General features: G+C 64.3%; 56 protein-coding genes and 1 tRNA gene. 25 read left to right on the plus strand and 32 right to left on the minus strand.

Annotated features, from left to right (window positions below; genetic code table 11):
• Positions 1-237: 237 nt before the first annotated feature.
• From ACVIGA_RS12980 to ACVIGA_RS12990, 3 genes are all read right to left on the minus strand, one after another.
• Positions 238-849 (minus strand): LysE family translocator, encoded by a 612-nt coding sequence (locus tag ACVIGA_RS12980; protein ID WP_097671519.1) that lies wholly within the window; start codon positions 847-849, stop codon positions 238-240.
• Positions 850-886: 37 nt separating this feature from the next.
• Positions 887-1,780 carry a dienelactone hydrolase family protein gene (locus ACVIGA_RS12985; RefSeq protein WP_456666693.1) on the minus strand — a complete coding sequence of 298 codons (894 nt, stop codon included), beginning with the start codon at positions 1,778-1,780 and terminating at the stop codon, positions 887-889.
• A gap of 99 nt (positions 1,781-1,879) precedes the next feature.
• Positions 1,880-2,281, minus strand: a complete 402-nt coding sequence (locus ACVIGA_RS12990; RefSeq protein WP_223977186.1) for a response regulator — start codon at positions 2,279-2,281, stop codon at positions 1,880-1,882.
• Between the two features lie 157 nt (positions 2,282-2,438).
• Here ACVIGA_RS12990 and ACVIGA_RS12995 point away from each other — a divergent pair, with 157 nt between their 5' ends.
• Complete coding sequence (locus ACVIGA_RS12995) at positions 2,439-3,305, plus strand: SDR family NAD(P)-dependent oxidoreductase (protein ID WP_456666694.1); 867 nt, start codon at positions 2,439-2,441, stop codon at positions 3,303-3,305.
• Positions 3,306-3,585: 280 nt separating this feature from the next.
• Here the strand turns inward: ACVIGA_RS12995 and ACVIGA_RS13000 are convergent, their stop codons facing one another.
• From ACVIGA_RS13000 to ACVIGA_RS13015, 4 genes are all read right to left on the minus strand, one after another.
• Positions 3,586-4,431, minus strand: a complete 846-nt coding sequence (locus tag ACVIGA_RS13000; RefSeq protein ID WP_456666695.1) for an FRG domain-containing protein — start codon at positions 4,429-4,431, stop codon at positions 3,586-3,588.
• Positions 4,432-4,627: 196 nt separating this feature from the next.
• On the minus strand, positions 4,628-5,434 hold the full coding sequence (locus ACVIGA_RS13005) for a lytic murein transglycosylase (protein ID WP_456666696.1): 807 nt from the start codon (positions 5,432-5,434) through the stop codon (positions 4,628-4,630).
• A gap of 89 nt (positions 5,435-5,523) precedes the next feature.
• Positions 5,524-6,150 carry a hypothetical protein gene (locus ACVIGA_RS13010; RefSeq protein WP_456666697.1) on the minus strand — a complete coding sequence of 209 codons (627 nt, stop codon included), beginning with the start codon at positions 6,148-6,150 and terminating at the stop codon, positions 5,524-5,526.
• 154 nt (positions 6,151-6,304) lie between these two features.
• Positions 6,305-6,715 (minus strand): ester cyclase, encoded by a 411-nt coding sequence (locus ACVIGA_RS13015; protein ID WP_456666698.1) that lies wholly within the window; start codon positions 6,713-6,715, stop codon positions 6,305-6,307.
• A 510-nt stretch (positions 6,716-7,225) separates the two neighbouring features.
• Between ACVIGA_RS13015 and ACVIGA_RS13020 the strand changes: the two genes are divergently transcribed.
• A complete protein-coding gene (locus tag ACVIGA_RS13020; RefSeq protein ID WP_456666699.1) occupies positions 7,226-10,090 on the plus strand; it encodes a CHAT domain-containing protein in 2,865 nt (954 codons plus the stop codon).
• Positions 10,091-10,210: 120 nt separating this feature from the next.
• Entirely contained in the window at positions 10,211-10,447 is a 237-nt protein-coding gene (locus ACVIGA_RS13025; RefSeq protein ID WP_223977171.1) for a hypothetical protein, read from the plus strand.
• A gap of 255 nt (positions 10,448-10,702) precedes the next feature.
• Here ACVIGA_RS13025 and rpoD read toward each other — a convergent pair whose 3' ends face one another.
• A complete protein-coding gene (gene rpoD, locus ACVIGA_RS13030) occupies positions 10,703-12,835 on the minus strand; it encodes an RNA polymerase sigma factor RpoD (protein ID WP_223977169.1) in 2,133 nt (710 codons plus the stop codon).
• 253 nt (positions 12,836-13,088) lie between these two features.
• Positions 13,089-15,101, minus strand: coding sequence for a DNA primase (dnaG, locus tag ACVIGA_RS13035; protein ID WP_456666700.1), 2,013 nt, complete (start codon positions 15,099-15,101; stop codon positions 13,089-13,091).
• Positions 15,102-15,309: 208 nt separating this feature from the next.
• Here dnaG and ACVIGA_RS13040 point away from each other — a divergent pair, with 208 nt between their 5' ends.
• Positions 15,310-15,864: a chlorite dismutase family protein gene (locus ACVIGA_RS13040; RefSeq protein ID WP_456666701.1), complete on the plus strand. Its 555-nt coding sequence runs from the start codon at positions 15,310-15,312 to the stop codon at positions 15,862-15,864.
• Positions 15,865-15,916: 52 nt separating this feature from the next.
• Here the strand turns inward: ACVIGA_RS13040 and ACVIGA_RS13045 are convergent, their stop codons facing one another.
• The 3 genes from ACVIGA_RS13045 to ACVIGA_RS13055 form a co-directional block, all read right to left on the minus strand.
• Entirely contained in the window at positions 15,917-16,315 is a 399-nt protein-coding gene (locus tag ACVIGA_RS13045) for a gamma-glutamylcyclotransferase family protein (RefSeq protein WP_456666702.1), read from the minus strand.
• A 111-nt stretch (positions 16,316-16,426) separates the two neighbouring features.
• A complete protein-coding gene (locus ACVIGA_RS13050; protein ID WP_456666703.1) occupies positions 16,427-17,236 on the minus strand; it encodes a transglutaminase-like domain-containing protein in 810 nt (269 codons plus the stop codon).
• 2 nt (positions 17,237-17,238) lie between these two features.
• A complete protein-coding gene (locus ACVIGA_RS13055) occupies positions 17,239-18,141 on the minus strand; it encodes a transglutaminase family protein (protein WP_456666704.1) in 903 nt (300 codons plus the stop codon).
• 103 nt (positions 18,142-18,244) lie between these two features.
• On the opposite strand from ACVIGA_RS13055, the gene ACVIGA_RS13060 reads away from it, so the two are divergent.
• Entirely contained in the window at positions 18,245-19,042 is a 798-nt protein-coding gene (locus ACVIGA_RS13060) for an N-formylglutamate amidohydrolase (protein ID WP_456666705.1), read from the plus strand.
• A 357-nt stretch (positions 19,043-19,399) separates the two neighbouring features.
• Entirely contained in the window at positions 19,400-20,836 is a 1,437-nt protein-coding gene (locus tag ACVIGA_RS13065) for a DUF1254 domain-containing protein (protein ID WP_456666706.1), read from the plus strand.
• A gap of 167 nt (positions 20,837-21,003) precedes the next feature.
• Here ACVIGA_RS13065 and ACVIGA_RS13070 read toward each other — a convergent pair whose 3' ends face one another.
• On the minus strand, positions 21,004-22,347 hold the full coding sequence (locus ACVIGA_RS13070; protein WP_456666119.1) for an IS1380 family transposase: 1,344 nt from the start codon (positions 22,345-22,347) through the stop codon (positions 21,004-21,006).
• 150 nt (positions 22,348-22,497) lie between these two features.
• Between ACVIGA_RS13070 and ACVIGA_RS13075 the strand changes: the two genes are divergently transcribed.
• Positions 22,498-23,922: a DUF1254 domain-containing protein gene (locus ACVIGA_RS13075; protein WP_456666707.1), complete on the plus strand. Its 1,425-nt coding sequence runs from the start codon at positions 22,498-22,500 to the stop codon at positions 23,920-23,922.
• 489 nt (positions 23,923-24,411) lie between these two features.
• Here ACVIGA_RS13075 and ACVIGA_RS13080 read toward each other — a convergent pair whose 3' ends face one another.
• From ACVIGA_RS13080 to ACVIGA_RS13100, 5 genes are all read right to left on the minus strand, one after another.
• The gene (locus tag ACVIGA_RS13080; protein WP_456666708.1) at positions 24,412-24,666 is read right to left on the minus strand and encodes a hypothetical protein; all 255 of its coding nucleotides are present in this window, start codon (positions 24,664-24,666) and stop codon (positions 24,412-24,414) included.
• A gap of 39 nt (positions 24,667-24,705) precedes the next feature.
• Positions 24,706-24,888, minus strand: a complete 183-nt coding sequence (locus ACVIGA_RS13085) for a hypothetical protein (protein ID WP_456666709.1) — start codon at positions 24,886-24,888, stop codon at positions 24,706-24,708.
• 7 nt (positions 24,889-24,895) lie between these two features.
• Positions 24,896-26,059: a PepSY-associated TM helix domain-containing protein gene (locus tag ACVIGA_RS13090; RefSeq protein ID WP_456666710.1), complete on the minus strand. Its 1,164-nt coding sequence runs from the start codon at positions 26,057-26,059 to the stop codon at positions 24,896-24,898.
• Between the two features lie 209 nt (positions 26,060-26,268).
• The gene (locus tag ACVIGA_RS13095) at positions 26,269-26,445 is read right to left on the minus strand and encodes a hypothetical protein (protein ID WP_456666711.1); all 177 of its coding nucleotides are present in this window, start codon (positions 26,443-26,445) and stop codon (positions 26,269-26,271) included.
• Between the two features lie 9 nt (positions 26,446-26,454).
• Positions 26,455-26,688 (minus strand): DUF6894 family protein, encoded by a 234-nt coding sequence (locus tag ACVIGA_RS13100; RefSeq protein ID WP_456666712.1) that lies wholly within the window; start codon positions 26,686-26,688, stop codon positions 26,455-26,457.
• A 200-nt stretch (positions 26,689-26,888) separates the two neighbouring features.
• On the opposite strand from ACVIGA_RS13100, the gene ACVIGA_RS13105 reads away from it, so the two are divergent.
• Genes ACVIGA_RS13105 through ACVIGA_RS13115 form a run of 3 tightly spaced genes read left to right on the plus strand, consistent with a single transcriptional unit; the run spans position 26,889 to position 31,161 of the window.
• Positions 26,889-27,563, plus strand: coding sequence for a TetR/AcrR family transcriptional regulator (locus ACVIGA_RS13105; protein WP_456666713.1), 675 nt, complete (start codon positions 26,889-26,891; stop codon positions 27,561-27,563).
• Positions 27,560-30,241 carry a molybdopterin-dependent oxidoreductase gene (locus tag ACVIGA_RS13110; protein ID WP_456666714.1) on the plus strand — a complete coding sequence of 894 codons (2,682 nt, stop codon included), beginning with the start codon at positions 27,560-27,562 and terminating at the stop codon, positions 30,239-30,241. The genes ACVIGA_RS13105 and ACVIGA_RS13110 overlap by 4 nt, the downstream gene beginning before the upstream one ends.
• The gene (locus tag ACVIGA_RS13115; protein WP_456666715.1) at positions 30,238-31,161 is read left to right on the plus strand and encodes an FAD binding domain-containing protein; all 924 of its coding nucleotides are present in this window, start codon (positions 30,238-30,240) and stop codon (positions 31,159-31,161) included. The genes ACVIGA_RS13110 and ACVIGA_RS13115 overlap by 4 nt, the downstream gene beginning before the upstream one ends.
• A gap of 28 nt (positions 31,162-31,189) precedes the next feature.
• Here ACVIGA_RS13115 and ACVIGA_RS13120 read toward each other — a convergent pair whose 3' ends face one another.
• The 3 genes from ACVIGA_RS13120 to ACVIGA_RS13130 all read right to left on the minus strand — a co-directional run bounded on the left by ACVIGA_RS13120 (position 31,190) and on the right by ACVIGA_RS13130 (position 34,021).
• Positions 31,190-31,807, minus strand: coding sequence for a LysE family translocator (locus tag ACVIGA_RS13120; RefSeq protein WP_456666716.1), 618 nt, complete (start codon positions 31,805-31,807; stop codon positions 31,190-31,192).
• Positions 31,808-32,031: 224 nt separating this feature from the next.
• Positions 32,032-32,574, minus strand: coding sequence for a hypothetical protein (locus ACVIGA_RS13125; protein ID WP_456666717.1), 543 nt, complete (start codon positions 32,572-32,574; stop codon positions 32,032-32,034).
• Positions 32,575-32,581: 7 nt separating this feature from the next.
• Positions 32,582-34,021, minus strand: coding sequence for an LVIVD repeat-containing protein (locus ACVIGA_RS13130; RefSeq protein ID WP_456666718.1), 1,440 nt, complete (start codon positions 34,019-34,021; stop codon positions 32,582-32,584).
• Between the two features lie 121 nt (positions 34,022-34,142).
• On the opposite strand from ACVIGA_RS13130, the gene ACVIGA_RS13135 reads away from it, so the two are divergent.
• Genes ACVIGA_RS13135 through ACVIGA_RS13150 form a run of 4 tightly spaced genes read left to right on the plus strand, consistent with a single transcriptional unit; the run spans position 34,143 to position 35,922 of the window.
• Entirely contained in the window at positions 34,143-34,457 is a 315-nt protein-coding gene (locus ACVIGA_RS13135; RefSeq protein WP_223977133.1) for an ArsR/SmtB family transcription factor, read from the plus strand.
• Entirely contained in the window at positions 34,450-34,914 is a 465-nt protein-coding gene (locus ACVIGA_RS13140) for an SRPBCC family protein (protein ID WP_456666719.1), read from the plus strand. The genes ACVIGA_RS13135 and ACVIGA_RS13140 overlap by 8 nt, the downstream gene beginning before the upstream one ends.
• Positions 34,907-35,374, plus strand: coding sequence for an SRPBCC family protein (locus tag ACVIGA_RS13145; protein ID WP_456666720.1), 468 nt, complete (start codon positions 34,907-34,909; stop codon positions 35,372-35,374). The genes ACVIGA_RS13140 and ACVIGA_RS13145 overlap by 8 nt, the downstream gene beginning before the upstream one ends.
• A gap of 32 nt (positions 35,375-35,406) precedes the next feature.
• On the plus strand, positions 35,407-35,922 hold the full coding sequence (locus ACVIGA_RS13150; protein WP_456666721.1) for an SRPBCC family protein: 516 nt from the start codon (positions 35,407-35,409) through the stop codon (positions 35,920-35,922).
• A 159-nt stretch (positions 35,923-36,081) separates the two neighbouring features.
• Here the strand turns inward: ACVIGA_RS13150 and ACVIGA_RS13155 are convergent, their stop codons facing one another.
• The 5 genes from ACVIGA_RS13155 to ACVIGA_RS13175 are packed head-to-tail and all read right to left on the minus strand — an operon-like array spanning position 36,082 to position 41,019.
• A complete protein-coding gene (locus ACVIGA_RS13155) occupies positions 36,082-37,692 on the minus strand; it encodes an acyl-CoA synthetase (RefSeq protein ID WP_456666722.1) in 1,611 nt (536 codons plus the stop codon).
• Positions 37,693-37,748: 56 nt separating this feature from the next.
• Complete coding sequence (locus tag ACVIGA_RS13160) at positions 37,749-39,269, minus strand: FAD-dependent oxidoreductase (protein ID WP_456666723.1); 1,521 nt, start codon at positions 39,267-39,269, stop codon at positions 37,749-37,751.
• Positions 39,270-39,320: 51 nt separating this feature from the next.
• Complete coding sequence (locus ACVIGA_RS13165; protein WP_456666724.1) at positions 39,321-39,788, minus strand: hypothetical protein; 468 nt, start codon at positions 39,786-39,788, stop codon at positions 39,321-39,323.
• A gap of 15 nt (positions 39,789-39,803) precedes the next feature.
• Positions 39,804-40,259, minus strand: a complete 456-nt coding sequence (locus tag ACVIGA_RS13170; protein ID WP_092124143.1) for a GatB/YqeY domain-containing protein — start codon at positions 40,257-40,259, stop codon at positions 39,804-39,806.
• 58 nt (positions 40,260-40,317) lie between these two features.
• A complete protein-coding gene (locus ACVIGA_RS13175) occupies positions 40,318-41,019 on the minus strand; it encodes an alpha/beta fold hydrolase (RefSeq protein WP_456666725.1) in 702 nt (233 codons plus the stop codon).
• A 161-nt stretch (positions 41,020-41,180) separates the two neighbouring features.
• Between ACVIGA_RS13175 and carA the strand changes: the two genes are divergently transcribed.
• The 4 genes from carA to ACVIGA_RS13195 all read left to right on the plus strand — a co-directional run bounded on the left by carA (position 41,181) and on the right by ACVIGA_RS13195 (position 44,844).
• The gene (gene carA / locus ACVIGA_RS13180) at positions 41,181-42,374 is read left to right on the plus strand and encodes a glutamine-hydrolyzing carbamoyl-phosphate synthase small subunit (protein WP_456666726.1); all 1,194 of its coding nucleotides are present in this window, start codon (positions 41,181-41,183) and stop codon (positions 42,372-42,374) included.
• A gap of 151 nt (positions 42,375-42,525) precedes the next feature.
• Positions 42,526-43,023, plus strand: a complete 498-nt coding sequence (locus tag ACVIGA_RS13185; protein ID WP_456666727.1) for a PaaI family thioesterase — start codon at positions 42,526-42,528, stop codon at positions 43,021-43,023.
• 127 nt (positions 43,024-43,150) lie between these two features.
• The gene (locus tag ACVIGA_RS13190) at positions 43,151-44,251 is read left to right on the plus strand and encodes a mandelate racemase/muconate lactonizing enzyme family protein (protein WP_456666728.1); all 1,101 of its coding nucleotides are present in this window, start codon (positions 43,151-43,153) and stop codon (positions 44,249-44,251) included.
• A 41-nt stretch (positions 44,252-44,292) separates the two neighbouring features.
• On the plus strand, positions 44,293-44,844 hold the full coding sequence (locus ACVIGA_RS13195) for a hypothetical protein (protein ID WP_456666729.1): 552 nt from the start codon (positions 44,293-44,295) through the stop codon (positions 44,842-44,844).
• Between the two features lie 120 nt (positions 44,845-44,964).
• Here ACVIGA_RS13195 and ACVIGA_RS13200 read toward each other — a convergent pair whose 3' ends face one another.
• Positions 44,965-45,504 (minus strand): Dps family protein, encoded by a 540-nt coding sequence (locus ACVIGA_RS13200; RefSeq protein WP_456666730.1) that lies wholly within the window; start codon positions 45,502-45,504, stop codon positions 44,965-44,967.
• A gap of 126 nt (positions 45,505-45,630) precedes the next feature.
• Between ACVIGA_RS13200 and ACVIGA_RS13205 the strand changes: the two genes are divergently transcribed.
• The 7 genes from ACVIGA_RS13205 (at position 45,631) to ACVIGA_RS13235 (ending at position 51,726) form a co-directional block, all read left to right on the plus strand.
• Positions 45,631-46,320 (plus strand): class I SAM-dependent methyltransferase, encoded by a 690-nt coding sequence (locus tag ACVIGA_RS13205; protein ID WP_375776890.1) that lies wholly within the window; start codon positions 45,631-45,633, stop codon positions 46,318-46,320.
• A 77-nt stretch (positions 46,321-46,397) separates the two neighbouring features.
• Positions 46,398-46,473, plus strand: a tRNA-OTHER gene (locus ACVIGA_RS13210).
• A 371-nt stretch (positions 46,474-46,844) separates the two neighbouring features.
• Positions 46,845-48,641 carry a carbamoyl-phosphate synthase large subunit gene (carB, locus tag ACVIGA_RS13215; protein ID WP_456666731.1) on the plus strand — a complete coding sequence of 599 codons (1,797 nt, stop codon included), beginning with the start codon at positions 46,845-46,847 and terminating at the stop codon, positions 48,639-48,641.
• Positions 48,571-48,942, plus strand: coding sequence for a carbamoyl phosphate synthase preATP-grasp domain-containing protein (locus tag ACVIGA_RS13220; protein ID WP_456666732.1), 372 nt, complete (start codon positions 48,571-48,573; stop codon positions 48,940-48,942). The genes carB and ACVIGA_RS13220 overlap by 71 nt, the downstream gene beginning before the upstream one ends.
• On the plus strand, positions 48,939-50,312 hold the full coding sequence (locus ACVIGA_RS13225; protein WP_456666733.1) for an ATP-binding protein: 1,374 nt from the start codon (positions 48,939-48,941) through the stop codon (positions 50,310-50,312). The genes ACVIGA_RS13220 and ACVIGA_RS13225 overlap by 4 nt, the downstream gene beginning before the upstream one ends.
• A 198-nt stretch (positions 50,313-50,510) precedes the next feature.
• Positions 50,511-50,984 carry a transcription elongation factor GreA gene (gene greA, locus ACVIGA_RS13230; RefSeq protein WP_097671816.1) on the plus strand — a complete coding sequence of 158 codons (474 nt, stop codon included), beginning with the start codon at positions 50,511-50,513 and terminating at the stop codon, positions 50,982-50,984.
• A 349-nt stretch (positions 50,985-51,333) separates the two neighbouring features.
• Positions 51,334-51,726: a DoxX family protein gene (locus ACVIGA_RS13235; protein WP_420969026.1), complete on the plus strand. Its 393-nt coding sequence runs from the start codon at positions 51,334-51,336 to the stop codon at positions 51,724-51,726.
• 420 nt (positions 51,727-52,146) lie between these two features.
• Here ACVIGA_RS13235 and ACVIGA_RS13240 read toward each other — a convergent pair whose 3' ends face one another.
• The 5 genes from ACVIGA_RS13240 to ACVIGA_RS13260 all read right to left on the minus strand — a co-directional run bounded on the left by ACVIGA_RS13240 (position 52,147) and on the right by ACVIGA_RS13260 (position 55,452).
• The gene (locus tag ACVIGA_RS13240) at positions 52,147-52,677 is read right to left on the minus strand and encodes a hypothetical protein (RefSeq protein WP_456670797.1); all 531 of its coding nucleotides are present in this window, start codon (positions 52,675-52,677) and stop codon (positions 52,147-52,149) included.
• Positions 52,678-52,938: 261 nt separating this feature from the next.
• Entirely contained in the window at positions 52,939-53,133 is a 195-nt protein-coding gene (locus tag ACVIGA_RS13245; protein WP_456666734.1) for a hypothetical protein, read from the minus strand.
• Positions 53,134-53,318: 185 nt separating this feature from the next.
• Positions 53,319-53,903 (minus strand): protein-S-isoprenylcysteine O-methyltransferase, encoded by a 585-nt coding sequence (locus ACVIGA_RS13250; RefSeq protein WP_456666735.1) that lies wholly within the window; start codon positions 53,901-53,903, stop codon positions 53,319-53,321.
• 171 nt (positions 53,904-54,074) lie between these two features.
• The gene (locus tag ACVIGA_RS13255; protein WP_456666736.1) at positions 54,075-54,620 is read right to left on the minus strand and encodes an SGNH/GDSL hydrolase family protein; all 546 of its coding nucleotides are present in this window, start codon (positions 54,618-54,620) and stop codon (positions 54,075-54,077) included.
• A gap of 118 nt (positions 54,621-54,738) precedes the next feature.
• Complete coding sequence (locus ACVIGA_RS13260) at positions 54,739-55,452, minus strand: thioesterase domain-containing protein (protein WP_456666737.1); 714 nt, start codon at positions 55,450-55,452, stop codon at positions 54,739-54,741.
• Between the last annotated feature and the right edge of the window lie 28 nt (positions 55,453-55,480).

Below are 55,480 nucleotides of genomic sequence, written 5' to 3' on the forward strand. Positions count from 1 at the left end.
TCCATGAAACCCTGAGAGGATACTATGGCTAAGAAAGCGAAGAAGGCGAAGAAGGCGAAGGCGAAAAAGGCCACCAAGAAGAAGGCCGCCAAGAAGTAACCAATTTTCTCGCCCGGGTAGCGGCTCCTGCCCTGCCCGGGCACCCGATCCGGACCACCACCCCAGGCAGGGACGCAAGGCAGCAGGCGCAAGGCCTGCTTTTTTATTGCCTGCCGCAAGCCGCGAGCGAATACGAGCTCAGCGCTCCGCGAAGGCGAGCTTGGCGCCGAGCAAGGCAAAGCCCGCGGCAAAGCTGCGCCGCAGCCAGGCCATCACCTTCGGCCGGGTGATGACGCGGTCACGCACTGAGGCCGCGAACAGTCCGTAGACCGCAAACACCGCAAAGGTCATCGCCATGAACACACAGCTGAGCTCGACCATCCGCGCCAGCGGATGGGGTTCGTCGACGGCGATGAACTGCGGCAGGAACGCCAGGAAGAAGATCGACAGCTTCGGATTGAGGATGTTGATCAGGATCGCGGTCACGATCACCCGCCCGCTCGAGCGCGGCTTGATCTCGGTGTCGACGGCGAGCGCGCCGCGCTCGCGCAGCGCCTGCCAGGCCATATAGAGCAGATAGACCACGCCGCCCCATTTCAGCGCCGCGAACGCCATGGCGCTGGTGTGCAGGATGGCGGCAAGGCCGAGCATCGCCGCGATCATCTGCGGCACGATCCCGAGCGTGCAGCCGAACGCCGCCGCCACGCTCGCGCGCGAGCCGCGGGTCAGCGCCACCGCCAGGGTGTAGAGCACGCCGGTGCCGGGCGAGGCGACCACGATCAGGGTGGTCAGCAGGAAGGACCAGGTCATTTGAAATCCTTAAAGGGGAGCACGTCATGGGGGCACATCATTCCAGATGCTGCTTCAGAAAGTCCAGCACGCGCGGAAATGCATCCTTGCGCGCGTCGGGATCAGTCCCGATCACGGGAATGACGCCGTCCGGCATCGTATAGGCCGGCAGTTCGGTACGCGGCAGGTTGGGCGCGTCGAAGGCATGCACCGCGCCGGGATAGCTCTTCAGCTCGACCGGATTGCCGCGCGCCTTGGCCGCCGCGATGAAGGCGTCGCACGGCTTGAATGGCGTCCAGACGTCGGCCTCGCCGATCAGCACCAGCAGCGGCACCCTGGTGGTCCAGCTGTTCGGCTCCACATTGGTGAACGGCCTCGACTGGTAGGTTTCGGCGCAGGCGCCGGGATAGAGCGATACCGCGACGGCGAAATCCTGCGCCAATGCCGCCGGCCGCCCGATGCTCTTGTCATTGATGGACAGCAGCGCCACTCCGCCGCCCTGCGACCAGCCCATCAGCGCAATCCGATCGGGCTTCACGAATGGCTGCGCCTGCAGATACTGCAGCGCGCCGTAAGCATCCTTCGGCCGCTGGCGCCACATCCGGGGGCGGTCGGGACCGCTCGAGCAGGTCTGGCCGAGGCCGCGCGGCGTCGCGCTGTCGACGATCAAGGTGACATAGCCCTGCACCGCCAGCGCCCGCGCCCAGGCGCGATACATCCCGAACACGCGGCCCTTCTTATCGTTGAGACCGGAGCAGCCGTGCATCAGCACCACCGCCGGCCGCGGCGCGGCGCCCTCGCGACGGTCGAGATGACCGATCAGGTCAGTCGTCCCGTCGAGCGAGGGGAAATTGACCAAGGTCTCCGCCGCGGCAGGCGCCGCGGCCGCAGCAGCCATTGCGGTCGCGAGCGTGAACCAGACCAGTCCGATGGCCGACCACGGGCGGGGCATAAGCCGCCAATATCACGTCCCTCCCCCAGGGCGGAAGCAGCCACCGGCCGCCCACCCTTCGGCCGCGCTGACAACTCCGTTACGAGGACCCTTGTTCTGTCAGGATCTGCGCGACCCGCCGCCCGATAGCTCCGACGCCTTCATCTCGGCGACCCGGATGACGTCCAGCGGCGCCCAGGGCTTGGACCAGAACAGGGCGCCGTCGGGCAGGCGCTGGCGCAGCGGCTTGCCCGAGGTCACGATCACATCGAGATCGGGGTTGTATTTCTTGGCGGCAAAGGCGAGCTCGATCCCGGTCATGCTCCCGGCCAACTCGACATCGGTCAGCATAAGCACGACAGTGTCGCCATTGCTCCGCAGCACCAGTTCTGCGGCCTCCGCGCTCTCGCAGGAGATGACCTCGAAGTCGCTCTCCTCCAGCAGCAATTCGATCATCTGGCGCTGCATGGGGTCGTCCTCGACAACCAGGGCCTTCGCACGACAGGGTCTCGATTGTCCCATGGCTGACCTCCCTTGGATTGAATGCCTCGGTTTCAGAGTGTGACGAGGGTCAAACACCTGGGCGCTGGATAGTTCGGTTCCAATCTGAGAAAAGTGGGGAAGCCCGCCGTGTTCCTCACGGCCCCCGCCACCCTTCGTTGAGATGGAGCTGACCCGTATGACCGCGATCTCTGGATCTGCCGCCGCCGTGACCGGAGCCGCCAGCGGCATCGGCCGCGCGCTCGCGCATGAACTGGCGCTGCGCGGCTGCGATCTCGCAATCGCCGACCGCGACGAGGCCGGCCTGCAGGCCACCGCCGCCGAGATCGCCAAGGTCAGCCCGCGCAAGGTCACGCTGCATCGCCTCGATGTCAGCGAGCCTGGCCAGATCGCGGCATTTGCCGAGGCCGCCGGCGCCGCCCATCCCGGGCTCAACATCGTCGTCAACAATGCCGGCGTGGCGCTGCTCGGCGAGTTCGGCGAGATCGAGCAGGCCCAGATGGAGTGGCTGTTCAACATCAATTTCTGGGGCGTGGTGCACGGCACCCGCGCCTTCCTGCCGCTGCTGTCGCGGCAGCGCGAGGCGCATATCGTCAACATCTCCTCGATCTTCGGCATCCTCGCCCCGCCCGGCCAGAGCGCCTATTGCGCAGCCAAGTTCGCGGTGCGCGGCTTCTCGGAAAGCCTGCGTCACGAGCTTGCGGTGGCGAACAGCCCGGTCAGGCTCTCCGTCGTGCATCCCGGCGGCGTCGCCACCAACATCGCGCGCAACTCGCGCTCTGGCACCGGCATCACCGACAATGCCCGCCGCGCCGAATCGATCGAGCGTTTCGACGCGCTGGCCAGGACCACGCCGACCGCAGTCGCACAGCGCATCATCGCCGGCATCGAGAAGAACCAGCCGCGCATCCTGATCGGCAAGGACGCCCGCTTCATGGACCTGCTGCAACGCTTCCGCCCGGGGACGTATTGGAAAGTGATGCAACGGATGATGGAGAAGACCGCAGCGCGGCGGCTGGCGCGCGAGGCGGCGAGGGCCGGTTGAATGGGTGACGTTGCCAGGTGAGGCGCCGTCCCTGCGAACGTCGTCAGACCCGTCATCCTGAGGTGCGAGCGGAGCGAGCCTCGAAGGATGCACGGCCCGACCGGTGGCCCGTCGACCCTTCGAGACGGCCGCTGCGCGGCCTCCTCAGGGTGACGGGTGAAACGATTACACGGCCATTACAACTTCGTCATTGCGAGCGAAGCGAAGCAATCCATGCTTCAGCACGGGGCGCGATTGCGACTGCAGCTAATCCGCCCCACGAAGCGCGCTGCGAAGCAGATCACCCCAGCTGCTTCTTCACCCCGAGCGCCAGCCGAAACAGTGGATCGCTTCGCTCGGACGGATAAAGCGCGCTCTTCGTCACCTGCGGAAAATTGTCGTTCTTCCAGAACGCCGCCGGCGCGAACGAGAATTTTGCGACCAGCCGCCTGCCGAAATCCATCTCGTACGGGAAATAGTTTTCCTTCTGCTCGGTGCCGGACATTTCAGGGTATTCGCCGAGTAGATAGCCCTCCTGGATGTGCGGCCGCACCGCCGCCGGCGGGCAGACGCTGGAGAGCCGCACGATCTGCAGGCCGGCCTCGGCGCTCGCGGTGATCGCGCCGCTGAGGTTCGGCACGCCGAGCACATAGAGAAAGGCGGTGCCGGTCTCTGCCAGCGATGCGAACGAGGCGGCGATCCGGATCGAATGGGTGACGTCGAGCAGCGGCGTGGTGCAGACCTCGTAATGCTGCAGGATCGACCAGCGCAGGATGCGATGCCGCTTCAGCCGCTCCAGCCCGAGCAGCTTGGCTTTCGCGTAGTCCGCAATCAGGATCTGCTCGGCGCGCGCCAGCGCCGCGAACCGCGACGCCAGCGTCTCGCGGTCCGGATTGCCGCGGCCGGCGCGGAACAGCGTCGGCTTCAGCGACGAGTTGCGCTTGACGTTCCTGAAGTCGGCGCCCTGGCCGCGAAACAGCAGCACATGGTCGCGGTTGAGGAATTGCAGTTCGGCGATCTTGGTCGCGAGCTCCAGATACGACCCGACGCGATGGCCAGGCCCCTCCCGCACCGCCGAGTTCTTCGCGACCTGGCATCCGCGGCGGTCGAAGAACGACCAGATTTTTTGGCTGCCGATGGTTTCCATTCCACACCCGTCATTCCGGGGCTCGCGAAGCGAGAGCCCGGAATCCATTTTTCAACACGTGATGCGGCCCGATGGATTCCGGGCTCGCGCTACGCGCGCCCCGGAATGACGGGGGATATGCGGCTCGAGATCCCGGGTTCGCGCCGAGGCGCGCCCCACGATGCGCAATTGCGCATCGGGGATGACCACAGAGCGGTCACCGCCCCACGAGCTGATCGGCAAAGTACCCGATGGTCTTGCGATAGATCACCGCCCTGTTCCACTCGCGCATCGCCTCGAAATTCGCGCTGCCTTCGCCGTAGGGCGCGCCCATCTTGAAGCCGTTCGAGTGCAACAGGTTCGCGGTCGAGGCCAGCACGTCGGGCACCGAGTGGCGCAGATCGACATGGCCGTCGCCATCGAAATCGATGCCATACTTGATGTAGGAGGACGGCAGGAACTGGGTCTGCCCGATCTCGCCGGCATAGGCGCCGATCATGTCGTTGAGACGGAGATCGCCGCGTTGCAGGATCTTGAGCGCGGCGAGCAATTCGCCCTGGAACAGGTCGGTGCGGCGGCAATCATGCGCCAGCGTCGCGAGCACACGGAACACCGGCAGCTTGCCCATGTCGCCCTTGCCGAAATCGGTCTCCAGCCCCCAGATCGCGACCAGGATCTGGCGCGGCACTCCGTATTGCTGCTCGATCTTCGACAGCAGCGCGGCGTGCCGCTGCAACATCGCGCGGCCGCCATTGATGCGGCCGGGGCCGACGCGGGTCGCGACATACTGCTCGAAGGTCTTGTTGAAGGTGTAGCGCTGCCGCCGATCGAAGGCGAGTACCCCGCCATCCTGCTGCACCCCGCCGAGCGCCTGCGAGATCACGTCCTGCTGGATGCCGGCCGCCGCCGCCTCCTGCGAGAACGACTGGACGAAGGCCGGAAAACTGCCGCCGCAGCGCGCGGCATAGGAGGGGGTGGCAAGCAGCAAGGCGCCGAACACAACCGCCAAACGACACCTGAGCATGCAACAATCCCTCCTGCTTCGAATGGCCGATCATGCCCGCTAAAATCATGCCCGTCAAAACGACCTGCGCGACGCGACAGTCGGATCTCTCACCAGCCCTCAGTCACCAGATAGAAATGGCCGTCGAGTTGTTTGACCGCGACCGAGAACCCCGCGGGAGGGTTCAACAGCGAGCAGAGCGGCGTGCCGGGACACAGCCGGTTCACCCGGTCGCGCCACGCAAGCGAGCGTTGCGCAGGCGTGCGAGCAATTTCGTCGGACTCGTCAAAGACCAGCGTATGGACGAAATTGGCAACGCCGGCCCCGCCGGTCTGTCCCCAGTCGAAGGTCGCCAGTCGAGGTTCGCCAGTCTCCGGGAGCTTTTCGATCTGCGCGATATAGTCGCGCTTTCCGATCTCGAAGCGTATCAGCTCGCGGCTGACGCCGACCGCTCGGACGCCCGCGAAGAAGAGATAGGCGGCAACCGGCGCCACAAGGATCGAGGCCACGCGCCGCCATCGCCTCAGCCAGAGATTTCGGATCAGGGCGGCCGTGCAATAGAGCGTGACGGCAACGGCCGGCAGGAACAACGCCGGCACCGGCATCAGCCAAAGATTGAAGATGCGGTCCAGATCGCTACCGAACGCAAACAAAAGCCCGACCAGCATCACCCATACGAAATAGGTGAAGCTGAACCGATCGGCCGCGGCCTGTTTCTCATGGGAGGCGGCGCTCATCATTCATCCCGCGCAGTCTGCCGGGCTCCAGTCTCGCGCTCTCGCTTCTCTCAGCACCTTCGAGGCGCTATGCGCCCGTTACCGGCGATGAGGCGGAGCCCGCAGGCTGGCGGCGGATCACGGTCGCAGCGCGGCGAAGCTGTGCAGATTTCCCTCAATCCTTGAGCTGCCGCTCCAGATCGACAAAGTCGATCTCGGCCCAGCGCTCGGAGATCTTGCCGTCGTGAATCCGCCAGAACGTCATGCCGCGGAATTCGACGTGGCGGCCGGTCGGGGCAACGCCGCGCCACGGGCTGCGGTGCCGGCCGCGCCAGACGAAGCGGCCGGCGACGATGTCGCGCTCGGCCACCAGGCACTCCGCCACCGCCGACAGATCGGCGAAGGTCCCGTGCATGGCCGTTGCATGCGCGATCACCTCCTCGGCGCTCATCCGCTTGCCGGCGGCATGATCGAAGAAGTCGGACGCCAGCTGCGCGCGGATCGCATCGGGATCGAGCCGATTGGTCACGGCGTCGTAATGCGCGAGCACCAGCGCCTTGTTGGCGTCGAGGGTGGCGTTGGACATCGGCGGGGCGCCTTCGAAGGAAAAGTTGCAGAAAAGGAAGGATGCGCCTCATACGCGAATCGGGCGGGACGGTGCAAGTGACGATGGTCAGAAAAAACCTCCGCTTTCGACCCGCGCGCGTTTCCGTCCCAAAGCGAAAGGCGGTCGCCGGGAAAATGCAACGACGTGCGCGCGAGGCGTCGCTCCTCAAGCCCGCCCGATGCGGGCGGCACAACCAGCGGGCAGGCCGGTGGTAACATCATCCGATGGCTCGACGATGCCGGTGGCCTGCGAGCGGCGGCCCGCGGCACATGGCACGGCAGCAATTCGCGGTGCGACGCATGAACGCCACAGGCATCGGCGGCGACCAAGAAGCACGAATTCGGCTGACCGGCTCCGCGCCACGCGCGACCGGCCGCCGTGTCTTGTTCATGCAAAGGCGCGCCGCTAAAGCGTCGTGAGGCTGCTGCGACGAAGCCGTCATTTGCGGGGAACGCGATCGATGACGGACACGATGAGGATGCGCCATCGATGACGATCACCGGGGGTCTCGCACGCGCGCGCAGGATAGCCGCATCATTCAGTATCATCCTCGCGTTCGGCGCTGTTCAGATCGGACCGATCGATACCGCCGCGGCGCAGAACGCCCCGGCCAAGCGCACGCCGGCGCAAGGCGCCGGCGGCACACAGGCGATCACCGCGCAGATGAAGAACGCCATCGCGCTGACGCGCGGCGGCAAGATCGACGCGGGCTATGCACAGCTGCTTGCAGCACTGGATGCGGCCGACAAACTCGACGACGCGCAATTCGTCATGGAGCAGTATTTCGACGCCACCGCCGCGCTGCGCGCGGTCAAGCGCGACGATCTGGCCGAAAAACTGTTCGTCCGCGCGTTCAAGGGCAAAGCGGCGGCGCAATCGCCGCCCGGCAATGCCGACGTGCTCCTGATGTACGCGATCCTCATATCCGACCACGCCAGGATCGCGGAAGCAGTCCCGCTCTACATGAAGGCGATCGCGGCCTTCAACGCCTATTGGGGCGAGGGCTCCGAGGAATCGCTGATCGCCAACGACAAGCTCGCGGTCGCGCTGTCGGCCAACGGCTCGGCGGCGTCGGCGACGAATTTGGGCCGTCGCAATTTCGAGCTGTCGGAGAAAGCGCTGGGGCCCGACCATCGCACCACCTGGAAGCTCGCCAACAACTATGCCGACATGCTGCGCGAAATCGGCGCGCCGGCGAAGGCGCTCGAGCTCGATCTGTTCGCGATCGAGAAGCGCGCCAGGCATTATGGCGAGAACCATCTCAACACGCTGGTGACGGTCAACAACGCCGGACAGGATTTTCTCAATCTCGGCCGCTTCGACGATGCCCGCCGCTATTTCCGCCGGCATCGCGCGATCGCGACCGTGCTCGCGCCGAAGGATCCGAGCTTTGCGGGACAAGCCGATGCCTGGCTGTTCTACACCGACATGCTCGCCACCGGCGATGCCGCGATGCCGCAAGCCGACCTGGAGCGGCTGGAGGCGATCGTCGCCAATGAGGCGAATTTCGCGGACTTCCTGCGTATCAAGGCAGCTGGGCTCGCGGCCGGCAAGCGCGAGCAGCGCGGCGAGCGAGATGCGGGCATGCGGCTGCGCGAGACGGCGCTTGCGATTTCGACCCGCGCCTTCACCGCGCAGCATCCGCTCAGCTTCGAGATCAAGCTCGGCATCGCGACAGCCTTGATCGCAACCGATCCGAACCGCGCCGCGCGCGCGTTCACCGCGCTCGACCGCGAGATGTTCGACTGGATGAAGCGCGAGGTCGGCACATCAGGCGATCGCGCCGTCGCCGAGGCGATCCGCGCCCATGCCGACCATCTGCTGTTCGCGTTCGGCCGCTTCGCCACCGGCGCCGGATCGTCGGTGGCACAGCCGGCCTTTGCCGCCGCGGTGCTGCGCTGGAAGACGCTCGGCGGCGGCGATGCCACCGCGCTGCGCCGGCTCGAGACGCAGATGGCGGGCAAGGACGAGGAGACCGCGGCGCTGCTGCGCGCGGCGCTGCGGCTCAACGGCGAGAAGCAGGAGCTGTTCTCGTCGGGCAATATCGACGACTGGGCCCGATCCGTGTGGCAGCGGCAGGACGCGGCTGAGAAGGCGCTGAACAAGCGGCTCGATGCGATCGGCGCGAAGCTGCCGCAGGATCCGATCCGTCCGTCGCAGCTGCTCGCGCCTGACGAGGCTGTCATCAACTACTTCATCACGCGGCAATGGAAGGCGGATCGGCAGTCCAAGGAGCCGCTGTCCGCGACCGTGCTCTACGCCATCGTCGAGACCGCAACGAGCGAACCCCGCGTGGTCGATCTCGGCGATCCCGGCCGCATGGTCGACACCGGCGTGCGGACCGAGATCGCGCGGCTGCGCACGATGCAGGCCGCCGCGCCGGATCCCGACGCCAAGACAGTGGACAACAAGGCAGCCGACGCCAAGACAGCAGACAACAGGGCGGCCGACGACAGGGCGCTCGACAGCAAAGGCCGCTTCCAGAACCTCCGCGCCCGGCTGTTCGCGCCGCTGGAGCCTTTGCTGAAGGACAAGGCCACGCTCTATGTGGTGCCGGACGGCTTCCTGTTTGCCGTTCCGTTCGCGCTGCTGCCCGGCGCCGATGGCGGGCTGCTGGAGGACAAGTTCACGATCCGGATGCTGACCAACCCCGACGGGCTGATCGCGATCCATGCGCGCGAAAAGCTCGACCGGACGGGCGCGATGCTGCTCGCCGGCGGCATCGAATACGGCCAGCCGGGGCCGATGCCCCTGCCCGGCACGAAGACCGAGATCGAGGCGATCGCAAGACTCGCCCGCGCGCGCGGCGCGCCGGTCGAGGTGCTGACCGGACACGGCGTCAGCGAAAGCGCGCTGCGCGAGGCGATCGGCAAGGCCCGTATCGCGCATCTGGCGACCCACGGCTTCTATCACGACAGCACGGCGTCCGGCCTCGATACGCTCTGGCAGAGCGGCATCGTGCTGTCGGGCGCCGGCGACAGCCGATGGCCGCTGCGTGACGAGAAGGACGGCTATCTCTATGCCTTCGAGGTGATGGACTGGGACCTGTCCGGCCTTGATTTGCTGGTGCTCTCGGCCTGCGAGACCGGCCGCGGCGACGAGAGTTTCGTCAGCGGCCTGCGCGGCCTGCCGACCGCGCTCGGCATCGCCGGCGCGCGGCGCGCGCTGCTGACGCTGTGGCCGGTCGCCGACGAAGGCACCGCCAATTTCACCGTGCGCTTCTACGAGCACCTGGCGGAGGGCCTGACCTATTCGGATGCGCTGCGCCAGACCCGGCGCGATGCGCGCGACGGCAAGGTCGCGGGCGCCAAAGACGCGAGCGTGTGGGCGGCGTTCGTGCTGTTCGAGGGCTAAGGCACAGGCCTCATATGAACGGCGCAAGGGCCCTATGCCGCCGAATCGTGCAGGGCAGATCGGCACGAGCGGCAGGTAATTTGCTTTGACAGCGGCGGCCTGATCGGAGACAAGCCGCCCATGCCGAAAAAACCCGGGACCAATCCCAAAGGCGAATTCGCCTTCTTCAACGTCTTCTATGAAGACGGCTCGCAGCGCTCCAACCGCCGCGTGCCCTCGGAGCTGCTGGGCGGGCTGGACGGCGACGAGCCGGTGCGCGCCTTCCTGCGCGAGCAGGACCGCGAGATCGCCGAAAAGGGCGGCCGCCCGCCGCTCGAGATCAAGACCATCGAGCGGGTTGGGACGAAGAAGAAGTAGCGGCGCGGGTCTCCGTCAGGCCGACCAACTCTGCAGTGCTGAGTTCCTCTTTCGTCATTCCGGGGCGCGCGAAGCGCGAGCCCCGAATCCATTTCACCACGAAATCTGCGGCCCGATGGATTCCGGGCTCGGCGCTGCGCGCCGCCCCGGAATGACGAGGGTGTTGATGACCGGGCAAACAATAAACGGCGGGCCTTTGCCCGCCGTTTTTGTCTCGATGGATGCCCGGGTCAAGCCCGGGCATGACGACCCGAATTAGTTGTCCAGGAAGCTCCGCAGCTTGCGGCTCCTTGACGGGTGCTTCAGCTTGCGCAGCGCCTTGGCTTCGATCTGGCGGATGCGCTCTCTCGTCACCGAGAACTGCTGGCCGACTTCTTCCAGCGTGTGGTCGGTGTTCATGCCGATGCCGAAGCGCATGCGCAGCACGCGCTCCTCGCGCGGGGTGAGCGAGGCCAGCACGCGCGTGGTGGTTTCGCGCAGGTTGGACTGGATCGCGGCGTCGATCGGCAGGATCGCGTTCTTGTCCTCGATGAAATCGCCGAGATGCGAATCCTCCTCGTCACCGACCGGGGTTTCGAGCGACAGCGGCTCCTTGGCGATCTTGAGGACCTTGCGGACCTTCTCCAAGGGCATGCCGAGCTTCTCGGCGAGCTCTTCCGGGGTCGGCTCGCGGCCGATCTCGTTCAGCATCTGGCGCGAGGTGCGGACGATCTTGTTGATCGTCTCGATCATGTGCACGGGGATGCGGATGGTGCGGGCCTGGTCGGCGATCGAGCGGGTGATCGCCTGCCGGATCCACCAGGTGGCGTAGGTCGAGAACTTGTAGCCGCGGCGATATTCGAACTTATCGACCGCCTTCATCAGGCCGATATTGCCTTCCTGGATCAGGTCGAGGAATTGCAGGCCGCGGTTGGTGTACTTCTTGGCGATCGAGATCACGAGACGGAGGTTGGCTTCCACCATCTCCTTCTTGGCCTGACGGGCCTCGCGCTCGCCCTTCTGCACGCCGTGCACGATCTTGCGGAATTCGCCGATCTCGAGCCCGGTGAGCGCCGCCAGCGACTGGATCTCGTGGCGCAGGTCCTTGATGCGGTCCTTCTCGTGATGGACGAAGTTCTTCCACCCCTTGGCCGACAGCTTGGAGACGCGGTTGAGCCAGCGCGGATCAAGCTCGGAGCCCTGGTAGTTGCGCAGGAAGTCCTCGCGCGCGACGCCGTGGCTGTCGCCGAGGCGCAGCAGGCGGCCCTCGAACGAGACCAGCTTCTTGTTGATGTCGTAGAGCTGCTCGACCAGCGAATCGATGCGGGCCTGGTTGAGGCGCAGCGACTTCACCTCGACGATGATCTCGTCCTTCAGCTTCTTGTACTTGCGCTCCTGCGAGGGCGACAGCGACTCGCTCTGCAGTTGGTTGGCGATGTCCTGCTCCTGCAGGCGGCGCAGCTTCTTGTACTCGGATGCGATCTTGTCGAAGGTCTCGACCACCTTCGGCTTCAGCTCGGCCTCGATGGCGGCGAGCGACATCTGGTTCTCGAACTCGTCGTCGTCCATATCGGACTCGGCGGCGGCTTCGGCCGGATCCTTCTCCTCAACGCCGGCTTCGCCACCGGCGGGCGCGGCGCGGAACGGGGTCGGCGACGGCGGCGCTGCGGGCGGCGCGACATGGGCCGGCGCGCCGGCCTGCACATCGCCGCCATTGCCTTCAGCGGCGGCGCCCTCGGCGCCGTTGTTGCCGATCAGGTTCGGATTGATGCCGCCCTTCGACTCGGGGCCCGCATAGGTGGCTTCGAGATCGATGATGTCGCGAAGGAAGATCTTTCCTTCGTTGAGCTCGTCGCGCCAGATGATGATGGCCTGGAAGGTCAGCGGGCTTTCGCAGAGGCCCGCGATCATCGCCTCGCGGCCGGCCTCAATGCGCTTGGCGATTGCGATTTCGCCTTCGCGGGAGAGCAACTCAACTGTGCCCATTTCGCGCAGATACATGCGCACGGGATCGTCGGTGCGCTCGCCGGGCTCCGACTTCTTGACCTCGGTGACGGCCTTCTGCGTGACCTCGACGAGCTCGTTGTCGGTCTCGTCGTCGCCGTCGTCCTTCTCGTCCTCGCCTTCGCTATCGTCGGCCTCGGTGACGTTGATGCCCATGTCCGAGAGCATCGACATGATGTCTTCGATCTGTTCGGGCGAGGTCGTGTCGGAAGGCAGCACTTCGTTGAGCTGATCGAAGGTCACGAAGCCGCGCTTCTTGGCCTGCTTGATCATCTTCTTCACCGCGGCATCCGACAGGTCGAGCAACGGCGACGGCGCGTCAGCGGCATCCTTCTCAGGAGCATCCGCTGCCTTGTCGTCTTTTTCCTTGTCCTTAACCTGCAGCGTCTTTGCCTTGGTGGCCATTCACTAAGCTCCCGAAACGCGGTCATGCAGAATGGCGCCACGCACGCGCATTCGCACGAAATCTAGATTTACTCTCTCGACGCACAAAGGGCGGCGCAATATCTCGCCACCCCTCTGATCCGTCTCGACGGTTTCCATCTTGAAATAGCCGCGAGGCTATTAAGTTTCGCTTAACCCTGTTTTTGCAGCCAAACCATGGATTTGGCGAGTCTTTTTGCGGGTTCGGCCAGCGCCGTCCGCAGCATTTTTATTATCAGACGTTACGCTGGAACCGGCCCGATAATTCGCCGAACCCTTCAATCAGGGCTTCGGTCCCATCGGCTTCTGCCATCCGGGCCTGGATATCCTGCAACCATGCCAGATTGGCCTCGCTGGAGTCTTCAGCCAAGGCGGCTTCCGCATCTTTTCTTTCCCTAAGTAAGGCGTGGGTTTTCTGATGCAAGGCAACGAGTTGACGCCAGGTCGATAAAACATCCTCGCGTGCCGCGCCGATCTGCGCCCCCCACACCGCCTGGGTCGTGATCACTCGCTCAACCCTTTGAAGTATTTGCGATAATCCGCCCGCTTCGAGGTCGGCGCGCATCTTCTCGGCCTGCTCCTCGACATCAGGAGAATGGTGATGGTCGTGGGCAAAGGCGGCGATAATCGCGGCCCGCAGCTTGTGGGCCTCGGGGTGGGCGAGCTCCAGCGCCGCCACCTCCTCGAGATGGTCGTGCAGCAGCCAGGGGTGATTGATCAGGGATTGCAGGATCAGCGCCTCCCGGCTCGAGATCGCGCTGCGCTGGCCGCGCATGATCGGGCTGTTTGCCAGTTGCTGGCTCGCGGCCTGATAGGGGCCCCGTGAAAACCCGGGGGTGGCGCCGCCCTTGGCGCCGAACCGGCCGCCCTGACCCGGGCCGCGAGGGGCAAACTGGCGGGGTGATTCGCCGCCGCGTCCGCCACCGAAATTGCCCCGGTTGCCGTAGCCGCCGCGGCCGTAACCGCCGCGTCCCCCCTCCGGGGCAAAATTGCGTTGCAGCCGCTCCTGCAAATCCTGCCGGTAATAGCGCCGCACCACCTCGTCGCGGATGCCATTGGTGAGCTCGCCGATCCGCGCCTCCAGTGCTGCGCGGCGCTCGGGGGTGTCGAAATTGCCGCCCTCGATCTCGCGCGACCAGACCATTTCGGCGAGCGGCCTCGCGGCGCCGATCACATCCTCGATCGCGCCGCGCCCGCCGGAGCGCGCGAGGTCGTCGGGGTCCTGCCCTTCCGGCAGCAGCGCGATACGCAAGCTCTTGCCGGGCTTGAGCTGCGGCAAGGCAAGGTCGGCGGCGCGATAGGCGGCCTTCTGGCCGGCGCGGTCGCCGTCGAAACAGAGGATCGGCTCGTCCACCATCTTCCAGAGCATCGCCAGCTGATTCTCGGTCAGCGCGGTGCCGAGCGGCGCGACGGCGCCGGGAAAGCCCGAGGTGACCATGGCGATGACGTCGACATAGCCCTCGACGACGATCAGCTGCGCGCCGTCATGCGCGGCCTGGCGCGCGGTGAACAGATTGTAGAGATTGTCGCCCTTGTGAAACAGCGGGGTTTCCGGCGAGTTCAGATACTTGGCCGGAACGTCCTTCTCCAGCGCCCGGCCGCCGAACGCGATGACGCGGCCGCGGCCATCCGTGATCGGGAACATGACGCGGTCGCGGAAGCGATCGAACGGCACCGGCTTGTCCTCGCCGGACACCAGAAGCCCGGCCTCCACCATGTCCTCGGTGGAGATGCCCTGCGCGCCCAGATGCTCCTTCAGCGCAAAACGGTCCGGCGGCGCATAGCCCATCCGGAACTGGAGCTGGGTCGCCGGCGAGATGCTGCGGTCGGCAAGATAGCCGCGCGCCTTGGCGCCGCCCCGCGAGGCCAGCGTGTCGGCGAAGAACTTTGTCGCCAGTTCCATCACGTCGTGCAGGGTGCGGCGATGCTGCTCGTGGCGCGCCGCATCGGGCGTCACGGCCGGCAGCGCGACACCCGCCATCGCGGCGAGACGTTCCACCGCCTCAGGGAACGTCACGCCCTCGGTCTTCATCAGGAAGTCGAAGATGTTGCCATTCAGCCCGGACGAGAAGTCGAACCAGGCCTGCTTCTGGTCGTTGACGAAGAATGACGGGGTCTTCTCCTGCTGGAACGGCGACAGCCCCTTCCACTCCCGCCCGGCCTTCTTGAGCTTGACGCGCCGGCCCACGACTTCCGAGACCGGAAGCCGGGCGCGCAGCTCATCGAGGAATTCGGGCGTGAAACGCATCAGGGTGATTCTGGCCTCGGGCGACGAATCGCGGACAACCGGTTAGCCATATAGCGGCAGGCTAAGACATGCCGAACAATGTGGGGCTTTTCCGGGCTATTCACAGGCCAGCCCGTGCGGCTCCGTCGAGCGGGCTACCCCCGAATCCGCGGTGGAGAGCCCGCACGGCAAGCTTGCCCCCTCCCCGCTTCCGGGATTGGATAGCACCATGTTCACGACATTCAGAGGCGGACAGAGCGGCGGCTGGCAGGTCACGTCCATCACGCGGGTGAAGGGCGAGACGCTGCCGAAGGTCCCGGCGCTGTCGATCGTTGCGAGCGACTCGATCGCGCTGCCGCTGTTGCCGGCGCAGACCTCCTGGCGGCTCGCCGGCGTCGCCAGCTATTTGCGCTACACCGAGAAGGAAGAGCGCGAGAAGCTCGCCGCCGTGCAGACCGGGCTCGGCCGCATCGAGGCGACGCACGCGGCGCTGATCCCGATCAGGAAATCCGCGGCGTGGTGGGAGCTGACGCAGCCGGAGCGCCGCGAGATTTTCGAGGACAAGTCGCACCACATCGCCGGCACCTTGAAATTCCTGCCCGCCATCGCCCGCCAGCTGTTTCACGCCCGCGACCTCGGCATGCCCTTCGACTTCCTGACCTGGTTCGAATTCGCCCCCGAGCACGATGGCCTGTTCGACGAACTGGTCGGCATGCTGCGCGCGACCGAGGAATGGAGCTATGTCGAGCGCGAGGTCGACATTCGCGTCGAGCGGGAAATCTGAGATCTTGTGCCCCGGACGCTGCGCAGCACGCAGTGCACGCGGGACACGAGCGCTAGTGCTCCAGAAACTTCCCTGACGCGATCCGCGGCAGCTCGGTGACAGGCCAGTTGTAGAGATAGGTCCACGCCTCGTTCACGCTGCCATCGGCGCGCGTGACCTTGAGCATCTCACGGACATATTCGGTCGGCGGCGGAAAGCCCTCGCCGCAGGCCTCATACATGTCGAATTCGCGCAGCATGGCCTCGCGCTCGCGCAGGCGGAACAATTCGCCGTGCACGATGTCGGCGGGATCGTCCGATACGACCAGGCCCGGATAATGCTTCACCAGATAGAGCCGGCCGCGGCACAGCGCCGGCCCGAGGAATTCGGCATTGCCGGTGAGCAGCTTCGCCATCGGATGGTCGAAGCCGCGCATCAGCGTGCCGTAGACGAAGAGAAGGTCGGAGGTCATGTGTTTAACGAGTCATTCCGAGGCGATACGAAGTATCGAACCCGGAATCTCGAGATTCCGGGTCTGGTGCTGACGCACCATCCCGGAATGACAGAAAAACCCCGGGGGACGCTAGGCCACCACCTCATCGGTCACCACGACGAACTTCGTCAGCGTCATGCGGCCGAAGCTCGTGGTAAGCGCGACGTCGGCGGCGTCGCGGCCGGTCGCCATCAGGATGCGGCCGATCCGCGGCGTGTTGTGGCGGGCATCGAACGTGTACCACTGGCCTGACAGATAGACCTCGAACCAGCCGGAGAAATCCATCGGCGCGGGATCCGGCGGCACGCCGATGTCGCCGAGATAGCCGGTGCAGTAGCGCGCCGGAATGCCCATGCAGCGGCAGAAGGTGAGCGCCAGATGCGCGAAGTCGCGGCAGACGCCGGCGCGGCCTTCATAGACATCGTGCGCCGACTTCATGTGATGGGCGTGCTCGTAGCCGAACGTCACATGGTGGTGCACGAAATCGGTGATCGCCTGCACCCGCGCCCAGCCCTGCGGCGTGTTGCCGAACAGCGACCAGGCGATGTCGGTCAGCTTGTCGGTCTCGCAATAGCGGCTCGGCATCAGATAGAGCAGCATGTCATCGGGCAATTGCTCGATCGGAACCTGCTGCGCCGCCGGATTGACGATGTCAGCCAGCCCGGAATCCCGCACCAGCGCGCTGCCGCGGAAGGTGACGCCGCCGCCAGGGGCGACCAGGCGGCCGCAGACATTGCCGAAGCCGTCGCGATAGAGGCCGATCGGAACATCCGGCTCGGCCGCAATGCTCTCGGTTCCGACAATGTCGGCGTAGCGCGATGGATGGATCGACAGCATGATCACCATCGGGGTCGGCTGCGGAGCCGTGTACGTGATCTCGAAGCCGACCTTGATCTGCATCGTCAGGCCGTCTCCCGCTCCGCCGCATTCTCACCGACCGAGACGACCTTGATGTCGACGTCCAGGCCGAGGAAGGCATCCGCGGCGCCGAGATAGACGCCATGCAGCGGCACCGCCTGGCGCGGATCGCGCGCCACCGCGACGCGGATCAGATCGCGCGTGCCGACGATGCCGTTGGTCGGATCGAACTCGATCCAGCCGGCGCTCGGCAGATAGACCTGCACCCAAGCGTGGGTCGAACCGCCGCCGACATAGCCGTGCGCGCTGCCCGGGGGCATCGCGAGATAGCCGGAGACGAACCGCGCGGCGATGCCGAGCCGGCGCAGCGCCTCGATCATAAACAGCGCATAGTCGCGGCAGGTGCCGGATTTCGTCCGCAGCGTATCGAGCGGATGCTGGGTGCCCTGCTCGTAGCGCTTGCGATAGCTGAACGCCTCGCGAATGCCATGCGTCATGTCGCTCAAAATCTTGAACGTCAGCGTCGGCGCCTCGACATCGAGGAAACGCCGCGCCCAGGCCGACACTTCGCCGTTGGGGTCGCCATATTGCGGCGTGATGAACTGCTGCAGATCGGGGAATTCCTCGTCATCGTAAAGGAAAGGATAGAAGTAGGCGGCGTCATCCGGCGTCAGCGCGAACGTATCGGCCGGATTGTGCTCCACCGTCGCGGTCGAGACAAAGCACAGCGTGTCGGCGCGCTCGTCGAAGGTGGCGATCGCGACGCTGTTGCCGAACACGTCGTGGATCCAGCGCAGCGACATCGGTTGCGGGTCGATCACAAGTGCGCTGTCGAGCACGCGCAGATCGTGGCCGTCGCGGGGGCGCAGCATGATGCGGTGTTCGCCGAACGCCACCGGGCGCGCATAGCGATAAACGGTCTTGTGATGGATAGTCAGGAGCGGCATCTTCAAACAATCATCGTGATTTCGGACCGCTTAATCTATAGAGAAAGCTGCTCGATTCCAGACCAGCATGCCCCTTGAATAGGCAAAGTTGAGGAAAAGGCCCTTGAATTACGGCGGTGGCCCATCGTTCCTGCTCGCAAGCACCGACGTTTCACCGGTTCTTGAACATAATTCCGATGGCCGCTCGCCGTTCCTGTTCACCTGCGATCATTACGGCAGGCTGATTCCCTCCCCGCTCGGCGATCTCGGCCTGCCCGAAAGCGAGCTCGTCCGGCACATCGCCTGGGACATCGGCATCGCCGGCGTCGCAACTCAGCTCTCCGACCTGCTCGGCGCGCACCTGATCGCGCAGCGCTACTCGCGGCTCGTGATCGACTGCAATCGTCCGCCACATGTCGCAAGCTCGGTTCCGTTGATCAGCGAAGCCACCACCGTTCCCGGCAATGAAGGCCTGTCGCGCGAAGCCGCCGAGATGCGCCGCGCGCAGATCTTCGATCCCTATCATCAGCGCATCGACGAGATCATCGACGCGCGTGCGCATCGAGGCATGCCGACGGTGCTGGTGTCGCTGCACAGCTTCACGCCGGTCTATGCCGGCATCGCGCGTCCCTGGCACATCGGCACGCTCTATCACCGCGACACGATGCTGCCGCCGCTGCTGCTGAAGCATCTGCGCAGCGAGGCCGATCTCGTGGTCGGCGACAACGAGCCCTATGCAGTCAGCGACGAGACCGACTACACGATCCCCGTGCATGGCGAGAAGCGCGGCCTGATGAATTCCGGCATCGAGATCCGCCAGGACCTGATCTCCGACCAGGCCGGAGAGACCGCATGGGCCGAACGGCTGGCGCGCATTCTCGGCGAGATCGAGACGACGTTGCGTGCGGAAGCGCTGATCTAGGCGTCGAACGGGCAGCTAGGGTGTGTATTCATAAAGGCCCGCTTCTGAGGGTGAAGCGGATGTTACTCGGCTCGGCCGCCATCGACGGCCTTTGACCCGTTTCAGATACGCTGCCGCAACCGGAGCCCGCCGCAACCCCTTGTAGAGGCGTGTACCGCGATGTAACCTAAAACTCCGATGTAACCTGAAGCTCCAAAGCGGCAAACTGCCCCTGGTTTTTGGCGGCTGCGTATCACGTTGACAGCCAAACGTTCGGACGATCGATAATCAATAGAAGCTACTTTTCTGGGAGTGATCGCTATCGTTCACGCCGATCCTTGGTCATATGGCAACGTCGGACAACAAGGGAGGGAGTTCATGAACACATTCGCCCGCGCCCTGAGAGTGTTAGTGGCCGCCCTGACGGGCTCGATATGCACATTGACGCCGAACGTGTCGCTGGCGCAATGGCCTGACATCCGTGAGGCCAAGGCCATCGCCGAGGAAGGCTTCATCTACGGGCTACCCATCGTGATGAACTACGCGGTGATGTACGAGTATTCCGTCGACAAGAACTCGGGGCAATACAAGGCGCCGTTCAATCAGATCAAAAACGAGGCGCGTGTCTATACATACAAGGACACGGCGGTCGTCACTCCCAATAGCGATACGCCGTATTCCTTGTTGTTCATGGATTTGCGTGCCGAGCCGATCGTGTTGTCCGTCCCGGCCGTCGAGACGACGCGCTATTATTCAGTGATGCTGTGCGACGGCAACACGTTCAATTACGGATATATCGGCAGCCGCGCGACCGGCAGCGAGGCCGGTGACTACATGGTCGTTGGACCAGACTGGCAGGGTGCAACGCCCCCCGGTATCAAGAAGGTATTCCGGTCCACGACGCAGTTTTCTGCCGCTGCCTACCGTACGCAGCTTTTCAATGCTGCAGACATGCCGAATGTCGAGAAGGTCCAGGCCGGCTACAAGGTGCAGCGGCTGTCGGCCTATTTGAAGCAACCGGCTACGGTCGCCGCAGCCGCAGTGGACTTCCCCAAGATCGACAAGGAGATGGTGAAGAAGAATTTCTTTGAGTATCTCGACTTTGCTCTCCAATTCGCGCCGGCGGGACCGGAAGAAAAAGAAATCCGCGCCAAGCTCGCGCGCATTGGGGTCGGGGCCGGCAAGACCTTTGACTTCAAGGACCTTCCGCTGACCCACAAGATCGAAATCGGGCTAGGGATGAAGGACGGCGAAGAGAGGGTCGAGAAGTATCTCGCCAGCGGTGAGAAGGACGTCAACGGATGGAAAATCGGGTCGCTGTTCGGAGACAGACAATTCTACAGCGGCGACTGGCTGAAGCGCGCTGCCGCCGCCAAGGGCGGCATTTATGGCAACGACGCGGTCGAGGCCGTCTATCCAATGGCGAAGACGCTTGCTGACGGCGAGGTCCTCGACGGATCAAGGCACCAATACACCCTCACTTTCCCCGCCGGGCAGTTGCCGCCAGTGGACGCCTTCTGGTCGGTGACCATGTACGACGGCAAGACGCAATTGCTGATCGAGAATCCGATCAACCGGTACCTGATCAATTCGCCGATGCTGCCGGGCATGAAGAAGAATGCCGACGGTTCGTTGACGCTATACATCCAGAACAAATCGCCCGGCGCCGACAAGGAATCCAATTGGCTACCCGCCCCGAACGGGGACATCTATCTTGTCATGCGCCTGTACTGGCCGAAGACCGAAGCCCCGTCGGTTCTGCCTCCCGGTAACGGCACCTGGAAGCCGCCGGCAATCGCGGTGGCAGCCAACTAGCCCGTCCTATTCGTGAGAGTGCGTTTTTTTAGTCCGATTGATGTGGCCGCACATCTGCTCTGACGAGGCGCGCGGGATTGCCTTCGGCTTTTCACCGCCTGACGACCGGTACTTTGCAACGCGCTTGAGGTGTAGGTTGGGCGAACGGGGGGCGGACGCCCCGCCGGTCAAGGACCGAGCGGCAGCAGCGCGCTTGGCAAGCCGCGGATCAGGTCGGCTTCGGGACATGCCGCGGCAAACGCAAGGCGAATGCGGCTCGTGGTCTCGACGACACGGGCAGCGAGTTTCAAGAGACGAAGACGCAGCGTCGCGAACTCGGCTGTGGCCAATTCCCGGGCTTTGGGAATCGCGTCGCGCACGGTCAGCATCAGCCAATAAGCGGCGGTGTGGAGAACGAGGCGGACTTGATTGGCGAGCGCCGAACGGCAGCTGGTGCGATCGGAGGCGAGCTGTGTCTTATGCAGCTTGATCAGATTCTCGGCTTGGCCGCGCGCGCAATACAGGCTGTCGTAGATCCACTCGGCCGAGCCGACATCGAGGCTGGTGACGACGAAGCGGATGTCGAGGCCGAGCATCGTCGCCTCAATACGGGCGACGGTGCGCCGTTCGCGATCCCAGGACTTTGCCTTGTGGCGCGTCTCGGTATAGCCGCGCAGAACAGCTAGGTTCTCGATGGCGCGTCGGGTGCGGATATCGTCGGCGACCTCGTCGACTTTTCTGGCGAGCGGCCTGGTACCGGACAGACCGAAGATGTAGTCGATGCCGTTGTTCTCGCACCACGTCATCGCCTCCGGCCGAGCATAGTGCCCGTCGCCACGGAACGTAATTCGCGTCTTGTGCCATCGCGTGCGGATGTGCCGCACCAGGCGGCGCAGATGGGCACGCACCTCGACGCCGCCCGGCGTCTTGCCGGGCCGCAGCACGACCGCCACGGGCCGGCTCTTCTCCGTGTCGTAGACGTGGATCGGCAGGAAGCAGCGTTCGTCATAATGAGCGTTGAACAGCGAGAGCTGCTGATGGCCGTGGACGACATCGCAGGTATCATCGATGTCGAGCGTGACGGATGCAGGCTCGCGCGGGTAGCTATCCATCCATGCGTCGACCAAAGTGTAGGTCAGTCGGATCACGTCGCGCAGGCGGGGAGCATTCTCCAGCCGCGACAGCGTCGGTTGGGAACACAGATCGCGACCGCTGTCTGGTAGCCGTCCACAGGCCAGCTTGAATGCGGGATCGGACCGCAGATGATCGAGGTCATCGGCGTCCTCGTAGCCGCAGCAGATCGCGAACATGCGAGCGCGAAACATATCGACAAGGCTGTGCACGACCCGCGTCGGATCGCGCCGATCCGGGAACACCCGGGCCAAATTGTTGGCCAAACCGAGACGTCGCTCGGCCATCGCAAGAAGCATCACGCCCCCGTTCGAGGTCAGCCGACCGCCATCGAAGGCAGCTGTGACTTTCTTGGCGTGAACGGCTGGAAACGAGAAGGGTAGACTCGTATCATCGGTCATGGCGGGCGTGGCGTTCGCGGTGGAAGGTGATGGGGTTGGCTTCGCAACCGAATCCTACGCTTCATCAGCGCTTTACACCACGCTCGCCAGCCTCTCAGGCGCCCTCTGACGAATAAGACGGGCTAGGCGCATCCAGCGCCGAACAGCGAGATGAAGGGGTCAGACATGAAAGCCATTACTCGAAGAGGCTTTATGGGCGCGGTTGCCGTGCTCCCGGTGGTCCACTTCACGGCGGCCAACGCACAAGTTAGCGTCAATCCCGCGGAGGCGCGTGCCATTGCCAAGGAAGCCTACGTTTACGGCTTCCCGATCGTTGACAACTACCGAATCCAGCATGCCTATTGGGTCGATAAGACGACCCCAGAATACAAGGGGCCCTGGAATCAGATCTGGAACAGCGCTCGTGTCTTCACGCCCGCTGACACGGCGATCCAGACACCCAACTCGGACACACCTTACTCCTTTGTTGGCGCGGACCTGCGTTCCGAACCTCTCGTACTTACCGTGCCGGCGATGGGAAAGGAGCGCTATTTCAGCGTCCAGCTCATCGATTACTACACCTTCAACTTCGACTACATCGGGACCCGAACGAGCGGCAACGGAGGCGGCAGCTTCCTGCTCGCAGGACCGGGATGGAAGGGTGACGCGCCCAAGGGCGTCGAGAAGGTCTTTCACTGCGAGACCGAACTGGCGTTCCCAACGTATCGCACACAGCTCTTCGATCCAGCCGATATCGAGAACGTGAAGAAGGTCCAGGCCGGCTACAAGGTACAGACGCTCTCCGCGTTTCTCGGGCAACCGGCACCCAAGGCGGCGCCGGCAATTGATTTCATCAAGCCGCTCACGCCCGCAGAAGAGAAGACCTCGCCACAGTTCTTCAATATCCTGAACTTCGTCCTGCAGTTCTGCCCGACGGTCCCGTCCGAGGAGGAACTGATGGCGCGCTTCGCCAAGATCGGCGTCGGCGCGGGCAAGACCTTTGACGCGAGCAAGCTCTCGCCCGAGATCAAGACGGCCATCGAGCAGGGCATGGCCGACGCCTGGGCTGCCCTCGCTGGCCTGAAGAAAGATGTTGAGGAAGGGAAGGTGTCCTCCGGCGATGTCTTCGGTACGCGGCAGTATCTGAGAGGGAATTATCTCTACCGCATGGGGGCGGCCGCACTCGGCATCTACGGCAATTCGAAGCAGGAGGCGATGTATCCGACCTATTACGTGGATGCAGCGAAGCAGAAGCTGAACGGTGCCAATCGTTACACCTTGCGCTTTGCGCCGGGCCAGTTGCCACCCGTCAACGCGTTCTGGTCGCTGACGATGTATGATGAACCTCAGAGCCTGCTCGTCGCCAATCCGCTCAATCGCTATCTGATTAATTCACCGATGCTGCCGCGGCTCAAACGCGACGCCGATGGCGGGTTGACGCTGATTGTCCAAAACGAATCCCCCGGCAAGGACAAGGAAGCCAACTGGCTGCCCGCGCCAAAGGGGCCCTTCTCCATGATAATGCGTCTCTACTGGCCGAAAGAAGCAGCAACGGAAGGCAAGTGGACGCAACCGCCGCTGCAGCAGACCGGGTGAGATTCTGCCGGAAATTTAGTAGCGCGGCGTTTTAGGTAACTGGCGACTTCGAGACATGGCAAAACCGTTAAAAGCTATTGCGGATGAATAAAGCCTGTACTTCAATGACGAACTGCGGCGTCACTCCAAACTCCTGTGTTTTTCGACCTAAAGGGTGCTGGGCCATGAAATGTACCAAGCGGTCGGTTGCCTTCGTCTGCGTACTCTTCGCAGGGTTTCTGTCATCGAGTACGGGAACACTCAACGCGCGCGACGCCGATCTCGCCTCACTCACCTTCGCTGCGGCGCAGACCGCTAAACGGCAATGCACAAATACCTGTCGTGCGCGATATCGCGACTGCCTGTCCTTGAAGCAAATACCATCCTCCGAGTGTCGGGGCATTTACCAGGATTGCACCCGCTACAATTGTAATGCTGGTCACGCTGGTCGACCGTCTCGGCCAGGGTTTTCGTCGTAATTGATCGCGAAGGCCGCCCGCGCTTCTCGCCCTAGTCGCTCGGACGGCGGGGACGAAGCCGCCGCTTCTTCGGCGAGCGTCGGATCGATGCCGCCTCGCGCTTCTTGACCGGCGCCGGCGCGACTCTGGATTTGCGAACGACCTCGATCGCCGTCGCCGAGCCGACGCAGCCGTGGCAGATGATCTGCGGTGCTCGCACCGGCGCGATGCCGCACGCCAGGCATTTGCGTGGCGGCGATTGCCTGCTCGATTTCCCGCTCGATTTCCTGGTCGACTTGCCGCGCATCTCCGCGGTTGAGACACCGCAGGGATGCGCATATTCCGATCAATTCGGCCGGCGCCGCCAGATGAACAGCAGATAGAGCAGCACGGGCAGGCCGAGCGCCACCCAGGAGACGGCATCCCACCAGCCGTCGCCGAACAGCGCGCTGATCAATCCCACCGTGCTCACGATTGCGATGACGAGCGGAGCGGCGAAGATCTGGTTCAATGAACGATGTACGACCATGCTGATGTCACGACGTGAGCGCGGGGTTATCGATGGAGGCGGCGTTGGCGATCGCGCGTTCCACGCTCACACCCGCCTTGCGCCGACGCATCCACAGATACACGCCGGTGACGAGGATGAAGATGGTGAGGATGTCGAGCAGCGCCCAGACGATCTTGAGCGGCATGCCGCCGTAGTCGCCGAAATGCAGTGGCTGCGAGACGTACAGCGTCGAGACATACCAGGGCATATCGCGGCTGTCGGTCAGCGTGCCCGTTTCCGCATCGATCAGCGCGGGCTTCAAGAGCCGCGAGGTCAGCGGCGTATCGCCGTGCAGGAACACCGCATAATGGCTCTTGCTGCTGAACAGGGTTCCCGGGAACGCGACGAAGCTCGGCGTCATGCCGGGCACGGCGTGCCGGGCCACCTCAACCGCGCCGTTCAGCGAGGTCAGCTTCGTCGGCACCGGCCGGTCCTTGTACTGCGCGGTCATCTCGGCGAGCTGGCCGAATTGCCACATCTTGAGCACGAGATCGGCCCAGGTGTTGATGACGCCGGTGAAGCCGACGACCAGCGTCCAGGCCACCAGCAGGATGCCGGCGAGATTGTGGACGTCGAGCCAGCGCACGACGCGCCTCCGCTGCGCGCGATAGGCGCCGAAGCGCAGCTTTCGCGTCGACGGCGCATAGACGACGATGCCGGAAATGATCGCGACGCAGAACAGGATCCCCATCAATCCAAGGAACAGCTTGCCGGGCAGGCCCGCGAACATGTCGGTGTGCAGCTTCAGCATGATGTAGGTGAAGCGGCCGGTCACATCAGGGGAATCGAGATAGGCGCCGGTATGCGTATCCATCCGGACCAGGAGGTTGTTGGTCGGATCGGCGTCGATCGTCGGGCCAACGCTGACCCAGATCGCGCCGGGTTCGTCGCGATCCCAGATCAGGAAATGGGGCACCTTGCCCGGCGCCCGTGCGAGCGCGTTGGCGAGCAGACGATCGAGATTGGCGGGCGGCGTGCCGGCGGGCGCCTCGGCCGGCTTGACCTGGCTGTGCAGGAGATCGTCGATCTCGTCGTGGAAGATCAGCGGCAGGCCGGTGATGCACAGCAGCAGCATGAACAAGGTGCAGATCAGGCTGGTCCATTTGTGGACGGCGCCCCACCGCCGCAGGGATTTGGTCGTCGCAGTCAACTTCGCTACCTAGTTTCAGGAGTCTCCATTGCTGTCGTCACTAACACGATGAAGGATGCACGCCGTCGCGCGGCGATTAGAACCCATCCAGTGTTGGACTTATCGTTGATCGTGTTGCGCTCTCGCAACGAGCGCGTCCGGGACCTGCGACGATGCGTCTCGGCTGTCAGCGCGATTTCCTGGGATCGTTCTAAATTGGATCGCGGCGTTCAACCGGCCGACGCCGCGCGGACGGGATGCTTCGCACGCCATCTGGGGCCCGGCCCGCGCATGTAGTGCAGCTCGGGCCGGTAGGGATCGCGCATTCGCGCGATCAAGTTCTGCCAGCCGGTCGTGATCGCGTTCAGGCCACGGCGCAGAGGTAACAGTGACTTCAGCGACAACATGGCACCCTCTCAGTGCGGTTTTCCGAGAACGAATGCGAAGGGCAGGATGACGATCTCCTCACCGTCCTCGTCGCTGACATGCACGGCCCAGTCGCGCCAGTCTTCCAGACTGACCGTTGCGGCCAGCGAGCGCATCATACGGGTCGCCGCCTCGCAGGCCTCGGAGAGGCTCGTGACGGAGGTACCGCGGCGATCCATCAACACGCCGCGCGTATTCGAGCAATGGAAATAGACCTGCGTCATGTCCGCGTCCTCGCAAGCTCCGGGCGATCTGGCTCGCCTTTGTACGACGAAGCTCTACGTAACTTGGACGCGACCATCCGTGATGCGGTTCACACGGGCGCAGGCAGCGCGGCGGCCTCGCGGAATGGTGATCAGGGCTCCAACGCCGCCTTCACCAAATCGCTATTTGACAATTCTCCTATATTTGTCAAAATCGTCAAATGGGACCGAAAACCCGTATTCTCGATGCCACCATGCTGGTGTTCCGCCGGCACGGCTTTCGCCGTTCCTCGATCGAGCAGGTCGCCGAAGCGGCCGGCCTGACGCGGCAGGCGCTCTATCATCATTTCGAATCCAAGGAAGCGCTGTTCCGCGCCGTGATCGAGCGCGTGCATGAATCCGCGATCGCGGCCGAGGAGATTGCCGTCGCCGAGGCGGAGACGGCGGGCGGCAATCTCGGCGACATCCTTGCCGCGGGCATGACCGCGCGGATGTCGACCATGATCTCGTCGCTGGACGGCTCGCCGCATCTCGAGGAATTGTATTCCGAGCATCTCGTGCACGCGCGCGACCTCTACCAGACCTACGCCGCACGCTATGCGGAGCGCATGGTCGCGACGATCACGAAGATCGTGCGCAAGCAGCAGCTGGCGCTGCCGCAGGACCTGTCGCCGGCCGAATTCGCGCGGCTTGTCGAAATGTCAGTGTACGCATCGAAGTCGCAGTATCCGGCGATGCAGCCGTCCGATGCGTTCCTCAAGGACATGGCGATCATGGTGCGGACGCTCTGCGCGGGCGCTGTGCCCAAATCTTCGCCGAAATCCGCAAAGCCGCCCATCAAGAAGGCGGCGATCAGGGCAAAGCCGACACGCAGCAAGACAGGAGGACATCCATGAGCACGACGACCATCAATGGCCGTGTTGAATCGCTGCCCGATGATCCCGATGCGCTCTTGATCGACATCGTGCGCGACCAGCTCAAGCTCACCGGCACCAAGCTCGTGTGCGGCGCCGGCGTCTGCGGCGCCTGCACGGTGCTGGTCGACGGCGCGCCGGTCGCAAGCTGCCTGATGCCGGCGCACGCCGCGGCCGGCAAAGCGGTGACGACGGTGGAGGCCATCGGCGCCGCCGGGCTGCATCCGGTGCAGAAGGCGTTCATGGCGCATGATGCCCTGCAATGCGGCTTTTGCACGCCGGGCTTCATCGTGGAGGCGACCGCGTTCTGCGACCGCTGGCGCGCGACCAAGGGGACGGCAGTGCCGTCACGCGAGGAGATCGGCGCGGCGCTGTCGGGCCATCTCTGCCGCTGCGGCGCCTATGATGGTATCTTCCGTGCGGTGGCGGATGCCTGCGCCGGCCGCTTCGACGGCGACAACGTCACGGCGCCACGCATCGAGGCACGCGACAAGGTGACGGGCGCGGCAAAGTACACCGTCGACATCAATCATGACGGCCAGCTCGAAGGCTTGATCCTGCGCTCGCACGAGGCGCATGCCCGCATCACCGCGCTTGATCTGGCTCCCGCGCGCGCGCTCGCCGGCGTCGCCGCGGTGTCGCTGCTCGGCGATGACCGGATCGTGCGCTATGTCGGCGAGCCGATTGCGGCGGTCGCAGCCAGGGACCGCAAGACGGCGCTGGCCGCGCTGGCTGCGATCAAGCTGACCAGCGAACGGTTGCCTGCGGTGGTCGGGCTCGACGCCGGGCGCAAGGATGGAGCGCCTGTGGTGTTCGACAAGGCGAACCGCAAACGGGCCGGTAATGTCTCGGAGGCGGCCGGCGGGCCGGCGCCATGGAAGCAGAACATCCGCGGGCCGACCGCGGTGTTCTCGACCCGCGCCAAGAAGGCCCGCAACTGGGTGGACGAGGCGCGCCAGGCCAACAACCGTCTGCTCGTCGAAGCCACCTTCCGCACCGCCACGCAGCAACATGCATGTCTCGAGCCGCATGCCGCGGTGGCGCGCTTCGACGGCGACCGGCTGACCTTGCACGCCTCGACCCAGCAGGTGTTTCACCTCAAGGAGCAGATCGCAAAGCGCTACAAGCTCGATCACGACAAGGTCCGCGTCATCGCCGATCATGTCGGCGGCGGCTTCGGCTCGAAGGCGAGCCTCGGCACCGAGACCATCGCCGCGATCGAGCTCGCGCGCGAGGCGAAGGCGCCTGTGAGAGTTGCCTACGATCGGCAGGAAGAGCTCTCCGTCGCCGGCTATCGGCCGGCCGCGGAACTGAAGGTCGCGCTGTTGCCCTCCGACAGGGGCGGCCTGAAAGCGCTCTCCGTCACCGCGCATGCCGATACGGGGGCCGCGACCAATTCGACGATCGCGGGCCTGGCGCGGCTGATCTATCCGGCCGAGGCGAAGGACCTTTCGGATTTCGACGTCATCAGCAATTTGCCGCCCGGCGCGGCCTTCCGCGGCCCCGGCGGTCCGCCGATGGCGTTCGCGGTGGAGCAGGCGATCGATGAGGCCGCGCTGCGGCTCAAGGTCGATCCGATTGCCTTGCGCAAGCGCTGGGATCCCGATCCCAACCGTCAGCGGCTCTACGACTGGGCCTCCGGGCTCGAGATCTGGCGCAACCGCAAGCCGGCGCAGAATGGGCGCTATCGCCGCGGCATCGGCATAGCGACCGGCTACTGGCTCTATCTCTGGCAGCCCAACGTGAAGGTCGAGGTCGCGGTCAAGGGCGGCCGGATCGTCGCCAGCACCGCGACGCAGGACATCGGCACCGGCACCCGCAGTGTGCTTGCCGACACGATCGCGCGCGAGCTCGATCTCGAACCCGGCGACATCGAGGTGCGGATCGGCGATTCATCGCTGCCCGAAGGCCCCGGCTCCGGCGGCAGCCGCGTCACCGCCTCGGTGATGCCGCCGACGCTGCAGGCGGTGCGGAAACTGAAGGCCGCGATCCTCGAACACGCGACGCGAAAGCCCGCACCCGGATCGAACGCGCCCTGGCGCGAGCTGATCGCGCGTTCGCCCGACATCGCGGTGGTGGAGACGCGCGGCGAGGACGGCAAGAACACGGCGCCCGGCATCCGCTCGCCGCTGCGCGAAGTCGGCCTGATGGGCATGGTGTTCGGCTGGATGATGCGCCGCTTCTCGAACATCGCGGTCGGCGCCGGCGTGCCGAGCTCCGTGCAGGTGATCGAGGTCGAGGTCGACACCTGGCTCGGCCATGTCCGCGTGCTCAATGTGCATACCGGCATCGCGGTCGGCAAGATCGCAGCGCCGGCGCTGGCGCGCAGCCAGGCCTGCGGCGCGGTGATCCAGGGCCTCGGCTACGCGCTCTATGAAGCGCGCGAGCTCGATCCGACCAGCGGCGACGTGCTGACCGCGGGGATGGAGGATTATCGCATCCCGGGTATCGCCGACACACCCGAGATCGACGTGCATTTCGACGAAGCCGGCTTCGACCATGTGCTCGGCAACAGCGTCGGCATCGGAGAGGCGTCGACGGTGCCAACCTCGGCCGCGGTCGCGAACGCGATCCACGATGCGATCGGCGTCCGCCTCACCGAGATTCCGATCCGGCCCGACCGCATCGTCGCCGCGCTGAAAGGGAGGGATGCCGCATGAGCGTCGCAATCGCAGAGGCACTGTCCGTGCCCGAATTCCGTGCCGCCGGCACCGATCTGTCGGAGCGTCGTCGCAGCGGCCTGTCGTACGGAGCGATCATCGATCTCACCGCCAGTCCCGATACGATCGGGATCGCATGGGGCGCGGACGGCGCGGCACGCATCGGCGCCCTCACCGCGATCGCGGCGATCGCATCCGATGCGCGGCTCGCGCAAGCCTATCCCGGCATCGCCGCGGCCGCGCAGGGCCTGGCCACGCCGCAGATCCGGCACATGGCGACGCTCGGCGGCAACCTCGCGCAGCGTTCGCGCTGCTGGTACTTCCGCAATCCGCAGATCGCCTGTCTCAAGAAGGGCGGCTCCGACTGTCCGGCACGAGCGGGCAATCATCTCTATCACGTCGCGTTCGATCTCGGCCCCTGCGTGGCGCCGCATCCGTCGACCATGGCGATGGCGCTGCTGGCCTATGATGCGAAGATCGTCACGGACCGGCGCAGCGGACTATCGATCACCGACCTGCTCGGCGACGGCAGCAATGGCGCGGTCGACAATCTGCTCGCACCGGGCGAACGGATCGAGCGGATCGAGCTCCCTGCCCCGCTGGCCGGCGAGCGCGCGCTCTACAAGCGCGCCATCAGCCGGACGCATGCGGAATGGCCGCTGGTCGAGGTCTGCGTGCGGGCCGTGATAGAAGGCGGCGTGTTTCGCGAGGTCCACATCACCGCCGGCGGCATCGCCCCGGTGCCGCTGCGGCTTGCCGCATGCGCGGCGGCGCTGCAAGGAAAGCCGGCCAACGCGTCGACCATCGCGCAAGCCGCCGAATTGGCAACATCGGGCGCCAAGCCGCTGCCCATGACCGGATACAAGCTCGACCTGCTGACGGGCCTGGTGCGCGACGTGGTCGAGCGGATCGCGGTGTAACGCAGGCGACCGTTCCGGGCGCGCGGGCTCAGCGCGCGCGGGTCAGAGCCAGCCAAATGCCGCCGCCGATCATGAAGCCGCCCGAGATGCGCGACATCAGCCGCGTCCGCTCCTTGGAGAAGAATTTGCGGGCGCGGCCGGCGGCCAGCGCGTAGGCGGCGTCGGTCAGCACGGCGGTCGCCATGAAGGTGATGCCGAGCAGCGCCACCTGCGGAAGGTGCGGCTTGTCCATATCCATGAACTGCGGAATGAAGGCGCCGAAGAACACCAGCACCTTCGGATTCGAGAGCAGCACCAGAAAGCCCTGCAGGAAGAAGCCGCCGCGCGGTGGCGGCGGCCGGTCGTCGGTGCCGACGCCCTCGACCGGCGAGCGGATCAGCTTGATGCCGAGCCAGACCAGATAGGCGGCGCCGGCAAAGCGCACCCAGTCGAACCAGTAGCCCATCGTCGCCATCAGCGAGGTCAGCCCGACCGCGACGATGCCGATCACGATCGCGAGCCCGACCTGCGCACCCAGCACATTGGTGAGCGCGGCGCGGGTGCCGTAGCGCAGCCCGTTGGCGATCACCATCGTGACGATCGGACCGGGCAACAGCGCCAGCGCAATGCAGGCGGCGACGAAGGCGAAATAGGCTTGCAGGGACATTGGGGGCTCGTTTGTTCTTTGCCGACATTATGCATGCAACAGCCGAACATGGAAGCGGTCTGCTCCCTCGCCCCGCTCTTGCGGGGAGAGGGCTGGGGTGAGGGGCTCTCTCCACCAGGCGGTGTGAGTCGTAAGACCTGTACCCCCTCACCCGGATCGCATCTGGCGATGCGATCCGACCTCTCCCCGCAAGCGGGGCGAGGTAAGGAAGACGCACGCTGCGCTCAACGGCCCTCCATGGCCGCAATCATCCATTTCCTGATCTCTCGCGACTCCAGAAACTTCAACGTCGCGCCTTGCACCCGCGCCGCATCTCCCCCACCCTGCGCCGCCAAGGCCATGAGATCGCAGCGATGCGACAGCGCGATGCCGATCGCGGTACGCTTCTCCTTGGGCATCCCGACATCATAAGCCCTGATCCGTCCGCGCATCTCAGCGACATCGACGACATCGCCTACCTTCAGCGGCACAAACCGCGGGCTGATCATGTCGACGTCGGACACGCGATCGACCTCGTCGTCATCGGCAACGCCGGTGTCGCAATTGCAGAAGCCTAGCTTCGGCCGCAGATAGACCTCGACGTCGGCGCCGCACTCCGCCGTGCCGCAGCGGAAGGCGCGGCCGGCGGGCCAACCGTCGCGCGGGAACGGCCAGGCGATCTCGCGCCATTGCGCGGGGCGCGGTGGTGCCACCTCGTAGCCCGCCACGGCCGACAGGCCGCCGAGCGCCAGGAACATCGCCGCGATGACGGGCCACGAGCGCGTCATCGCCCGCTCACGGCAGGCCGGCGACGGCACGCGCCGCGCCGGTCAGTTCGAGAATATGCAGGCCGGTGTTGGCGCGGTCGACCGCGTAGATGTAACCACGCGCGTCGGTCTCGACATTGTTGGTCTGGATCGCGACCTTGCAGCGGTCCTTGCCGTCGATGGTGACGCAGCGCTTGTCGGTCGCCGCCGTGATCGAAGGAATGAAATAGCCCACTTCCCTGGGATGATAGGGATCGCGGATATCGAGCGCGCGGACGCCTGCATTGAAGAAGGCGATGAAAGCGAGCTTCTTGTAATAGACCGGCGCCATGCTCTCGTTCGACGAATGCGAACCGAACCGGCCGCCGCGCTCGCAGAACGCGCCGGAGGCCTCAGGCACCGTATAGCTCGAGATCAGCATCGGCCGCGTTTCCGTCGTGACGTCGGCGAACCACACCATCTGCCGTGCCTCGCCGCACTCGTTCTGGATCGCCTCGTCGACGATCATCACGATGTCGCGGCTTTTGCCATCCTTGTCGCGGGCGAATTCCGCGATCGGCATGCCGGGCATCGGAAACACCGTATGCGCGCCGTTCATCGCCGACAGCGGCATCCGCGCGATCTCCGGGAATTTCAGATTGTCCGGCGTCGGCTCCTTCGGCCCGTTCAGAAGCTTGTCGCGATCGACGATCTGCAGGAAGCCGCCCTTGTCGGTGCCGTAGCCGAAATAGACGCGGTTGCCCTGCGGCCCGGTCGAGATCGGCCCGTGCAATTCGGTCGGCACCGCGCCGGTCGCGCCCGGCTCCTGTCCAGGCAGACCGAAGTCCCTGATCTTCTTTGGCTGCGCGGGGTCGGAGAGATCGTAGATCTGCGTCATGCGTCGCGTGCGCCAGTCCGGCGCGCCCGACACCAGGAAGGCGATGCCGGTCTCGCATTCCCAGAAATTCTTGTGCGTGTCCTTCAGCCCACCGATCCGGGTGACCAGCACGGGATTGGCGGGATCGGCGACGTTCCAGATCTCATGCGCCTCGCTGCCGAAAGTGCGCAGCATGTAGACCGCGTTGCGATCGCCTTTCGGCAGATCCTTGCCGTCGCAGATCCGCACCATCTGCGCGCCGCCGGATTCGTATTTGCCTTCCTGGCCTGGAATGTGCCGCAGATATTTCGGATGCGCGGGATCGGTGACGTCGACGATCGAGGTGCCGTTCGGCTCGGCTTTGCCGGTCATCGGGTTGACGGGATCGGGAATGTCGTCGGTGCCGCCGTGATGGCCGACATAGGCGATCCATCTGTCGCCCTGGTGATGGATGGTCGGCTGATAGGCGCTGCGTGCCTGCAAGTCGCTGGTTCCAACCAGCCGCATGTTGGAGGCTTCGGGCGGGTCGCCGATCTTCTGCTGGGCGCTCGCGCCATTCGCAAGCAGGACAAGAAAGAACGTGCAGCAAACCCCCGTAACGCGACCACCCATTCGCACCACCCCGAATTCCCAGGCCAATCTGCGTTGGCTGCCTGAAACGCTAGCATGGCGATACCGGCGCCCAAACACACGCTCTTGACATGCAACCATTTGGTTGCCTATTATCCGACCCATGGATGAAGTCTTCAAAGCTCTCGCGGATGCCTCACGGCGGACGCTGCTTGACCGGCTTCACGATCAGAACGGGCAGACGCTCGGTGAGCTCTGCGACGGCCTCGACATGTCGCGTCAGGCCGTCACCAAGCACCTTGGGATTCTCGAGGAGGCCAACCTCGTCACCACGATCAAACATGGCCGCGAGAAGCTGCATTACCTCAACCCGGTTCCGATCCATCAGATCGGCGAGCGGTGGATCAGGAAGTTCGAGCGCGGCAAGCTCGCCGCGCTCAGTGAATTGAAAAGACAATTGGAGAAGCGTGATGAGTAAGCCGGACTATGTCTACGTCACCTATATCGAGACCACCGCCGACAAGCTGTGGCACGCGCTGACATCGAGCGAGTTCACGGAACGCTTCTGGTTCGGCTATCGCGTCAGCTCGGACTGGAAGGTCGGCTCGCCTTACCATCTAACCAAGGATGGCCGTCGCGCCGTGCAGGGCGAGGTGCTGATCGCCGATCCGCCGAACAGGCTCGCCTATAGTTGGGACGTGGTGAAGGAAGGCGTCGAGCGCGAGGGAGTCTCGCGCGTGACCTTCGACATCGAACCGCACGGCAGCGTGGTCAAGCTGACCATGACGCACGACAACCTCGGTCCGAAGACGCTGCGCGACATCTCCGGCGGCTGGCCGATGGTGATTGCAAGCCTGAAGAGCTTCCTGGAGACCGGACGCGAATTGCCGGCCGACCTGCTCACGAGCGGCGCCAGGGAGGCCTACCATGCCTAAGCCTGAATTCGCCTACGTCACCTACATCGAGACCACGCCGGAGAAGCTGTGGGATGCGCTGACATCAAGCACATTCACGCGGCAGTACTGGTTCGACACCGAGCTGAAATCGGACTGGAAGGTCGGCTCGCCGCTCGCGCTGGTGACGGGTGGCGAGACCACCGACACCGGCGAGATCCTCGAGGCCGATCCGCCGCGGCGCCTCGCCTATACCTTCAAGCACGTGCGCGACGAGGAGATGCGCAAGGAGCCGGCGACCAGGGTGGTCTTCACGCTCGAGCCCCATGGCAAGATCGTGAAGCTGACCGTGACCCACGAAGGCTTCGGCGTCGGCAGCAAACTGCTCGACGGCATTTCCAAGGGCTGGCCGGCGATCCTGTCCGGGCTCAAGAGCCTGCTCGAGACCGGCAAGGCGGTCACGATCCCGCCTGCCGCGCTCGCGATCGACGGCTTCGAGTGACAATGAAAATCTATCGAAGGATACGCGCGGACATGAACATCGAGAAATTCAAACCGGCGATCGTCTACGCGATCTACATCGCCGCCACGCCCGAGAAAGTCTGGCAGGCACTGACGAATGCCGAACTCAGCCGGCAATATTTCTCCGGCAACGCGGTCGAGGTCGATCTTCGCCTCGGCGGCGCCTTCATCGTGCGCACGCCCGACGGCGCGCTGCATATCTCCGGCGAGGTGATCGAGTGCGATCCCTTGAGGCGGCTGACCGTCACCTTCAACGTCAACTGGCCGCAGCTCGTCGAAAAACTCGGGCCGACGCTCGTCACCTGGGAGATCGAGCCGGCCGGCGACGGCGTGAAGCTGACCTTGCTGCAATCGCATGACCGCCCGATCAGCGACGACATCCTGTCCGGCGGCCGCACCGGCTGGCCGGCGATCCTCTCCAGCCTGAAGAGCCTCATGGAGACCGGCAAGGCCATGGTGATCCCGATGCAGCCGCCGCAGCGCATGCTGGCCGCGCTGAAGGAACTGGGAATTCCGATGCCGTCGTGACGCGAGCGATGCGCATCGTACTCCACCGTCGTCCCGGCGAAGGCCGGGACCCATAACCACAAATGCTTGTGTTACGCGACGCTGTGGCCCCAGCGAACTCTAACCGCTTAGAGCGGTGGTAATGGGTCCCGGCCTTCGCCGGGACGACGGTGGAGAGATCTAGCCCAGCGCCCGCAGCTCGCGCCGCAGCACCTTCCCTGTTGCCGTCATCGGCAGGCTGTCAGCGAACTGCACGAAGCGCGGATATTCGTGGGCGGCGAGCTGCACCTTGACGAACTCCTGGATCTCGCGCGCCAGCGCATCGCTCGGCGCATGGCCCGGGCGCAGCACGATCCAGGCCTTGATCGATTCGGTGCGGATCGGATCGGGAATGCCGACCACCGCCGACATCGCGACCGCCGGATGCTTCATCAGCGTGTGCTCGATCTCGGACGGGCCGACACGATAGCCGGCAGTGGTGATGACGTCGTCCTCGCGGCTGACGTACCAGAAATAGCCGTCGTCATCCTGCACGCCGAGATCGCCGGTCAGCAGGAACTCGCCGGCGTATTTCTTACGCGTAGCGTCCGGATTGCGCCAGTACTCGAGCATGGTGCAGGGGCACGGCTGGCGCACGCCGATGATGCCGCGCTGGCCCCGCGGCAATTCCTCGCCTCTGTCGTTGACGATGCGGACGTCGAAGCCGGGCGTGGCGCGGCCCATCGAGCCCGGCCGGATCGGAAACAGATTGGAATTGCTGCCGATCACGAGATTGCATTCGGTCTGCCCGAACACCTCATGGGCATCGATGCCGAAGGTCTCGCGCACCCAGCCGAGCAATTCGCCGCCGAGCGACTCGCCGCCGGTGAAGATGCTGCGCAGCCTGACGCCGGAGTTCTTCACACCGGCCTGCCGCATCAGCTTCAGCGCGGTCGGCGGCAGGAACACGTTGCGGATGCCGAGCTCGGCCATCATCTGCATCGCGGCCTGCGGCTCGAATTTGCGCGCGCGGTGACCAACCATCGGGATGCCGTGGTACCAGAACGCGAACAGGCCGTTGATCAGCCCGCCGATCCAGGCCCAGTCGGCCGGCGTCCACATCAGGTCGCCCGGTTTGGGCAGGAAGTTGTGGCACATCTCGACATTGGGCAGATGCCCGAGCACGACGCGATGCGCGTGCAGCGCGCCCTTCGGATTGCCCGTGGTGCCTGAGGTGTAGATGATCAATGCCGGATCGTCGGCCGAGGTGTCGACGGTGGCGAATTCCGGGGACGCCGATCGGATCGCGCTCCAGAATGACTTCGTACCGGCCGGCGTCTTGTCGCCAACAATGTAGACGCTCTTCAGCTCGGGCAGGCGATCGCGGATCTTCGCGATCTTCTCCCAGCCGGCTTCATCGGTGATGACGGCCTTGGCCGCGGAGTTCGACAGGCGGAATTCGAGCGCATCCTCGCCGAACAGCGCAAACAGCGGGATCGAGATCAGCGCCGCGCGAAACGCCGCGAGATGCGCGACCGGCAATTCCAGCGATTGCGACAGGAACACCGCGACGCGGTCGCCGCGCACCAGGCCATCGGCGGTCAGCACATTGGCGAAGCGGCGCGAGGCGTCGGCGACGTCATCGAACGAGGTGCGCGTGGTGCCGCCCTCCTCATCGACATAGACCAGCGCGAGCCGGCCCGTGCCGTCGGCGTAACGGTCGCAGCACGCCGTCGCCATGTTGAAGCGCGCGGGGACGTCCCAGCGGAAGTTGCGATAGAGTTCGTCGTAGGTCTTGGCTTCCTGAAGCATGGCCGCAGACTAGACCATCGCCGCCAGACCACAAACCCCTCCTTGCGGGGAAGGCGTCAGGCGGCCGCCCGTTGCATTGCGATCTCGGCCTTGAGGCTTTCGCGGTCGCGATAGATCGACGCGACTGCGAGCACGCGCCCGCCGCGCTTGTAGCGGAGCACGCAATCCCTGCCGGCGATGCTGCCATCCACTGCGATCTCGTCCCACTGCTCGGCGTGGCCGACATAGTTGATCGGCACGTCGTAATGCTGGCTCCAGAAGAACGGCACCGCATCGAACACCTCGCGCTGCCCGAGCATATTCCGCGCGGCGGCCTGGCCCTGGCGCTCAGCCACCACCCAGTGCTCGACCCGGATCATCTCGCCGCTGTGCGGATCGGGCCAGCGCGCGATGTCACCGGCCGCGTAGATGCCGGAGACACTGGTCTCGAGATAGGCATCTACTTTCACGCCGCGATCGACCGCGAGCCCGGCTCCCTCCGCCAGCGCCAGCCGCGGCTTCACGCCGACACCGAGCACGACGAGGTCGGCATCAAGCATGGGCCCGCTCTTCAGCTGCGCGCGCTTGCCCTTGATCGCGGTCACGGTGTCGCCAAGGTGGAAGACGACGCCATGCTCCTCGTGCAGCGCACGAACGAAGTCGCCCATCTCAGGCCCGAGCACGCGCTCCAGCGGCCGTTGTTCCAGCCCGACCACGTGAATCTCGATCTCCCGCGCGCGCAACGAGGCCGCAACCTCGAGCCCGATGAAGCTCGCGCCGATTACAACCGCGCGGCGGGCTCCGCTGGCCGAGGCGATGATCGCGCGGCAATCGTCGAGCGTGCGCAGCACGTGCACGTGGGGCTGATCCGCGCCCGGGATCGGCAGCCGCACCGGCTCCGCGCCGGTCGCCAGCAGCAGCCGGTCATAGGGAAGTGCGTCGCCGCCGGCGAGCACGACATGGCGGCGTCCGGTGTCGATCGACTTGACCTCGGTCCCCAGCCTGAGATCGATCGCCGCATCGGGATAGAAATTGTCCGGCTTCAGCGACAGCCAGCCTTCCGGCGCGCTGCCGGCGAGGAAGTCCTTCGACAGGTTCGGCCGATCCACCGGCGGGGCGGTCTCGCCGCTCAGCATGACGATGCTGCCGCGATAGTCCTGCCGTCGCAGCATCTCGGCGGCGGCAAACCCCGCCGCGCCTCCGCCGACAATCACGATCCTGCCGGGCGCATCGACCGGGCCCCTGACGCGGGGTTTCGGCTGCTCGCGCTTCTCGCGCACGATGATGCGATCGCCCTCGCGCTCGACCTTCCAGACCGCGAGCGCGTTGAAGGCGGGTGCTTCGGTCGCTTCACCGGTGCGAACATCAAAGCAGGCGTGATGCCAGGGGCAATGGATGGTCTCGCCCTCGACCAGGCCTTCGGCGAGCGGGCCGTGGTAATGGTTGCAATGCGCATCGATGGCGAAGATATCCGCCCCCGAACGCACCAGCAGCACGTCCGCGTCGCCGACATGGCCGAGCAACATCGTGCCCGAGAAGTCGGCGAGCGCCACGCCTTGTGTCAGATCCGGACCGGAAGGAGCTTGCTGATCGGCCATGGCCTGTCTTCCACCTCGAGGGCGCCGGCGCCGGCTCTCGGCAAGCCGATCTCAGCTTCCCTGCATGTAGCGAACCGGGTTCTCCTGATCCGCCTTGAAGATATCGGCGGCCTCGGCGAACAGTGCCGCAACGGCAGCCGCCTTCAGATCAACAAACGCCTCGAAACTGAAATTGTTGCCACCCGCCCGCAATTCGCCGAGCTTGCCGGCGTAGCAGGACACCAGCGGCTTCCCGTTACGGGTCACCGCGACATAGATGCTGATGTAGTTCTTCTGCAGCGCCACGCCGACCACGGGCCAGGCCGCCGTCTTGCCAGACTTGATCGCATAGCGAAACTGACCGTAGCCGATCATGTTCATGCGCATGCCGGCCTCGCCGGCCGGCGTGCCGGCATGAAAGTGCCGCTTGAGCGAAGGCGCGGCCTCTCGCATCAGCGCATGGACTTGTTCGAGATCCGCGGTCCGGCCGGGATCGAAGGCGAGGTAAGCTTCCAGACTGTCCGCCGCGACACGAAACATCGGAAGCCTCCGCCGCTATCCCGCGAGCGCCGCCTTGACGAGGCCGCTGGCCTTGCCGAAATCCATCTGGCCGGCGTATTTCGCCTTCAGGGCGCCGATCACCTTGCCCATGTCCTTGATCCCGGCAGCATTGGTCTCGGCGATAACAGCCGCAATCGCAGCCTTGACGTCGTCGTCGGACATCTGCTTCGGGAGGTAGGCGGAGATCACGGCGATCTCCTCGCGCTCCTGGGCGGCGAGCTCGGCACGGCCGCCCTTGTCGTAGAGCTCGACCGATTCCTGGCGCTGCTTGATCATCTTCTGCAAGACGCTCAGGAGATCGGCATCGGAGAGTGGCGGCTTGCCCTGCCCGCGCGCGTCGATGTCGGCGTTCTTGATGGTCGAATTGACCATGCGCAGCGTGGAGAGCTTGCGCTCGTCCTTCGCCTTCATCGCTTCCTTGACCGCAGTATTGATATCGTCGCGCAGCATCCTGGTGTCCTTAAACTGGCAATCCCCTCATGTAGGCAGTTTGTAGCGACTGGACAACCTAGTTCCGCAGCCACTGAACCAGCGCATCGGCGCAGGCCTGCGGCTGCTCCAGTTGCGGAAGGTGACCACAATTGGCGAGCACCACGAGCTTGGCCCCGGGAATGCCGTTGGCCATCTCGTCCGACAGCATGTTCGGAACGGTGTTGTCGGTATCCGATGTCAGCACCAGAGTCGGGCACTTGATCCAGGCCATGCTCGGCCGCGAATCCGGCCGGCTGAGCACGGCGCTCTGCTGGCGGACGAAGGCCTCGGCGCCGACGTCCTCGCTCATGTCATAAACGACCTGTCGCAGGCTTGCATCGCCCTGCCGCGACGGATGCACGAAGCCCGGAAACAGCTCGTCGACCACGCTCCGATACTGACCGTTTTTGGCGCGCTCGATCATACCGCGGCGGCGTGCGGTTGCTTCCGGCGTGTCGGCCCTCGCCTGGGTGCTCATCAGCGCCAGCTTCGCGACCCGCTCGGGGGCCTGCCGCATGATCTCGAAGGCGATATAGCCGCCCATCGAATGCCCGGCGAGTGCGAAGCGCGGCGGCGCCTCGGCCAGGATCCGGCGGGCGATCGCCCCCATATTGTCGTCCCGGACGTGGTTGGCGACCGTGACCGGCCCAAACCGCCACAGCGCCGGGATGACAGGGGCAAAGATCCGCGGTGAGCAGATGACGCCCGGGACGAGCAGGATCGGCATCGTGTTGTCCATGCGGGAGCTCCGGACCGGGTCATTTTCGGCAAGCAAACGACCGCTTCAGGGAACTTTAGATTAAAAGGCCGGTGCGGCCTGTCAAATCGGCGAACATTGCCGTGTGAATCCGTGCCCTTTCGCTTTGACGCCGCAGGGTGCGGCGACTATTTAAAGGGCTCATGACAACCCCTGAAAACGCTCCCGCCTGGCCGGACCACAAACCGACCGCGCTCCTTGTGCTCGCCGATGGTACCGTGCTGGAAGGCTTCGGTCTCGGCGCGGAAGGCCACGCCGTCGGCGAGGTCTGCTTCAACACCGCAATGACCGGCTATGAGGAGATCCTCACCGATCCGTCCTATGCCGGCCAGATCATCACCTTCACCTTCCCGCATATCGGCAATGTCGGTACCAACGAGGAAGACATCGAGACGGTGAACATGGCCGCGACGCCAGGCGCGCGCGGCGTGATCCTGCGCTCGGCGATCACCGATCCCTCGAACTACCGCGCCACCCGCCACCTCGACCAGTGGTTGAAGGCGCGCGGCATCATCGGCCTGTCCGGCATCGATACAAGGGCGCTGACCGCACTGATCCGCTCCAAGGGCATGCCCAACGCCGTGATCGCGCACGCCAGGAACGGCGAGTTCGACCTGCACGGCCTGAAGGAAGAGGCGCGCGAATGGCCTGGCCTCGAGGGCATGGATCTGGTGCCGATGGTGACCTCCGGCCAACGCTTCACCTGGGATGAGACCCCCTGGGAGTGGGGCAAGGGCTTTGGCCAGCAGACCGCGCCGGAATTCAACGTGGTCGCGATCGACTACGGCATCAAGCGCAACATCCTCCGCCTGCTCGCCGGTGTCGGCTGCAAGGTGACCGTGGTGCCGGCGACGACGGCGGCCGAGGACATCCTGGCGATGAAGCCGGACGGCGTGTTCCTGTCGAACGGCCCCGGCGATCCCGCCGCGACCGGCAAATATGCCGTACCCGTCATCCAGCAGGTGATCGCGTCGGGGACGCCGACCTTCGGCATCTGCCTCGGCCATCAGATGCTTGGCCTTGCCGTCGGCGCCAAGACCATGAAAATGCATCAGGGCCATCACGGCGCCAACCATCCGGTCAAGGACGAGACCACCGGCAAGGTCGAGATTACCTCGATGAACCACGGCTTCGCGGTGGACCAGACGACGCTACCCGCCGGCGCGACCCAGACCCATATCTCGCTGTTCGACGGCTCCAATTGCGGCATCGCGCTTGAGGGTAAGCCGGTGTTCTCGGTGCAGTACCATCCCGAGGCCTCGCCCGGCCCGCGCGACTCGCACTACCTGTTCCAGCGGTTTGCCGATCTGATGCGGAAGAAGAAGCAGGCGGCGTAGGCTTGCGCGTGTCATTGCCGGGCTTGACCCGGCAATCCATCCCTTGAAGAAAGATGGATGCCCGGATCAAGTCCGGGCATGACAGCTGTTGTGTGCGGCTAAACCCGACAGCAACAATGTGCCCTTGTATCACGTCTCGGGACATGCCGACATGACCGACAGCGCCACTCCGAAGCCTACCTACGGCGTCTCCTCGCTGGAGCTGATGGCATCGATGCCGGGGCTCGACTTCGTGCGCGGCATCTTCGCGCGCACCCTGCCGGAGCCGCCGATCATGGAGAACGTCGAGCCGTTCGACTGCACGGCCGAGCCGGGCCATGTGGTGATCCACAGCATCCCCGGGCTGCGCCACTACAATCCGATCGGCTCGGTGCACGGCGGCTACGTCGCGATCCTGCTCGATTCCGCCATGGCGCTCGCGGTGCAGACCACGCTGCCGAAAGGTTCGGGCTACACCACGCTGGAGTTCAAGATCTCCTTTGTCCGCGGCATGAGCCAGGACACCGGCAAGATCCGCACCGAGGGCCGGGTGCTCAACGCCGGCCGGCGCGCCGCGACCGCCGAAGGCCGCATCACCGACGGAAACGGCAAGCTGATCGCGCACGCCACCACGACCTGCATGGTGTTCGAGCTTCCCAAAAACGACTGAAGGCAATCGCGTCTTCGCGCAATGGAGGCATGACGAAGCGCGCTGGATTGGCGGCCGTGCTCTGTGATTGAGTTTCCCGGTCCGAGATCAGGCAACGTGATCCGGCCTGGAAGGAAGGAAACGCTCGATGACCTCAGCCAATCCAGACATGACTATCCGCAACGTCCGCGTCACGATGCTGCGGCTGCCCTGGGCCGACGATCGCTGGCTGAAGGGCGCAGCGCTGGGCGCGACGCGCGACATCCTGATCTGCGACGTCGAGACAGCCGGCGGCATCACCGGCATGGGCTATCTGTTCGTGTTCCGCCCGGCGATGCAGTCGATCGCGGCCTGTCTCGACGAGTGCATCATCCCGCGCGTCATCGGCAAGGATGCCACCGCGATCGAGGCGATCTGGCGCGATCTGTGGACCGCGACGATGACCTATGGCCGCGGCGGCATCGCCGCGATGGCGATGTCGGCGCTCGACATCGCGCTGTGGGATGCGGTGGGAAAACGCGCCGGCCTGCCGCTGCACCGGCTGTGGGGGCACTATCGCTCGGAAATCCCGATCTATGGTTCCGGCTGCTTCCGCGGCGCCGGCGGCGACGGCATGATCGAGAAGGCGCTGCATTTCGTGAAGCAGGGCTACAAGGCGATCAAGATGCAGGTCGCGCATGTTCACACGCCCGCGCAGGACCTCGACAATGTACGCCGCATGCGCGAGGCGCTCGGGCCCGACATCGACATCATGATCGACGTCAACATGGGCTGGAGCGCCGATGTCGCCATCGAGATGGGACGCAAGTTCGAGAAATACGATATCTACTGGCTCGAGGAGCCGGTGTCGGCCGATGATTTCGCTGGCTATCAGCGCATCGCGGCGGCGCTCGACATGCGCGTCGTCGGCGGCGAGACGCATTTCACGCGCTACGATCTGCGGCCGTTCTTCCTCAATCCCTGCCTGCCGATCCTGCAACCCGACCCGATGCGCGGCGGCATGACCGACCTGCGCAAGATCGCGGCGCTTGCCGACACGTTCGGCATCACCATCGCGCCGCATTTGTTCCCCGAACTCAATGTGCACCTCTTGGCTTCGATCCCGAACGGCATCTGGTGCGAGAACATGGCCCTGATCGACGACCTCTGGGTCGATCCGCCGGAGATCGCCAATGGCATGATCACCGCGCCGGAACGGCCGGGGCATGGGCTCAGATTCAAGGACGAGGTACTGAAGTTCAAAATCTAGCGGGAACGATTTCCCGCCTCTCGCAACGCTGGAGAGCCGCCATGCCGGTGGTGAGTAAGGATGCCGAGCTCCTGACCATCGTCTTTCAGGACGATGGCCTGGTGCCGAACAATCCGATGCCGTTTCTGGCCTACAAGGCCGCGGTCGACGTCAGCAGAAATCCCGAGGCCACAATCGAGCAGCTGTTCGGCAGCAATGGCTGGGGCGCGATGTGGCGGAACGGCGTCTACGACTTCGCGCATTACCACGCCACCGTGCACGAGGTGCTGGGCGTCGCCCGCGGCAACGCGCGCGTGCAGTTCGGCGGCGAACGCGGGCGCGCGCTCGAGATCGCAGCCGGCGACGTCGCGATCCTGCCGGCCGGCACCGGGCATCAATGCCTGTCGGCGAGCGGCGACTTCAGCGTGGTCGGCGCCTATCCGCCGGGCCCGCCGATGGACCTGCAACGGCCGACGCCGGAGAACCACGCCCGGGCGCTGAAGACGATCCCGCTGGTGGCGATCCCGACCGCCGATCCGGTGATGGGGAAGGATGGGCCACTGGTGCGGCTGTGGAATTCTGTCCGTCGTCCCGGCGAAGGCCGGGACCCATAACCATAGGATCGTGTTGGCGAATCGCGCTGGAGCTCCAGCACCGCGCAACAATTGCCATTGGTGGTTATGGCTCCCGGCTCCCGTGCGCAATCGCGCACTAGTCCGGGACGACGTGTAGAGCTAGGCCGCGTTGCTGCCTTCCTGGCGACTTGCCTCGAACAGGAACCAGGTCCGCCGCTCGGTTTCGTCGATGAAGGTTTCGAGCAGGCCGGCGGTGCCGGAATCCTCATGGTCGTCGGCGAGCTTGTGCGCCTTGCGCATCGCCGCCGCCATGTGCTTGTTGTCCTCCATCAACTCGCGCAGCATTTCGCGCGGCGGCACAAAGTCCTCGTCATTGTCCTTGATGGTCTGGTGCTTGGCGATGTCGCCGATCGACCGCAGCGTCGCGCCGCCGAGCTTGCGCACCCGCTCGGCGAGCTGGTCGGTGGTCGCGAAGATCGCGTCCGATTGTTCGTCCAGCAACAAATGGTAATCATGGAAATGCCGGCCGCTGACATGCCAGTGAAAATTCTTGGTCTTCAGGTAGAGCGCGAAGGCGTCGGCCAGAAGCGTGTTGAGCGAGGCCGAGATCGTATCCACCGCGGCTTGCGGCAGATCGCTCGGCGTGTCGAGATCGGGCGATATCTTGTCAGTCTTGGTGTCACTCTTGGCTTTGCTCACGTTGGACCTTCCTGTTAGGAACCCCCGTATTTCGGCGCATTGAACATTGGCCGCCGGACCGCTAACGCATCATCAGCCCACCTGTTCCTGGAAGTCAGGAACCCGTTCTGCCGGATACCAAGCGCGATGGATGAATGGATCGACTATTACGATTCCACGCATACGATCTATGCGAGCCGACTGCACCGCGACCTGCATTTCCAGGTCATCGCCAACGACATCATCGGCTACATCACCTCGCCCGGCGCCGTGGTGCTGGATTATGCCTGCGGTGAGGCGCTGTCGGCGGCGAAGGTCGCCAACGCCTGCGCCCAGCTCTATCTGGCGGAGCCTGCGCCCGGCGTGCGCGGCCGCCTGGTCGCGCGCTTTGCGCCCGACACCAAAATCCGCGTCCGCTCGCTCGACGAGCTGAAGAACATGGAGGCGGATTCGATCGACCTCGTGGTGATGAACTCGGTGGCGCAATACATGACGCCGCAGGAGCTCGACTCCGCATTCGACGTGATCCACCGCCTGCTGAAGCCCTCGGGCCGTTTCGTGCTCGGCGATATCCTGCGGCCCGAAGTCGGCATGGCCCGAGACGTCATCGCGCTGCTGCGCTTTGCCGCGACCCATGGCTTTCTGCGCGATGCCTTGATCGGGCTCGCCTCGACCGCGCTGTCCGATTACCGGCAGCTGCGCACCAAGATCGGGCTGCAGCGCTACCGCGAGGACGAGATGATCGCGAAGCTCGCCGCCGCGGGCTTCGACGCCACGCGCGCGCCGCGCAACATCGGGCACAATCCGTGGCGGATGACGTTCGTGGCGCACCACTGATCAGAGGTTGTGCAAGATATTAGGGTTAACCAAAAGTAAACGTAGCGGGCGCTGAAATAATCAGCAATGATCCACTCGGCCCGGTGGCGGAAGCGTCGACGCGGCAGTGGTGCAACACTGTTTATCCTGGTTCAAATCCAGGCCGGGCCTCCACGCTTCGCCCTGACGGGCTACGCGTGGCGCAGCCACGCTGACCGGCGGGGCAAAGCCTGTCCGGCGTAGCTTGAGCGAAGCGAAAGCGTAGACGGACTGGGCGGCGAGCCCGCAGGGCGAAGCCGGGCGCCGGCAAGACCCTCCCTCACCCCCTGAGCACCCCCAGCCGGGCATAGGTCGAATGAGCCATTTCCCCCAGAATCGCAGTTGATTGCGCGCTTTTGGGGGTTTCGCAGGTGCGGAAACTGGTCTAAAGACCACCCGCGCGCGAGGGATCGCGCCTCCTGCGCTACAAGATGTAGCGCATGGCCCGAGGGACGCGCGACCAGCGCGCCCTTTTTTTGTGCCCAAATTCCAGTCCGCGAGAGCTGATGCCCAAAAGAACCGACATCTCCACCATCCTGATCATCGGCGCCGGTCCCATCGTGATCGGCCAAGCCTGCGAATTCGACTATTCCGGCACGCAGGCGGTGAAGGCTCTGAAGGAAGAGGGTTACCGCGTCGTCCTCGTCAATTCCAATCCGGCCACCATCATGACCGACCCGGAACTGGCGGACGCCACCTATATCGAACCGATCACCCCCGAAATCGTCGGCAAGATCATCGAGAAGGAGCGCAACGTCGTCCCGGGCGGCTTCGCGCTGTTGCCGACCATGGGCGGCCAGACCGCGCTGAACTGCGCGCTCTCGTTGCGCCGTCAGGGCACGCTCGACAAGTTCGACGTCGAGATGATCGGCGCCACCGCTGACGCCATCGACAAGGCCGAGGACCGCCAGCTGTTCCGCGAGTGCATGACCAAGATCGGGCTGGAGACGCCGAAATCGCGGCTCGCCAACGCCTCGGCGCTGAAGAAATCCTACCGCGACAAATACCTTGCCGAGCGGGAGAAACTGTCCGGCGCGGCACTGGAAGAACTCGAGCGGCAGTGGACGCTTGGCGAGAACGAACGCCGCAAGCGCTATCAGGAGCACGCCTTCGGCGAGGCGTTGATGGCGCTGTCGGAGATCGGCCTGCCTGCGATCATCCGGCCCTCCTTCACCATGGGCGGCACCGGCGGCGGCATTGCCTACAACAAGGAGGAGTTCCTCGACATCATCGAGCGCGGGCTCGACGCCTCCCCGACCAACGAGGTCCTGATCGAGGAAAGCGTGCTCGGCTGGAAAGAGTACGAGATGGAGGTGGTGCGCGATAAGAAGGACAATTGCATCATCATCTGCTCGATCGAGAATCTCGATCCGATGGGCGTGCATACCGGCGATTCCATCACCATCGCGCCGGCCCTGACGTTGACCGACAAGGAATACCAGGTCATGCGCGACGCCTCGCTGGCGGTGCTGCGCGAGATCGGCGTAGAGACCGGCGGCTCCAACGTCCAGTTCGGCATCAACCCGGTCGACGGCCGCATGGTCGTGATCGAGATGAATCCGCGCGTGTCGCGCTCGTCGGCGCTGGCTTCGAAGGCCACCGGCTTCCCGATCGCCAAGGTCGCGGCCAAGCTCGCGGTCGGCTACACGCTCGACGAAATCGCCAACGACATCACCGGCGGCGCCACCCCGGCCTCGTTCGAGCCGACCATCGATTACGTCGTCACCAAGATTCCGCGCTTTGCGTTCGAGAAATTCCCCGGCGCCTCCTCCACGCTGACCACGTCGATGAAGTCGGTCGGCGAAGTGATGGCGATCGGCCGCACCTTCCAGGAGAGCCTGCAGAAGGCGCTGCGCGGGCTCGAGACCGGCCTGACAGGCCTCGACGAGATCGAGATCGAGGGGCTCGGCCGCGGCGACGACAAGAACGCGATTCGCGCAGCGCTCGGCACGCCGACGCCGAACCGCATCCTGCAGGTCGCGCAGGCGATGCGGCTCGGCTGGACCGACGAGGAGATCTTCAACTCCTGCAAGATCGACCCCTGGTTCCTGGCGGAGATGCGCGCCATCGTCGAGATAGGAGGACAAGGTCCGCAACAACGGCCTGCCGCCGAACGCGTTCGCAATGCGAACCCTGAAAGCAATGGGCTTCTCGGACGCGCGGCTCGCCGTGCTCACCGAGACCACCGAGGCCGACGTCACCGAAAAGCGCCACGCGCTCGGGGTACGCCCGGTGTTCAAGCGCATCGACACCTGTGCGGCCGAGTTCGCTTCGCCCACCGCCTACATGTATTCGACCTATGAGCGGCCGTTCGCCGGCGAGCTTGCCGACGAGAGCGCGCCGTCCGACCGCAAGAAGGTGATCATTCTCGGCGGCGGGCCGAACCGCATCGGCCAGGGCATCGAGTTCGACTATTGTTGCTGCCACGCCTGCTTCGCGCTCGAGGACGCCGGCTACGAGACCATCATGGTCAACTGCAATCCGGAAACGGTGTCGACCGACTACGACACTGCGAACCGGCTATATTTCGAGCCGCTCACCGCCGAAGACGTGCTGGAGATCGTCGCGACCGAGCGCAAGAGAACGGCACGCTGCACGGCGTGATCGTGCAGTTCGGCGGCCAGACCCCGCTGAAGCTCGCCCGCGCGCTCGAAGCCGCCGAAGTGCCGATCCTCGGCACCTCGCCGGATGCGATCGACCTCGCCGAGGACCGCGACCGCTTCAAGCGCGTGCTCGACAAGCTGCGCCTCAAGCAACCGAAGAACGGCATCGCCTATTCGGTCGAGCAGGCACGCCTGGTGGCCGCCGATCTCGATCTGCCGCTGGTGGTGCGCCCGTCCTACGTGCTCGGCGGTCGCGCGATGCAGATCATCCGCGAGGAGACCCAGCTCAACGACTACCTGCTCGGCACCCTGCCCGAGCTGGTGCCCGCCGACGTCAAGGCGCGTTACCCGAACGACAAGACCGGGCAGATCAACACCGTGCTCGGCAAGAACCCGCTGCTGTTCGATCGCTATCTGTCTGATGCGACCGAAGTCGACGTCGACTGCCTCTGCGACGGCAAGGATACCTTCATCGTCGGCATCATGGAGCACATCGAGGAAGCCGGCATCCACTCCGGCGACTCCGCTTGCTCGCTGCCGCCGCATTCGCTCGACGCCAAGACCATCGAAGAGCTGGAGCGGCAGACCCGCGAGCTCGCGCTCGGCCTCGACGTGGTCGGCCTGATGAACGTGCAGTACGCCATCAAGGACGGCGAGATCTACGTGCTCGAGGTCAACCCGCGCGCATCCCGCACCGTGCCGTTCGTCGCCAAGGTGATCGGCATGCCGGTCGCCAAGATCGCGGCGCGGATCATGGCCGGCGAAAAGCTCGCCGACTTCAAGCTCAAGAAGAAGAAGCTCGACCATGTCGGCGTGAAGGAATCTGTGTTCCCGTTCGCGCGCTTCCCCGGCGTCGACACCGTGCTCGGACCGGAGATGCGTTCGACCGGCGAAGTGATGGGCCTCGACCGCTCCTTCGAGGTCGCGTTCGCGAAGAGCCAGCTCGGCGGCGGCACGCGTGTGCCGCGGCAGGGCACGGTGTTCGTCTCGGTGCGCGGCGACGACAAGATGCGCATCGCGGATGCGGTGCGGCTGTTGCACTCGCTCGGCTTCAAGGTGATGGCAACCTCGGGCACGCAGCGCTATCTCAGCGACCATGGCGTGCCGACGGAGAAGGTGAACAAGGTGCTCGAAGGCCGTCCGCACATCGTCGACGCCATCACCAATGGCGACGTCCAGCTGGTCTTCAATACCACCGAAGGTCCGCAGGCCCTGGCTGACAGCCGTTCGCTGCGGCGGGCTGCCCTCTTGCATAAAGTGCCATATTACACCACTCTTTCAGGCGCGGTGGCGGCCGCACGGGGGATCCGGGCCTATCGGGACGGGGACCTTGAGGTCCGCACGCTTCAGAGTTACTTTTCCGAAAGCTGACCGCTGCCCGGGCTGAAGGCCCGAAGCGGTCAATTAGCCGAATGGCTGGAACTCACCGCGCGATTGGATGTTGTCACGGCCCTTAGCGGGGCCGAAAATCACTGGGCTTCCGGGCGCGTTCGCGTCCTGATTCCTGCGTTAGCTGAACTGGATATTTCGTGCACGGCCGCCGGGCGCGCACGATGAAGGACGAAGATGATGGATAAGGTTCCGATGACCGCGGGCGGTTACGCCGCGCTGACGAACGAACTCAAGAAGCGACAGTCGGAGGATCGTCCGCGCATCATCGAACACATTGCGGAAGCGCGCTCGCACGGCGACCTCTCGGAGAACGCCGAGTATCACGCCGCCAAGGAAGAGCAGTCGCACAACGAGGGCCGCATCGCCGAGCTCGAGGACAAGCTCGCGCGCGCCGACATCATCGACATTTCGAAACTGTCCGGCGACACCATCAAGTTCGGCGCGACCGTGACGCTGATCGACGAGGACACCGAGAAGAAAGCGGTGTGGCAGATCGTCGGCGAGGTCGAGGCCGACGCCAAGAAGGGCCGCATCTCCATCACCTCGCCGCTCGCACGCGCGCTGATCGGCAAGAAGAAGGGCACGACCGTCGAAGTGATGGCGCCGGGCGGCGCCAAGGCCTACGAGATCACCAAGGTCGAGTGGCGGTAGTTACCCTGACGTGACTGGTGCAAAAAGGCCGCGTGTTGCACGCGGCTTTTTTTGTGCCCGCGTTTTCCCCACGTCTGACAGCAATGTGAGTAGAGGGCGGCAAGGCGGCATACTAGGGAGGCCGTGACATGTTTATGCAGTATAATCATGTCGGGGACCGGGGGCGGAGCCGATGATTGCGTCGCAACACGCATCGCGGCGTGTCACCGTGTCACTGCCGCGTTCTCTCGCAACTTCCGTGGAGCGAGGAATGATTCCAGGCACAAGGTGTTGACATCACATTCTGGTGGCGGACACCGTGTATTCGCTTCGTGCAACGTTCTAACGTGTCAAAGAGGGGGTAACTGACATGGATCAGATGTTTTCCAGGTTTCAGCCGATAGCGCTCAGCCTGTTTCGGTTCATCACCGGACTGCTGCTGTTTCAGTTTGGCGTCGCCAAGCTCTTCAAATTCCCACCCGGGACAATGTTCGAAAAGGTCGAACTGTTCTCGCTGATCGGCGCAGCCGGCACTCTCGAATTGGTCCTGGGCGCGCTGCTGATGATCGGCCTGTTCTCACGCATCGTGGCCTTCATCCTGGCTGGTGAAATGGCTTTCGCCTACTTCCTCGGCCATTTCCCCAAAGGCTTTTATCCGCTGCTCAACAACGGCAGTCTGGCGATCGCGTTCTGCTTTGCTTGTCTCTACCTCGCGACCTCGGGCCCCGGCCCGATCAGCGTCGACGCGATGCGCAAGAGGTAACAGCGCTGAGCCCGTCCCGTTCAACCGGGACGGGTTCTTCACGGTTGCGCCGCAACGACAGCGGCCATCAGGAGAGCCCTAAGGGCGCCGTCCAAGCGCGATGGGACCAACCCAGAGAGCACCGCAACACAGACGAATCGCCGTCCGGTGGACGATCGTCCAACCGGCCCAAAACGCGCCTGAGAGCCATTACATCCTGCGGTTCAGTTGCTGCTCGCAGTTTCCGGCCGCTTTGCGGAAAGGTCCAGCATCAGCGGCAGTTCAAATAAAGTTTTGAGGGCTCGAATTTGCAGTCCGCACCGGTTCGCATTGGGCGCTTGCTCCAATGCAGCCTTCCTGCCCTTCATCTGAGCAATCTCGGCAGCGTTTTGCCGATAGCGGCTTTGCCCGGTCGCAGCCGCAAGGCCCTTGGCGAGAAAACTAATGGTCCGAAGCGAGTTGCACCGTCTGGCGCCCGCCGTTCATGTCTCTCAACTGGTTTACGTATTCCTCAGGCTTCAGCAAATGGAACGGAGCCTTCAGACCCATGAAGCTGGCTATACGACCGATAAATGCCGTGCAATTGGTCGTCTCTGCGTTCCAAACAGGCGAGCTCGCCTGAAGCTCCTTGATGTAGGCAAAGACTTTCTTCGCGTCCGCCTCACTGAGGTACACGCGATAGCTGGCCGTCAAATACTGCACGTCAAGGTCGCCGTAGCTTGCTCCTGTCTCGGAGGGCACCCACATAAGATGTCCGAGCACGTAAGGCAGGACGTCGCCCGCCGGGTGCAGCCCCGCAACTTCAACCTGCTTCTTGCTTGTCTTGCCGTACCAGATAAAGGCATGCCCATAAGAAGCTGCCGTGCGGGCACGAAAGTCCACGTAATACGGCCCTTTGGCCGTGGACCTTCGAACCGGTTTTACGTCTGCTCCAGAAACGGAAGCACTCGGTCCAGCAACGGCCGTCGCCACAACCGACCTTGACGACGGTTTACGCGGCTTGTCCTGCTGCAACGGGGATTGATCCGTTTGCGCAGCCAATTGCTGCGCATGACTGACGCCGGCTGCCAAAGTCACGGAAGCCGCAACGATAGCAATTCCGCCAAGCAGCCGCAGGCCGCCCCGTTTCCGATTCGATTCTGGCACGTTCAGACCCTCACAAGGGCAAGATATCCCCCGAACATCGCCTTCAGCAAACAGCTGAAGGAGTGCGTTATCCGGGCGAACCTTGAGCTAACCCTTCGTTACGATCGGAGCTTTTCCAACCGGGGTCTTGCCGACCGGGTACTTGCCAACCGGATATTTGCCAATCGGCATCTTGCCAATCGGAGCCTGTTCGGCAACCGGCTGCGGACGGGGAAGGTCGGCTGCACTGGCGGCGGCCATGAAACCGAATACAGCAACTCCAACAACCAGAAATTTCAACATCGTGATCTCCGAGATGGACAGCTTGAGTCACAACACCATACCCTCGGACGGCGACGCCGCAATTAACGCTGTGTCGAGGATTGCACTCGCGCGGCATTTCCTTGCCCGATGTGACAAAAACGACACGGGTGGTTGCCTTGCGCGGGTCCCAATGTAGGGGCGGGCGAGCCCCCCGTGCAGCCGGCTCAGAACAGCCTTGGTATAATGCGTCCGGTCCGTGCCATGTACTCGCTATACTCGTCGCCGAACGCTTCCAGCATCATCTGTTCTTCCTTGGCAACCCGGCCGAAGAACAGTGTCCCAAATCCGATCAGGCCAGCGAAACCGGCTAGCAGATTCGGCAAGAGCAGCGCCTGTGCGACGGCCCAAAGCCAGAACGCGGAATACATGGGATGCCGGATCTTTCGATAAATCCCGCCTGTGATCAGGTGATGATTCTCCCGCACGTCGAGACTCACCGACCAGTTCCGACCAAGAGCGCGATGGGTCAGCCGGAACATGACCAGCGCCCCAATCGCCACGAAAACCCCCAGCCAGGCTTGAACTGGCCGGAAGGCATACGACGCGAAATGAGGTGCGGCCGTTGCGATGTACACGAACGGCACAATTCCGAGACCCGTGAGCGATATCAGCAGCAGGGTGTTCTCGCGGGGGCCTCGGGCGCTCCGCAAGACCTTCTCACGACGAGAACGACGTGCGTATCTGTAGCGGATGAGATACCAACCGACCGCCATCATCACAAACACGAACTTGGCAATGCTAGGCGTCATCGTGGGCCAAGCGCTGTTTTCGCTGGCGTGCCATTTTTGCCGACCATCGAAGGTGCGCCATCCTTAGCGGTGTCTGAGATTTGACCGAACCGGGTCTGTCCACAGACCAACATGAAGCAATCATACAAGGCTTGCGGGTTGTTTCCACTGATAAATTGGCCGCGCGACCCGCTAGTCTCTCGCCCGCGGCGAAGCCGCGCCGGCCCTCCGGTCGATCATCGCCAGCACGCGCGGGAGCAACTGCGACGCTATGAAGGCATGGCCGTCAGCCGTGAGGTGAATGAAGTCAAAAGCGTAATACTGCGGCGGAATCTCATCGTCGTACACGACGCTCTTGATGGCGCGATCACGCAGCCGCCGCTCCATCGCCGCGATGTTGGCCGCCCGCTGCTCCTTCGTGACAAGGAAGCGCCTGTCATTGCCTCCAGGCTGCAGGATGACGATGTCGGTTCCCTTCGGCACGTCGCTATCAATGCGCTTGAGCATACCGGCCGTGGTATCGAAGGGAATGCCGGCATTGACGACGTTCGCATTGACGCCCTTCTCCCTCAGCAGGGCTTCCAGCTTCGCCGGGTAAGCGCCTTGCTTCCCGACGTACCAACCCTGCGTGTTGCTTGCGCCGACTGCCACGATACGAATCGGCTTTGCGAAGGTGGCGGAGACGGTCGCCAATATGCCGATCGCTACAGCGATTGAGAATCTTCCGAACGTCGTCACCGACTGCCTCCCCGGACTGAAGTGCCACAGAAAAATAGCACGGACACCGGAGAGGCGTAATCCAAAGCCTCACGTGACGCGTCACATGCCGCCTTCAAACTGTCTTTTGGGCGTGAGGCTAGGAATTGGTCGAGGCTGCGGCTGCAGGTGAAACCACGTTCGAAGGATTCTGGCGGGCCTTTGGGCGCGCAACGCCGGATCCGATCGACCTGATCTTTCTTATCACCAGGCTATGCAACGCCGCGCTTTTATCGATGTTGAAGTGGTCGACGTTGACATCGGGAACCTTGAAGTTTGTAAGCTCGCCGCGGAAGCCGGGGCCGCGACTTATTCGATCGCTTTCATGCTTGAACAGATTCAAAACCCTTGCGACATTCGCCGTCGCCGCATGAGGCGATGTGCCGTCGAACGGGACAACCAAAGCGACAGGCACGCCCATTTGGCCGAGGTACTCGGCCATCGACATCACGGCATCCGCACCAAGAGAGTGCCCCACGAGTACAATGGGCCCGCGCTGGCCACCTCTATATTTTGCAATAATTTCGTCGGCAACGCCTCTCCACTGGGCGTGGTTGGCGACGTCCGCGGCGATGCCGGCCGCGCGCAGCTGGGCGGCAAGGTCGTCCATGCCCAAGGAAAAGACGTTCAACAGCCCGCGGAACAGATAGACGTGCGTCGCAGAGGAATGCAATCGAGCCTGCGGACCTGTCGATCTGACGGCCATCGCAATTCCGGGACGCGCCTGAGCCCCGCTGTTCGAATACAAGCCGCTCGCAAAAAGGACCGTCAGGACGGCGCATACCAGCGCCGTGCTGTAACGTAATCTTTCCATTTCAGGATCCCTCGCCGACTTCAAATCT

The organism is Bradyrhizobium sp. USDA 3240 (genome assembly GCF_054063295.1).

Coding starts and splice junctions, on each gene's coding strand:
- ACVIGA_RS12980 (WP_097671519.1), bottom strand. CDS start 849: ATGACCTGGTCCTTCCTGCTGACCACCCTGATCGTGGTCGCCTCGCCC.
- ACVIGA_RS12985 (WP_456666693.1), bottom strand. CDS start 1,780: ATGCCCCGCCCGTGGTCGGCCATCGGACTGGTCTGGTTCACGCTCGCG.
- ACVIGA_RS12990 (WP_223977186.1), bottom strand. CDS start 2,281: ATGGGACAATCGAGACCCTGTCGTGCGAAGGCCCTGGTTGTCGAGGAC.
- ACVIGA_RS12995 (WP_456666694.1), top strand. CDS start 2,439: ATGACCGCGATCTCTGGATCTGCCGCCGCCGTGACCGGAGCCGCCAGC.
- ACVIGA_RS13000 (WP_456666695.1), bottom strand. CDS start 4,431: ATGGAAACCATCGGCAGCCAAAAAATCTGGTCGTTCTTCGACCGCCGC.
- ACVIGA_RS13005 (WP_456666696.1), bottom strand. CDS start 5,434: ATGCTCAGGTGTCGTTTGGCGGTTGTGTTCGGCGCCTTGCTGCTTGCC.
- ACVIGA_RS13010 (WP_456666697.1), bottom strand. CDS start 6,150: ATGAGCGCCGCCTCCCATGAGAAACAGGCCGCGGCCGATCGGTTCAGC.
- ACVIGA_RS13015 (WP_456666698.1), bottom strand. CDS start 6,715: ATGTCCAACGCCACCCTCGACGCCAACAAGGCGCTGGTGCTCGCGCAT.
- ACVIGA_RS13020 (WP_456666699.1), top strand. CDS start 7,226: ATGACGATCACCGGGGGTCTCGCACGCGCGCGCAGGATAGCCGCATCA.
- ACVIGA_RS13025 (WP_223977171.1), top strand. CDS start 10,211: ATGCCGAAAAAACCCGGGACCAATCCCAAAGGCGAATTCGCCTTCTTC.
- rpoD (WP_223977169.1), bottom strand. CDS start 12,835: ATGGCCACCAAGGCAAAGACGCTGCAGGTTAAGGACAAGGAAAAAGAC.
- dnaG (WP_456666700.1), bottom strand. CDS start 15,101: ATGCGTTTCACGCCCGAATTCCTCGATGAGCTGCGCGCCCGGCTTCCG.
- ACVIGA_RS13040 (WP_456666701.1), top strand. CDS start 15,310: ATGTTCACGACATTCAGAGGCGGACAGAGCGGCGGCTGGCAGGTCACG.
- ACVIGA_RS13045 (WP_456666702.1), bottom strand. CDS start 16,315: ATGACCTCCGACCTTCTCTTCGTCTACGGCACGCTGATGCGCGGCTTC.
- ACVIGA_RS13050 (WP_456666703.1), bottom strand. CDS start 17,236: ATGCAGATCAAGGTCGGCTTCGAGATCACGTACACGGCTCCGCAGCCG.
- ACVIGA_RS13055 (WP_456666704.1), bottom strand. CDS start 18,141: ATGCCGCTCCTGACTATCCATCACAAGACCGTTTATCGCTATGCGCGC.
- ACVIGA_RS13065 (WP_456666706.1), top strand. CDS start 19,400: ATGAACACATTCGCCCGCGCCCTGAGAGTGTTAGTGGCCGCCCTGACG.
- ACVIGA_RS13070 (WP_456666119.1), bottom strand. CDS start 22,347: ATGACCGATGATACGAGTCTACCCTTCTCGTTTCCAGCCGTTCACGCC.
- ACVIGA_RS13075 (WP_456666707.1), top strand. CDS start 22,498: ATGAAGGGGTCAGACATGAAAGCCATTACTCGAAGAGGCTTTATGGGC.
- ACVIGA_RS13080 (WP_456666708.1), bottom strand. CDS start 24,666: ATGCGCGGCAAGTCGACCAGGAAATCGAGCGGGAAATCGAGCAGGCAA.
- ACVIGA_RS13085 (WP_456666709.1), bottom strand. CDS start 24,888: ATGGTCGTACATCGTTCATTGAACCAGATCTTCGCCGCTCCGCTCGTC.
- ACVIGA_RS13095 (WP_456666711.1), bottom strand. CDS start 26,445: ATGTTGTCGCTGAAGTCACTGTTACCTCTGCGCCGTGGCCTGAACGCG.
- ACVIGA_RS13100 (WP_456666712.1), bottom strand. CDS start 26,688: ATGACGCAGGTCTATTTCCATTGCTCGAATACGCGCGGCGTGTTGATG.
- ACVIGA_RS13105 (WP_456666713.1), top strand. CDS start 26,889: ATGGGACCGAAAACCCGTATTCTCGATGCCACCATGCTGGTGTTCCGC.
- ACVIGA_RS13110 (WP_456666714.1), top strand. CDS start 27,560: ATGAGCACGACGACCATCAATGGCCGTGTTGAATCGCTGCCCGATGAT.
- ACVIGA_RS13115 (WP_456666715.1), top strand. CDS start 30,238: ATGAGCGTCGCAATCGCAGAGGCACTGTCCGTGCCCGAATTCCGTGCC.
- ACVIGA_RS13120 (WP_456666716.1), bottom strand. CDS start 31,807: ATGTCCCTGCAAGCCTATTTCGCCTTCGTCGCCGCCTGCATTGCGCTG.
- ACVIGA_RS13125 (WP_456666717.1), bottom strand. CDS start 32,574: ATGACGCGCTCGTGGCCCGTCATCGCGGCGATGTTCCTGGCGCTCGGC.
- ACVIGA_RS13130 (WP_456666718.1), bottom strand. CDS start 34,021: ATGGGTGGTCGCGTTACGGGGGTTTGCTGCACGTTCTTTCTTGTCCTG.
- ACVIGA_RS13135 (WP_223977133.1), top strand. CDS start 34,143: ATGGATGAAGTCTTCAAAGCTCTCGCGGATGCCTCACGGCGGACGCTG.
- ACVIGA_RS13140 (WP_456666719.1), top strand. CDS start 34,450: ATGAGTAAGCCGGACTATGTCTACGTCACCTATATCGAGACCACCGCC.
- ACVIGA_RS13145 (WP_456666720.1), top strand. CDS start 34,907: ATGCCTAAGCCTGAATTCGCCTACGTCACCTACATCGAGACCACGCCG.
- ACVIGA_RS13150 (WP_456666721.1), top strand. CDS start 35,407: ATGAACATCGAGAAATTCAAACCGGCGATCGTCTACGCGATCTACATC.
- ACVIGA_RS13155 (WP_456666722.1), bottom strand. CDS start 37,692: ATGCTTCAGGAAGCCAAGACCTACGACGAACTCTATCGCAACTTCCGC.
- ACVIGA_RS13160 (WP_456666723.1), bottom strand. CDS start 39,269: ATGGCCGATCAGCAAGCTCCTTCCGGTCCGGATCTGACACAAGGCGTG.
- ACVIGA_RS13165 (WP_456666724.1), bottom strand. CDS start 39,788: ATGTTTCGTGTCGCGGCGGACAGTCTGGAAGCTTACCTCGCCTTCGAT.
- ACVIGA_RS13170 (WP_092124143.1), bottom strand. CDS start 40,259: ATGCTGCGCGACGATATCAATACTGCGGTCAAGGAAGCGATGAAGGCG.
- ACVIGA_RS13175 (WP_456666725.1), bottom strand. CDS start 41,019: ATGGACAACACGATGCCGATCCTGCTCGTCCCGGGCGTCATCTGCTCA.
- carA (WP_456666726.1), top strand. CDS start 41,181: ATGACAACCCCTGAAAACGCTCCCGCCTGGCCGGACCACAAACCGACC.
- ACVIGA_RS13185 (WP_456666727.1), top strand. CDS start 42,526: ATGACCGACAGCGCCACTCCGAAGCCTACCTACGGCGTCTCCTCGCTG.
- ACVIGA_RS13190 (WP_456666728.1), top strand. CDS start 43,151: ATGACCTCAGCCAATCCAGACATGACTATCCGCAACGTCCGCGTCACG.
- ACVIGA_RS13195 (WP_456666729.1), top strand. CDS start 44,293: ATGCCGGTGGTGAGTAAGGATGCCGAGCTCCTGACCATCGTCTTTCAG.
- ACVIGA_RS13205 (WP_375776890.1), top strand. CDS start 45,631: ATGGATGAATGGATCGACTATTACGATTCCACGCATACGATCTATGCG.
- carB (WP_456666731.1), top strand. CDS start 46,845: ATGCCCAAAAGAACCGACATCTCCACCATCCTGATCATCGGCGCCGGT.
- greA (WP_097671816.1), top strand. CDS start 50,511: ATGGATAAGGTTCCGATGACCGCGGGCGGTTACGCCGCGCTGACGAAC.
- ACVIGA_RS13235 (WP_420969026.1), top strand. CDS start 51,334: ATGGATCAGATGTTTTCCAGGTTTCAGCCGATAGCGCTCAGCCTGTTT.
- ACVIGA_RS13245 (WP_456666734.1), bottom strand. CDS start 53,133: ATGTTGAAATTTCTGGTTGTTGGAGTTGCTGTATTCGGTTTCATGGCC.
- ACVIGA_RS13250 (WP_456666735.1), bottom strand. CDS start 53,903: ATGACGCCTAGCATTGCCAAGTTCGTGTTTGTGATGATGGCGGTCGGT.
- ACVIGA_RS13260 (WP_456666737.1), bottom strand. CDS start 55,452: ATGGAAAGATTACGTTACAGCACGGCGCTGGTATGCGCCGTCCTGACG.